At 60.0% G+C, this 55154-nt stretch carries 59 protein-coding genes and 1 pseudogene (2 of these 60 only partly in view); 27 read left to right on the plus strand and 33 right to left on the minus strand.

Annotated elements, in window-relative coordinates; translation table 11 throughout:
* Positions 1–239, minus strand: partial view of a methyl-accepting chemotaxis protein gene (locus AABM55_RS28580; protein ID WP_347928340.1) — the 5' end (the start) only. 1738 nt of this gene lie to the left of the window's left edge; only the first 239 of its 1977 coding nucleotides appear in the window; its start codon is at positions 237–239; the stop codon falls past the left edge of the window.
* 190 nt (positions 240–429) lie between these two features.
* Positions 430–1350, minus strand: coding sequence for a LysR substrate-binding domain-containing protein (locus AABM55_RS28585; RefSeq protein ID WP_054594627.1), 921 nt, complete (start codon positions 1348–1350; stop codon positions 430–432).
* Positions 1351–1508: 158 nt separating this feature from the next.
* On the opposite strand from AABM55_RS28585, the gene AABM55_RS28590 reads away from it, so the two are divergent.
* Complete coding sequence (locus tag AABM55_RS28590; protein ID WP_347928341.1) at positions 1509–2909, plus strand: NorM family multidrug efflux MATE transporter; 1401 nt, start codon at positions 1509–1511, stop codon at positions 2907–2909.
* Between the two features lie 98 nt (positions 2910–3007).
* Here AABM55_RS28590 and AABM55_RS28595 read toward each other — a convergent pair whose 3' ends face one another.
* Positions 3008–4672, minus strand: a complete 1665-nt coding sequence (locus AABM55_RS28595) for a bifunctional diguanylate cyclase/phosphodiesterase (RefSeq protein ID WP_347928342.1) — start codon at positions 4670–4672, stop codon at positions 3008–3010.
* A 268-nt stretch (positions 4673–4940) separates the two neighbouring features.
* On the opposite strand from AABM55_RS28595, the gene rep reads away from it, so the two are divergent.
* Both rep and AABM55_RS28605 read left to right on the plus strand, forming a co-directional pair.
* A complete protein-coding gene (gene rep, locus AABM55_RS28600; protein WP_347928343.1) occupies positions 4941–6950 on the plus strand; it encodes a DNA helicase Rep in 2010 nt (669 codons plus the stop codon).
* 57 nt (positions 6951–7007) lie between these two features.
* The gene (locus AABM55_RS28605; protein ID WP_347928344.1) at positions 7008–7577 is read left to right on the plus strand and encodes a xanthine phosphoribosyltransferase; all 570 of its coding nucleotides are present in this window, start codon (positions 7008–7010) and stop codon (positions 7575–7577) included.
* 149 nt (positions 7578–7726) lie between these two features.
* Here the strand turns inward: AABM55_RS28605 and AABM55_RS28610 are convergent, their stop codons facing one another.
* The 6 genes from AABM55_RS28610 to dadA form a co-directional block, all read right to left on the minus strand.
* Entirely contained in the window at positions 7727–9649 is a 1923-nt protein-coding gene (locus tag AABM55_RS28610) for an acetyl-CoA hydrolase/transferase C-terminal domain-containing protein (RefSeq protein WP_347928345.1), read from the minus strand.
* A 134-nt stretch (positions 9650–9783) separates the two neighbouring features.
* Positions 9784–10200, minus strand: a complete 417-nt coding sequence (locus AABM55_RS28615; protein WP_019694257.1) for a cytochrome c5 family protein — start codon at positions 10198–10200, stop codon at positions 9784–9786.
* A gap of 183 nt (positions 10201–10383) precedes the next feature.
* A complete protein-coding gene (locus tag AABM55_RS28620; protein WP_019694258.1) occupies positions 10384–10932 on the minus strand; it encodes a cupin domain-containing protein in 549 nt (182 codons plus the stop codon).
* A gap of 127 nt (positions 10933–11059) precedes the next feature.
* Entirely contained in the window at positions 11060–12133 is a 1074-nt protein-coding gene (alr, locus tag AABM55_RS28625) for an alanine racemase (protein ID WP_347928346.1), read from the minus strand.
* Between the two features lie 91 nt (positions 12134–12224).
* Positions 12225–12578, minus strand: a complete 354-nt coding sequence (locus tag AABM55_RS28630) for a RidA family protein (RefSeq protein ID WP_054594634.1) — start codon at positions 12576–12578, stop codon at positions 12225–12227.
* Complete coding sequence (gene dadA / locus AABM55_RS28635; RefSeq protein WP_103314717.1) at positions 12550–13854, minus strand: D-amino acid dehydrogenase; 1305 nt, start codon at positions 13852–13854, stop codon at positions 12550–12552. The genes AABM55_RS28630 and dadA overlap by 29 nt, the downstream gene beginning before the upstream one ends.
* Positions 13855–14010: 156 nt before the next feature.
* Here dadA and AABM55_RS28640 point away from each other — a divergent pair, with 156 nt between their 5' ends.
* Positions 14011–14499: an Lrp/AsnC ligand binding domain-containing protein gene (locus AABM55_RS28640; protein WP_003206849.1), complete on the plus strand. Its 489-nt coding sequence runs from the start codon at positions 14011–14013 to the stop codon at positions 14497–14499.
* 61 nt (positions 14500–14560) lie between these two features.
* On the opposite strand, the gene AABM55_RS28645 is transcribed toward AABM55_RS28640, so the two are convergent.
* Positions 14561–14914, minus strand: a complete 354-nt coding sequence (locus AABM55_RS28645) for a YkgJ family cysteine cluster protein (RefSeq protein ID WP_054594636.1) — start codon at positions 14912–14914, stop codon at positions 14561–14563.
* Positions 14915–15063: 149 nt separating this feature from the next.
* Between AABM55_RS28645 and AABM55_RS28650 the strand changes: the two genes are divergently transcribed.
* Positions 15064–16377 (plus strand): FAD-binding oxidoreductase, encoded by a 1314-nt coding sequence (locus AABM55_RS28650; RefSeq protein WP_347928347.1) that lies wholly within the window; start codon positions 15064–15066, stop codon positions 16375–16377.
* Positions 16378–16513: 136 nt separating this feature from the next.
* On the opposite strand, the gene AABM55_RS28655 is transcribed toward AABM55_RS28650, so the two are convergent.
* Positions 16514–16759, minus strand: coding sequence for a DUF1127 domain-containing protein (locus tag AABM55_RS28655; RefSeq protein WP_347928348.1), 246 nt, complete (start codon positions 16757–16759; stop codon positions 16514–16516).
* 178 nt (positions 16760–16937) lie between these two features.
* Between AABM55_RS28655 and AABM55_RS28660 the strand changes: the two genes are divergently transcribed.
* Positions 16938–18368, plus strand: coding sequence for a PLP-dependent aminotransferase family protein (locus tag AABM55_RS28660; RefSeq protein ID WP_347928349.1), 1431 nt, complete (start codon positions 16938–16940; stop codon positions 18366–18368).
* 87 nt (positions 18369–18455) lie between these two features.
* On the plus strand, positions 18456–20021 hold the full coding sequence (locus AABM55_RS28665; protein ID WP_347928350.1) for a phospholipase D family protein: 1566 nt from the start codon (positions 18456–18458) through the stop codon (positions 20019–20021).
* Between the two features lie 22 nt (positions 20022–20043).
* On the opposite strand, the gene AABM55_RS28670 is transcribed toward AABM55_RS28665, so the two are convergent.
* The 4 genes from AABM55_RS28670 to AABM55_RS28685 all read right to left on the minus strand — a co-directional run bounded on the left by AABM55_RS28670 (position 20044) and on the right by AABM55_RS28685 (position 24181).
* The gene (locus tag AABM55_RS28670) at positions 20044–20190 is read right to left on the minus strand and encodes a hypothetical protein (protein WP_347928351.1); all 147 of its coding nucleotides are present in this window, start codon (positions 20188–20190) and stop codon (positions 20044–20046) included.
* On the minus strand, positions 20190–21332 hold the full coding sequence (locus tag AABM55_RS28675; protein ID WP_103314722.1) for an MFS transporter: 1143 nt from the start codon (positions 21330–21332) through the stop codon (positions 20190–20192). Before AABM55_RS28675 ends, AABM55_RS28670 begins: the two co-directional genes overlap by 1 nt.
* A gap of 60 nt (positions 21333–21392) precedes the next feature.
* Entirely contained in the window at positions 21393–22355 is a 963-nt protein-coding gene (locus AABM55_RS28680; protein ID WP_347927096.1) for a transposase, read from the minus strand.
* A gap of 332 nt (positions 22356–22687) precedes the next feature.
* The gene (locus AABM55_RS28685) at positions 22688–24181 is read right to left on the minus strand and encodes an aldehyde dehydrogenase (RefSeq protein ID WP_054594642.1); all 1494 of its coding nucleotides are present in this window, start codon (positions 24179–24181) and stop codon (positions 22688–22690) included.
* 224 nt (positions 24182–24405) lie between these two features.
* Between AABM55_RS28685 and AABM55_RS28690 the strand changes: the two genes are divergently transcribed.
* Entirely contained in the window at positions 24406–24768 is a 363-nt protein-coding gene (locus tag AABM55_RS28690) for a cupin domain-containing protein (protein ID WP_103314724.1), read from the plus strand.
* A gap of 72 nt (positions 24769–24840) precedes the next feature.
* On the opposite strand, the gene rpmG is transcribed toward AABM55_RS28690, so the two are convergent.
* Complete coding sequence (gene rpmG, locus AABM55_RS28695; RefSeq protein ID WP_007894709.1) at positions 24841–24996, minus strand: 50S ribosomal protein L33; 156 nt, start codon at positions 24994–24996, stop codon at positions 24841–24843.
* An 11-nt stretch (positions 24997–25007) separates the two neighbouring features.
* Positions 25008–25241 (minus strand): 50S ribosomal protein L28, encoded by a 234-nt coding sequence (rpmB, locus tag AABM55_RS28700; RefSeq protein ID WP_007894701.1) that lies wholly within the window; start codon positions 25239–25241, stop codon positions 25008–25010.
* A gap of 446 nt (positions 25242–25687) precedes the next feature.
* Here rpmB and AABM55_RS28705 point away from each other — a divergent pair, with 446 nt between their 5' ends.
* Positions 25688–27274: an ABC transporter substrate-binding protein gene (locus AABM55_RS28705; RefSeq protein WP_347928352.1), complete on the plus strand. Its 1587-nt coding sequence runs from the start codon at positions 25688–25690 to the stop codon at positions 27272–27274.
* 7 nt (positions 27275–27281) lie between these two features.
* On the opposite strand, the gene radC is transcribed toward AABM55_RS28705, so the two are convergent.
* Entirely contained in the window at positions 27282–27956 is a 675-nt protein-coding gene (radC, locus tag AABM55_RS28710; protein WP_054594645.1) for a DNA repair protein RadC, read from the minus strand.
* Positions 27957–28089: 133 nt separating this feature from the next.
* Between radC and coaBC the strand changes: the two genes are divergently transcribed.
* The 4 genes and pseudogenes from coaBC to argB all read left to right on the plus strand — a co-directional run bounded on the left by coaBC (position 28090) and on the right by argB (position 32401).
* The gene (gene coaBC / locus AABM55_RS28715) at positions 28090–29298 is read left to right on the plus strand and encodes a bifunctional phosphopantothenoylcysteine decarboxylase/phosphopantothenate--cysteine ligase CoaBC (RefSeq protein ID WP_103314725.1); all 1209 of its coding nucleotides are present in this window, start codon (positions 28090–28092) and stop codon (positions 29296–29298) included.
* Between the two features lie 5 nt (positions 29299–29303).
* Positions 29304–29759: a dUTP diphosphatase gene (dut, locus tag AABM55_RS28720; protein WP_103314726.1), complete on the plus strand. Its 456-nt coding sequence runs from the start codon at positions 29304–29306 to the stop codon at positions 29757–29759.
* A gap of 320 nt (positions 29760–30079) precedes the next feature.
* Positions 30080–31456, plus strand: a pseudogene (locus AABM55_RS28725) (phosphomannomutase/phosphoglucomutase); the annotation flags it as partial.
* Between the two features lie 39 nt (positions 31457–31495).
* A complete protein-coding gene (gene argB, locus AABM55_RS28730; protein ID WP_054594649.1) occupies positions 31496–32401 on the plus strand; it encodes an acetylglutamate kinase in 906 nt (301 codons plus the stop codon).
* 200 nt (positions 32402–32601) lie between these two features.
* On the opposite strand, the gene pyrE is transcribed toward argB, so the two are convergent.
* Positions 32602–33246, minus strand: a complete 645-nt coding sequence (gene pyrE, locus AABM55_RS28735) for an orotate phosphoribosyltransferase (protein ID WP_054594650.1) — start codon at positions 33244–33246, stop codon at positions 32602–32604.
* An 82-nt stretch (positions 33247–33328) separates the two neighbouring features.
* Here pyrE and AABM55_RS28740 point away from each other — a divergent pair, with 82 nt between their 5' ends.
* The gene (locus AABM55_RS28740; protein WP_003176915.1) at positions 33329–34108 is read left to right on the plus strand and encodes an exodeoxyribonuclease III; all 780 of its coding nucleotides are present in this window, start codon (positions 33329–33331) and stop codon (positions 34106–34108) included.
* A 172-nt stretch (positions 34109–34280) separates the two neighbouring features.
* Here AABM55_RS28740 and AABM55_RS28745 read toward each other — a convergent pair whose 3' ends face one another.
* Both AABM55_RS28745 and rph read right to left on the minus strand, forming a co-directional pair.
* Positions 34281–34649 (minus strand): DUF4870 domain-containing protein, encoded by a 369-nt coding sequence (locus AABM55_RS28745; protein WP_347928353.1) that lies wholly within the window; start codon positions 34647–34649, stop codon positions 34281–34283.
* Between the two features lie 34 nt (positions 34650–34683).
* Positions 34684–35406: a ribonuclease PH gene (gene rph / locus AABM55_RS28750; RefSeq protein WP_054594651.1), complete on the minus strand. Its 723-nt coding sequence runs from the start codon at positions 35404–35406 to the stop codon at positions 34684–34686.
* A 270-nt stretch (positions 35407–35676) separates the two neighbouring features.
* On the opposite strand from rph, the gene AABM55_RS28755 reads away from it, so the two are divergent.
* The 6 genes from AABM55_RS28755 (at position 35677) to AABM55_RS28780 (ending at position 40981) form a co-directional block, all read left to right on the plus strand.
* The gene (locus tag AABM55_RS28755; RefSeq protein WP_145014142.1) at positions 35677–36540 is read left to right on the plus strand and encodes a YicC/YloC family endoribonuclease; all 864 of its coding nucleotides are present in this window, start codon (positions 35677–35679) and stop codon (positions 36538–36540) included.
* Positions 36541–36552: 12 nt separating this feature from the next.
* Positions 36553–37173 carry a guanylate kinase gene (gene gmk, locus AABM55_RS28760; RefSeq protein WP_019694279.1) on the plus strand — a complete coding sequence of 207 codons (621 nt, stop codon included), beginning with the start codon at positions 36553–36555 and terminating at the stop codon, positions 37171–37173.
* A gap of 168 nt (positions 37174–37341) precedes the next feature.
* A complete protein-coding gene (rpoZ, locus tag AABM55_RS28765; protein WP_003177259.1) occupies positions 37342–37605 on the plus strand; it encodes a DNA-directed RNA polymerase subunit omega in 264 nt (87 codons plus the stop codon).
* 57 nt (positions 37606–37662) lie between these two features.
* Positions 37663–39768, plus strand: coding sequence for a bifunctional GTP diphosphokinase/guanosine-3',5'-bis pyrophosphate 3'-pyrophosphohydrolase (gene spoT, locus AABM55_RS28770; protein WP_019694280.1), 2106 nt, complete (start codon positions 37663–37665; stop codon positions 39766–39768).
* Between the two features lie 36 nt (positions 39769–39804).
* On the plus strand, positions 39805–40185 hold the full coding sequence (locus AABM55_RS28775; protein WP_003229509.1) for a RidA family protein: 381 nt from the start codon (positions 39805–39807) through the stop codon (positions 40183–40185).
* 55 nt (positions 40186–40240) lie between these two features.
* Positions 40241–40981: a hypothetical protein gene (locus tag AABM55_RS28780; RefSeq protein ID WP_054594653.1), complete on the plus strand. Its 741-nt coding sequence runs from the start codon at positions 40241–40243 to the stop codon at positions 40979–40981.
* A 70-nt stretch (positions 40982–41051) separates the two neighbouring features.
* Here the strand turns inward: AABM55_RS28780 and AABM55_RS28785 are convergent, their stop codons facing one another.
* Entirely contained in the window at positions 41052–41909 is an 858-nt protein-coding gene (locus AABM55_RS28785; RefSeq protein ID WP_347928354.1) for an NAD-dependent epimerase/dehydratase family protein, read from the minus strand.
* Positions 41910–42098: 189 nt separating this feature from the next.
* On the opposite strand from AABM55_RS28785, the gene exbB reads away from it, so the two are divergent.
* From exbB to AABM55_RS28815, 6 genes are all read left to right on the plus strand, one after another.
* Entirely contained in the window at positions 42099–43091 is a 993-nt protein-coding gene (gene exbB, locus AABM55_RS28790) for a tonB-system energizer ExbB (RefSeq protein ID WP_347928355.1), read from the plus strand.
* A 6-nt stretch (positions 43092–43097) separates the two neighbouring features.
* A complete protein-coding gene (exbD, locus tag AABM55_RS28795; protein WP_054594656.1) occupies positions 43098–43526 on the plus strand; it encodes a TonB system transport protein ExbD in 429 nt (142 codons plus the stop codon).
* The gene (locus AABM55_RS28800) at positions 43523–44272 is read left to right on the plus strand and encodes an energy transducer TonB (RefSeq protein ID WP_347928356.1); all 750 of its coding nucleotides are present in this window, start codon (positions 43523–43525) and stop codon (positions 44270–44272) included. The genes exbD and AABM55_RS28800 overlap by 4 nt, the downstream gene beginning before the upstream one ends.
* 277 nt (positions 44273–44549) lie before the next feature.
* The gene (locus AABM55_RS28805; RefSeq protein WP_054594658.1) at positions 44550–45473 is read left to right on the plus strand and encodes a hydrogen peroxide-inducible genes activator; all 924 of its coding nucleotides are present in this window, start codon (positions 44550–44552) and stop codon (positions 45471–45473) included.
* A 9-nt stretch (positions 45474–45482) separates the two neighbouring features.
* The gene (recG, locus tag AABM55_RS28810) at positions 45483–47558 is read left to right on the plus strand and encodes an ATP-dependent DNA helicase RecG (protein ID WP_054594659.1); all 2076 of its coding nucleotides are present in this window, start codon (positions 45483–45485) and stop codon (positions 47556–47558) included.
* Between the two features lie 78 nt (positions 47559–47636).
* Positions 47637–49037 (plus strand): HDOD domain-containing protein, encoded by a 1401-nt coding sequence (locus AABM55_RS28815; protein ID WP_347928357.1) that lies wholly within the window; start codon positions 47637–47639, stop codon positions 49035–49037.
* Between the two features lie 234 nt (positions 49038–49271).
* Here AABM55_RS28815 and AABM55_RS28820 read toward each other — a convergent pair whose 3' ends face one another.
* A complete protein-coding gene (locus AABM55_RS28820) occupies positions 49272–49649 on the minus strand; it encodes a helicase (RefSeq protein WP_103314734.1) in 378 nt (125 codons plus the stop codon).
* 553 nt (positions 49650–50202) lie between these two features.
* On the opposite strand from AABM55_RS28820, the gene AABM55_RS28825 reads away from it, so the two are divergent.
* Positions 50203–50592, plus strand: coding sequence for a DUF6124 family protein (locus AABM55_RS28825; protein ID WP_347928358.1), 390 nt, complete (start codon positions 50203–50205; stop codon positions 50590–50592).
* Between the two features lie 46 nt (positions 50593–50638).
* On the opposite strand, the gene AABM55_RS28830 is transcribed toward AABM55_RS28825, so the two are convergent.
* The 10 genes from AABM55_RS28830 to AABM55_RS28875 all read right to left on the minus strand — a co-directional run.
* Positions 50639–51061 (minus strand): hypothetical protein, encoded by a 423-nt coding sequence (locus AABM55_RS28830; RefSeq protein WP_347928360.1) that lies wholly within the window; start codon positions 51059–51061, stop codon positions 50639–50641.
* Positions 51048–51647, minus strand: a complete 600-nt coding sequence (locus tag AABM55_RS28835) for a hypothetical protein (RefSeq protein WP_347928361.1) — start codon at positions 51645–51647, stop codon at positions 51048–51050. The genes AABM55_RS28830 and AABM55_RS28835 overlap by 14 nt, the downstream gene beginning before the upstream one ends.
* Positions 51598–52083, minus strand: coding sequence for a hypothetical protein (locus AABM55_RS28840; protein ID WP_347928362.1), 486 nt, complete (start codon positions 52081–52083; stop codon positions 51598–51600). Before AABM55_RS28840 ends, AABM55_RS28835 begins: the two co-directional genes overlap by 50 nt.
* The gene (locus tag AABM55_RS28845; RefSeq protein WP_347928363.1) at positions 52080–52601 is read right to left on the minus strand and encodes a hypothetical protein; all 522 of its coding nucleotides are present in this window, start codon (positions 52599–52601) and stop codon (positions 52080–52082) included. Before AABM55_RS28845 ends, AABM55_RS28840 begins: the two co-directional genes overlap by 4 nt.
* 205 nt (positions 52602–52806) lie before the next feature.
* Positions 52807–53226, minus strand: a complete 420-nt coding sequence (locus AABM55_RS28850; protein WP_102667305.1) for a hypothetical protein — start codon at positions 53224–53226, stop codon at positions 52807–52809.
* Positions 53223–53648, minus strand: a complete 426-nt coding sequence (locus AABM55_RS28855; protein ID WP_347928364.1) for a hypothetical protein — start codon at positions 53646–53648, stop codon at positions 53223–53225. Before AABM55_RS28855 ends, AABM55_RS28850 begins: the two co-directional genes overlap by 4 nt.
* Positions 53645–53863 (minus strand): hypothetical protein, encoded by a 219-nt coding sequence (locus tag AABM55_RS28860; protein ID WP_054594688.1) that lies wholly within the window; start codon positions 53861–53863, stop codon positions 53645–53647. The genes AABM55_RS28855 and AABM55_RS28860 overlap by 4 nt, the downstream gene beginning before the upstream one ends.
* A gap of 90 nt (positions 53864–53953) precedes the next feature.
* Positions 53954–54577, minus strand: a complete 624-nt coding sequence (locus tag AABM55_RS28865; protein WP_347928365.1) for a hypothetical protein — start codon at positions 54575–54577, stop codon at positions 53954–53956.
* A gap of 76 nt (positions 54578–54653) precedes the next feature.
* Positions 54654–55085 carry a hypothetical protein gene (locus tag AABM55_RS28870; RefSeq protein WP_054594690.1) on the minus strand — a complete coding sequence of 144 codons (432 nt, stop codon included), beginning with the start codon at positions 55083–55085 and terminating at the stop codon, positions 54654–54656.
* A protein-coding gene (locus AABM55_RS28875) for a hypothetical protein (RefSeq protein ID WP_347928367.1) crosses the window boundary here: on the minus strand, positions 55085–55154 show its 3' portion. 317 nt of this gene lie beyond the right edge of the window; only the last 70 of its 387 coding nucleotides appear in the window; its start codon lies beyond the right edge, outside the window — the gene reads right to left on this strand; the stop codon is at positions 55085–55087. Before AABM55_RS28875 ends, AABM55_RS28870 begins: the two co-directional genes overlap by 1 nt.

The following is a 55154-nucleotide window of genomic DNA, read 5'->3' on the forward strand; positions in this document are numbered from 1 at the left end:
AAACGCTTTTCAAACAACCCGCTCAGGCGCTGGGTGCTTTCGCGCAGGGTGCCGTGGAAAGTGCTCAACTGGTCGGCCAGCAACCGCGCCTCACTGGCCAGATGCTCTTCACGCGTGTCGAGGTTGGCAGAATCCAGCGAACGCAGGGCGAACACCGTGCTGCCACTGATGACGACCGCCAGGATGACGGCAAGGGCAAGCCCCAATTGTGAGGCGATCCGGGCACGAGGTTGAGACATGACAGCTCCTGGCCGAGGAGCCGGATCATCCTGATCGCGTCGCGTGGCTCGGCAAAATATCCAGTAATAGGGGAAGCGCGAAACCTTTCAGAACGAAGGTCCCACTTTCAGGGATTCGGCGGCGTAGATAAATACTTGAGCGATGCACAAGGATATCGCTCAAGGCTGCCATGGCGGTGGCTACATCGATTCAGCCGAGGCGCTCGACATCTGGCAATTCCATGGCCTGCACCTCACCCTGGAGGAAGTCGCTGAGACGGCGCAAACGTTCACCGCCGGGGCGGGTTTTCGGCCAGACCAGATAATAATTCAGGCCGCTGGCCACGGCAGTCGGCCACGGCAAACTCAAACGCCCCTGAGCCACATCTTCGGCCACCATCAGCAAGTCACCCATCGACACCCCGTAACCACGGGCGGCGGCAATCATCCCCAGCTCCAGCGTATCAAACACCTGCCCGCCCTTGAGCGACACCTGCTCCGACAGGCCCATACACTCCAGCCAACTGCGCCAGTCACGCCGATCAGGAGTCGGGTGAAGCAGTTCAGTACTGGCCAGCCGCTCGACATCCCATGGTTGATCATTCAACAGATTCGGTGCGCCGACCGGGATCAGCAGTTCAGGGAACAGGTAACTGGCCTCCCAGTCCGGTGGAAAATGCCCGTTGCTCAACAACACCGCACAATCGAACGGTTCGTGATTGAAGTCCACCGAGTCGACGTCCATCCAGGCGCTGGTCAGTTGCACCTCGTTGCCCGGTTGCAAATGCCGAAAGCGACTGAGTCGCGCCAGCAGCCAGCGCATGGTCAGGGTCGAAGGGGCTTTCATGCGTAAGACGTCATCTTCGGCGCGCAAGGTATTGCAGGCCCGCTCCAGCGCACCAAAGCCCTCACGCACACCCGGCAGCAGCAAACGCGCGGCCTCGGTCAGTTGCAGATTGCGCCCGCTGCGCTGAAACAGCCGACAGGCGAAATGCTCCTCCAGCGTACGCACATGTCGGCTGACGGCGCTTTGGGTGATCGACAATTCTTCGGCAGCACGGGTAAACGAACTGTGCCGCGCTGCGGCCTCGAAAGCGCGAAGGGCATACAACGGAGGAAGACGACGAGACATTGGGAAAGCTCCTATAGCGCGACCCCGGAACCTTATCAGAAACTCTCCAGCATGAGTTTTAGTCATGCCAGCAATCGTTTTTATCCCTTTGTGCAAACGCTTGCGAGCGCCGAGAATCAACCCTTCCCGATTTATCTGACTAAACGAGCGTGATGATCATGCAGCATCCAGCACGTACCGAACTCTGGGCCATCCTGCGGCTGGCGGGGCCGCTGATTGCCTCGCAGTTGGCGCACATGCTGATGATCCTCACCGATACCTTGATGATGGCTCGGCTCAGCCCGGAAGCCTTGGCCGGTGGCGGCCTGGGCGCGGCGAGCTATTCGTTCGTGTCGATTTTCTGCATTGGCGTGATCGCGGCGGTCGGCACGCTGGTGGCGATCCGCCAGGGTGCCGGCGACATTGAAGGCGCCACGCGGCTGACCCAGGCCGGGCTTTGGCTGGCGTGGTTGATGGCGCTGGTGGCGGGTCTGCTGCTGTGGAACCTCAAGCCAGTGTTGCTGCTGTTCGGCCAGACTGAAAACAACGTGCATGCGGCCGGCCAGTTCCTGTTGATTCTGCCGTTCGCCCTGCCCGGCTACCTGAGCTTCATGGCCCTGCGCGGTTTTACCAGCGCCATCGGCCGGACGACACCGGTGATGGTCATCAGCCTCCTCGGGACCGTGGCCAACTTCCTGCTCAACTATGCGCTGATCACCGGCATGTTCGGCCTGCCGAAAATGGGTTTGATGGGGATCGGCCTGGTCACCGCCATCGTCGCCAACTGCATGGCGCTGGGCCTGGCCTGGCATATCCGCCAGCACCCGGCTTACGCCGCGTACCCACTGCGCAAGGGCCTGTCACGGCCCAATCGCCAGTACCTGCGCGAGCTATGGCGTCTCGGCCTGCCGATTGGCGGCACCTACGCGGTAGAGGTCGGTCTGTTTGCGTTTGCCGCGTTGTGCATGGGCACCATGGGCAGTACGCAATTGGCGGCGCATCAGATCGCCCTGCAAATCGTCTCGGTGGCGTTCATGATTCCGGCGGGGCTTTCATATGCGATCACCATGCGCATCGGCCAGCACTACGGCGCCGGGCAGTTGCTCGATGCGCGCTTGGCCGGGCGGGTCGGGATTGCCGTTGGTGGCGCGGCGATGCTCGGGTTTGCCATGGTCTTCTGGCTGCTGCCGAACCAACTGGTGGGACTGTTCCTGGACCATAACGACCCGGCGTTTCGCGAAGTGATCAATCTTGCGGTGAGCCTGTTGATGGTGGCGGCGTGGTTCGAGTTTTTCGACGGCACGCAAACTATCGCCATGGGCTGTATTCGCGGTCTGAAGGACGCCAAGACTACCTTCCTGGTCGGCCTCGCCTGCTATTGGCTGATCGGCGCTCCGGCTGCATGGTTGATGGCTTTCCACCTCCATTGGGGGCCGACCGGCGTCTGGTGGGGTCTGGCGCTGGGGCTCGCCTGCTCGGCCGTGAGCCTGACGCTGGCATTCGAATGGAAGATGAAGCGGATGATCCGCCGTGAACAACCGGAACAGGCAGTGCAGTACAGCACCGTCCAGCCTGATTAACCCGTAGGAGCACGGCTTGCCCGCGATAGATATCACGCGTTGTATCAGATACACCGCAGTGATCCCATCGCGGGCCAGCCTTGCTCCTACGAGTTTTGTTAAGCCAGGACAGCCTGTTGGCTACTGCCAAACGTCAGATACTCAACCAGCTCGGCCAGCGGCAACGGCTTGCTGATCAGGTAACCCTGCACCTGATCACAACCAAAATCACGCAGCAGCTCAAGCTGTTCAAGGGTTTCAACGCCCTCGGCGACCACTTCCAGGTTGAGGTTGTGAGCGAGGTTGATCATCGCGTGGACCAGCTTGCGATTTTCCTCACGCGTCTCCATGCCACCGACAAAGCTTTTGTCGATCTTCAACAAGGCAATCGGCAGGCTGTTGAGGTGCACGAATGACGAAAAACCGGTGCCGAAATCGTCCAGGGAGAAACGCACACCCAGACGCCCCAAAGCGTCCATGGTCTGTTTGACCAGATCGCTGCGGCGCATCACTGCAGTTTCCGTCAGCTCGAATTCCAGCCACTGCGCTTCGACACCGCGCTCGGCAATCAACCGGCTCAACGTCGACAGCAACTGACTGTCCTGGAACTGCCGGAACGACAGGTTGACCGCCATGTGCAACGGCGGCAGACCGCGTTCGCGCAACGCCTGCATGTCGCGCAAGGCACGGGAAATTACCCAGTACCCCAACGGCACGATCAAACCGCTCTGCTCGGCCAGCGGCACGAACTCGCTCGGCGGCAGCAGCCCGCGCTCGCCATGACGCCAGCGCACCAGAGCCTCGAGGCCGACAATTTGCCCGTCGTCTAGGTTCAGCCGTGGCTGGTAATGCAGTTCCAGCTCATCGCGGCGCAAGGCCCGGCGCAGTTCGCTTTCAAGATCGGCGAGGCTGCGCGCGTTGCGGTTGATGCGTTCATTGAAGATATGAAAGGTGCAGCCTTGGGTGCTTTTGGCCTGCTGCATGGCGATATGCGCGTGCCACATCAGCGGGTCGGCGCCAGCCTGCGCGCGCGCGTGGGCGATGCCCAGGCTGCAGCCGATCAACAGGCTTTCGCCGTCGATCCAGTAGGGTTCGGCCATGACTTCGGTGATGCGTTCGGCCATCCACTCGGCGCGTTGCGGTGCGCGGCGGGTGTCGATGAGCAAGGCGAATTCGTCGCTGCCCAGACGCGCCAGTTGATCGCCGGCCTCAAGCTGGCTCTTGAGCCGCGAGACCACTTGCAGGATCAGCCGGTCGCCGGCCTGGTGGCCGAGAGCGTCGTTGGCGTGTCGAAAGTTGTCGAGATCGAGGTGCCCGAGTGCCAGGCCACGGCCGTCGTTTTCCGCCAGACGCGCCGCCAGCAGGGTCTGAAACCCCTGGCGGTTGGCAATCCCGGTCAGCGGGTCCTGCTCGGCGAGGCGCTGCAAGGTGTTTTCGAGCACGCCGCGCTCACGCACATGGCGCAGGCTGCGGCGCAATGTATCCACATCCAGCGCATCGCGAACCAGCCAGTCGCTGACACCGTCCGGTGGGGTGGACGGTTCATGTTCGAGCAACAGCACCGTCGGCAGGCTGCAACGGCCTGGCTCCGGTTGAAGTGCGGGAATGGTCAACAGGACAGCACTGCGGTTGTCAGCAAATAGACTGCTCACCGACTCCCAGGTCGGTGCACTGATCAGCACAGCCGAGCTCCCCATAGGAGCCAGACACTCGCGTAACAACGCTGCCCACGCTGGCTCTTCGGCCAGAAGCAGCAAACGCAAGGGTTCGACAGGCGTAGACAAGCTAGCTCCCTAGACTCTGCAAAAGATGTTGGCGGCGGGCATTATGACGCGCAGATAAACAATGACAAATGATATTGATTATCAAACAGCCCGTTGTACCGCGATGAATCGAACATTAGTAGTCGCCAATTCAGCACGCATCCTGCGGGAAAGTAACAAAACCGGCAAATTTAGATAGCGTGGTACGTCACAAGTCGGAGAGAGGCAGCAGAATCTGTGCATCCTGTTAAAATGCCCGCCCTTTTCGCAAACGACTCCCTTTTCCGTCATGTCCCGACTCAATCCCCGGCAGCAAGAAGCCGTGAGCTACGTCGGCGGCCCTCTTTTGGTGCTCGCCGGTGCTGGCTCCGGCAAGACCAGTGTCATCACCCGCAAAATCGCCCACCTGATCCAGAGCTGTGGCATTCGTGCCCAGTACATCGTCGCCATGACCTTTACCAACAAGGCCGCGCGCGAGATGAAGGAGCGGGTCGGCACATTGCTCAAGGGTGGTGAAGGACGCGGTCTGACGGTGTGCACGTTCCACAACCTTGGGCTGAACATCATCCGCAAGGAGCATGTGCGGCTAGGCTACAAACCCGGTTTCTCGATTTTCGACGAGACCGACGTCAAAGCCCTGATGACCGACATCATGCAAAAGGAATATTCGGGCGACGACGGCGTCGACGAGATCAAGAACATGATCGGCGCCTGGAAGAACGACCTGATCCTGCCGCCCGAAGCCCTGGAAAACGCCCGCAACCCCAAGGAGCAGACTGCCGCCATCGTCTACACCCACTACCAGCGCACGCTCAAGGCGTTCAACGCAGTGGATTTCGACGACCTGATCCTGTTGCCGGTGAAGCTGTTCCAGGAACACGCCGACATCCTCGAAAAGTGGCAGAACAAAGTCCGCTACCTGCTGGTGGACGAATACCAGGACACCAACGCCAGCCAGTACCTGCTGGTGAAATTGCTGATCGGCACGCGCAACCAGTTCACCGTGGTGGGCGACGATGACCAGTCGATCTACGCCTGGCGCGGCGCCCGTCCAGAAAACCTGATGCTGCTCAAGGACGACTACCCGTCCTTGAAAGTGGTGATGCTGGAGCAAAACTACCGCTCCACCAGCCGCATCCTGCGCTGCGCCAACGTGCTGATCTCGAACAACCCCCACGAGTTTGAAAAACAACTGTGGAGCGAGATGGGCCATGGCGACGAGATCCGGGTGATCCGCTGCCGCAACGAAGACGCCGAAGCCGAGCGCGTGGCCGTGGAAATCCTCAGCCTGCACCTGCGCACCGACCGCCCGTACAGCGATTTCGCAATTCTCTACCGCGGTAACTACCAGGCCAAGCTGATCGAGCTGAAGCTGCAACACCACCAGGTCCCTTATCGACTGTCCGGTGGCAACAGCTTCTTCGGACGTCAGGAAGTCAAAGACCTGATGGCCTACTTCCGCCTGATCGTGAACCCGGATGACGACAACGCCTTCCTGCGGGTGATCAACGTCCCACGCCGGGAAATCGGTTCGACCACGCTGGAGAAGCTCGGTAACTACGCGACTGAACGCAAGATCTCGATGTATGCCGCGACCGATGAAATCGGCCTGGGCGAACATCTGGACAGCCGCTTCACCGATCGTCTGGCGCGCTTCAAGCGCTTCATGGACCGCGTGCGCGAGCAGTGTGCCGGCGAAGACCCGATCTCCGCCCTGCGCAGCATGATCATGGACATCGACTACGAGAACTGGCTGCGCACCAACAGCTCCAGCGACAAGGCCGCCGACTACCGCATGGGTAACGTCTGGTTCCTGATCGAGGCGCTGAAGAACACCCTGGAAAAAGACGAAGACGGCGAAATGACCGTCGAAGACGCGATCGGCAAGCTGGTCTTGCGCGACATGCTCGAACGCCAGCAGGAAGAGGAAGACGGCGCCGAAGGCGTGCAGATGATGACCTTGCACGCCTCCAAAGGCCTGGAATTCCCCTACGTGTTCATCATGGGCATGGAAGAGGAAATCCTCCCGCACCGCTCCAGTATCGAAGCCGACACCATCGAAGAAGAACGCCGTTTGGCCTACGTCGGGATTACCCGCGCACGTCAGACCCTGGCGTTCACCTTTGCCGCCAAGCGCAAACAGTACGGCGAAATCATCGACTGCTCGCCGAGCCGTTTCCTCGATGAACTGCCGCCGGACGATCTGGCGTGGGAAGGCAACGACGACACCCCGACCGAAGTCAAAGCCGTACGTGGCAATAGCGCATTGGCGGATATACGCGCGATGTTAAAACGCTAGAATCGGCTACTTTTTAATCTACTTTCGGCGCCTGTAGCGCCAACAGAGGAAGCTGTTGTGGAAGCACTGCACAAGAAAATTCGCGAAGAAGGCATCGTGCTTTCCGACCAGGTCCTGAAAGTCGACGCCTTTCTGAACCACCAGATCGACCCGCAATTGATGAAGCTGATCGGCGACGAATTCGCCACGCTGTTCAAGGATTCGGGGATCACCAAGATCGTCACCATCGAAGCGTCGGGCATTGCTCCGGCGATCATGACCGGTCTGAACCTCGGCGTGCCGGTGATCTTCGCCCGCAAGCACCAGTCCCTGACCCTGACTGAAAACCTGCTGTCGGCGAGCGTTTACTCGTTCACCAAGCAGACCGAAAGCACCGTGGCCATTTCTCCACGTCATCTGACCAGCAGCGACCGCGTGCTGATCATCGACGACTTCCTGGCCAACGGTAAGGCGTCGCAGGCACTGATTTCGATCATCAAACAGGCCGGTGCCACCGTGGCAGGCCTGGGTATCGTGATCGAGAAATCGTTCCAGGGCGGCCGCGCCGAGCTGGACGCGCAAGGCTACCGCGTCGAATCCCTGGCCCGGGTCAAGTCCCTGGCCGACGGCGTCGTGACCTTCCTGTAGGCGCCTTCAGGCAGACCGCGTTATTGCTCATCGCGGGCAAGCCTTGCTCCTGCAGGATGGGTGTTTGTCACATGACGTGGCACGACACATGATCTGTAGGAGCAAGGCTTGCCCGCGATGGCGCCCGTACAAGCACCACGGGATTCAGACTATTGCGCGGTAGCCTTCAGGCCCGCCAGCAGCAACCGCTGATACAAGTCCTCCTTCAAGCCCTCAGGCTTCGTCAGCTGCATCCGCTCCAGATGAACCGGGTACTCCGAGGGTTCCGGCGCATCCAGCGCGGCCTTGCCCAGCTCCAGAATCTCGGTGAGTTTGAACTTGCTCTTGAGCCAGTTCAGCGCCCGCAACAAATCCCGCTCTTCGCTGCTGAAATCACTGCCCAACGGATACTCCGGAAACAACCGCGGGTGCCGTGCAGCAATCGCCTGCAAGCGCTGTGGGCTGTTGTCGGTGAAACGCGGATCGAGGCGAAAATCCTTCGGCAGTTTGCCGGCCTTCTGCGCCTGTTCGATCAAGCCCGGCTGGAAGCGTGAATCGCTGATGTTGAGCAACGCTTCGATCACCTTGGCGTCGGTCTTGCCGCGTAAATCGGCGATGCCGTATTCGGTGATCACAATGTCACGCAAGTGCCGTGGAATCGTGCAATGGCCGTATTCCCAGACCATGTTCGAGCTCACTTCACCGCCCGACTCACGCCAGCTGCGCAGGATCAGAATCGAGCGCGCGCCTTCCAGCGCATGGCCCTGGACGACGAAGTTGTATTGTCCGCCGACACCGCTGAGCACCTGACCGCCTTCCAACTGATCAGCAACACCGGCGCCGAGCAGGGTCATGGTGAACGCGCTGTTGATGAAGCGCGCATCCAGGCGCTGCAAGCGCTTGAGCTCTTCCTGGCCGTACAGCTCGTTGATGTAACTGATGGCGGTCATGTTGAATTCAGCGAGCTTGCTGTGGGGTAATTCCCGCAACCGCTGATAGAAACTACGCGGCCCAAGGAAAAAACCACCGTGTATCGCGATGCCGCCCACTTGAGCCGACTCATCCAGGGTTCCGGCATTGGCGTGCTGTTGCAGGGCGATGCTCGGATAAACCTTGCGTCGCACGATCCCGGCATCGGACAACGCCAGCAGACCGTTGACGAACATCTCGCTGCAACCATAAAGCCCCTTGGCAAAAGGCTCCACGCCACCTTCACGGCTAATCAGCGGCGCCCAGTAACGCGCATCAAGGTCCGTCAACAACGCACGGTAGCCGTCGTTATCCGCCTGCCGTGAGAGCAACGCGGCGGTCAGCGCATCGCCCATGGCTCCGATGCCGATTTGCAGGGTTCCGCCGTCCCGCACCAGGGTACTGGCATGCAGGCCTATGAAGTGATCCTGCAAGCCTACCGGCATGTTCGGTGTGGAAAACAGCGTGCTGCCCTCCTCCTCGTCGATCAGCAAATCGAACGCCTCACGGTCGACTTCCGAGTCTCCCGGCATGTACGGCAGATCCCGATGAACCTGGCCGAGCAGCAGGATGGTTTCCCCGGCAGCACGACGTTTGGCGATCATCGGCAACAGGTCGAGGGTGATGTCCGGGTTGCAGCTCAGGCTTAGTCGCTCCGGCTGCTGCGGATCATGGGCCACCAATTGCGCCACCAGGTTCAACCCGGCGGCATTGATGTCCCGGGCGGCGTGGCTGTAGTTGCTGCTGACGTAGTCCTGCTGCGCCGACGCGCTGTGCAGCAAGCTGCCGGGCTGCATGAAGAACTGCTCGATATGAATGTTCGCCGGGAGGCTGTCACGGTGCAGGTCGGCGAGAAAATCCAGCTCGGGATAATCGCCAAACACTCGCTCGATGAAGGGTTCCAGAAAGCGCCGCTGCAAGCCGTCGCCCAATGACGGACGACCCAGGCTCAACGCGGTGTAGACCGTCAGATGCCGCTCGGGCAACTGGGCGATGCGCTGATAGAGCGCGTTGACGAAGCGGTTGGGTTTTCCCAGCCCCAGCGGCAGGCCGAGGTGTATATGCGCTGGCAAACGTGCGAGCACATCATCGACTGCCTGTTCGATTGATACCGACTGCACCATCAGACCCTCCCGACCTGTCCATGAATTGAGGTCGGTTCGAGCTTGCCGCTTCCTCATCGCGATGACCAGTCTCAAGGTCAAATCCCAGGCACAAAAAAGCCGCTCGCAAGCGGCTTTTTCGCTGAAGACGGGGCTTATTTCAGGCCGGACATCTTCTGGATGGCGCCTTCAAGGTCTTTCACTTCGCAGTCGCTGCAGGTGCCTTTTGGCGGCATCGCATTGAGACCTGTCAGCGCTACTTTCGCCAGGCCAGCAGCAGTGCCGCCTTCTTTGTCGGCGCGTTTTTTCCAGTCTGCAGCATCACCGATTTTCGGTGCGCCCAGCAGACCCGTGCCGTGGCAAGCATTGCAATGTTTGGCAATGATTTCATCGGGAGTTTTCGCTGCACCGCCGCCTACCGAAGCGGCGACTTCCATCCCCTTGCACTCCTGACCTTGTACACAGACCTGGCCGACAGGCTCAAGGCGTTTGGCGATATCGTCAGTGGTCGACGCTTGTGCGCTGACTGCCCAAAGGGCCAATACGGTTGCTGGTGCGGCCAGCATTTTCATAATTAGATTCACGCGTACACCCTCAATGGTGGCTAGTCACGCCCACGGCCACGGTTTCGCAGGCGGGCGCAAGTATAGCGGTTAGCCCGCCACACTGAAACAACCCTAAAGTCCAAGGGGTATTAAGTCGTGGCGAAATACAGCATGGGGCGACTCGCAAAACCTTGCCGGACGCCTCTTTTCCTAGAAATTCGCCGGTGTGGCTGCGCTGATTAGTCGCGCTGGCGCATCGAACGGATTTCGGAAACGGTGCGGTTTGGTGCTTTCGAAATAGTAGCTGTCACCGGCCTCGAGCACGAATGTCTCGAGCCCGACCACCAGCTCAAGGCGACCTTCGAGCAGAATCCCGGTTTCCTCGCCCTCATGGGTGAGCATCTCTTCACCGGTATCGGCGCCTGGCGGGTAGATCTCGTTGAGGAACGCGATAGCACGGCTCGGATGGGCCTTGCCGACCAGTTTCATGGTCACGGCGCCATCGGAGATATCGATCAGCTCATTGGCCTTGTAGACAATCTGCGTCGGTTTTTCCTGAAGAATTTCTTCGGAAAAGAACTCGACCATGGACATGGGGATGCCGCCAAGTACCTTCCTCAGCGAACTGATCGAAGGGCTGACGCTGTTTTTCTCGATCATTGAAATGGTGCTATTGGTAACGCCTGCCCGCTTGGCGAGCTCTCGCTGGGATAGACCTTTCAGTTTACGGATCGATTGCAGTCGTTCACCGACGTCCAATGCATTAGCCTCCCAGGATTCAGATTGTGTGGATAGTGAGCGTTATCATGGCGACAGCGTTCAGTATTTACAACACTTGGGTCTGAATCCTGTTTGGCAAAGCGACTTCTGGTCTCGACTGCCCGCCTCAGCTCCCGGAATAGAGCCGTGGCACGCGACGCAGGTTGCAGAAGATCTGGTAGGGAATGGTCCCGGCAGCCATGGCGACGTCGCTGGCGAGGATGTTTTTACCCCACAATTCGACCGTCGAACCGAGGCCGGCCTGCGGCACATCGGTCAAATCTATGCAGAGCATGTCCATCGACACCCGTCCCAGCAGCTGGCTGCGCTGCCCGGCCACCAACACCGGTGTGCCGGTAGGCGCCTGACGCGGATAACCATCGGCATAGCCCATGGCAACCACGCCGATGCGCATCGGCTTCTGGGTGATGAACTTCGCCCCATAGCCCACCGGCTCACCGGCCGGCAGTTCGCGCACGCTGATGACTTTCGATTCCAGGGTCATCACCGGCTGCAGGCGCGCCGCCACCGGATTGGCTTCTTCGAAAGGTGTCGCGCCATAAAGCATGATGCCCGGGCGAACCCAATCGCTCGGCACCTGCGGCCAGCCCAGCACCGCCGGCGAGTTACACAAGCTGACCTGCGCCGACAAGCCCTGGCGCGCCGCTTCAAACACCGCAACCTGCTCCGCCGCGCTGCTGCTATGCAGCTCGTCGGCACGCGCAAAGTGGCTCATCAGCACGATCTTCGAGACTTTGCCGCTGGCCAGCAAACGCTGATATGCCGCCTGATAATCCGCCGGATGCAGGCCGACCCGGTGCATGCCCGAATCCAGCTTGAGCCAGACCGTGATCGGCTTGCTCAACGCGGCTTTCTCGATTGCTTCGAGTTGCCACAGCGAATGCACCACGCACCAGAAATCATGCTCAACGATCAGCGACAGCTCATCGGCTTCGAAAAAGCCTTCGAGCAGCAGGACCGGCGCACGAATACCGGCGGCGCGCAGCTCCAGGGCTTCTTCGATACAGGCCACGGCGAAACCGTCCGCCTCGGCCTCCAGGGCCTGGGCACAGCGCACCGCGCCATGGCCATAGGCATCGGCCTTGATCACCGCGAGGGCGCGCGCCCCCGAGACTTCACGGGCCAGTTGATAGTTATGACGCAGGGCTTGAAGATCGATCAGGGCACGGGCAGGACGCATGGCGGCAGACTTCTAGGCGGTCATGAGGAAGAAAAAACCGGTGCTGACTGACGGCGTGAACCGCCAACAGCACCGGGAGAGGGATCGTTGCTTAAGGCAGAGCAGCCACTACCGACAGCTCAACCAGGATTTCCGGTTCGCACAGCTTGGCTTCGACTGTCGCACGGGCGGGCGCGACATTCTTTGGCAACCAAGTGTCCCAGACACTGTTCATGCCCTCGAAATGGGCATCGATGTCTTTCAGGTAAATCGTCACCGACAGCAGCTTGGTCTTGTCGGTCCCGGCCAGATCCAGCAAACGCTCGATGTTGGCGAGGGTTTCACGAGTCTGCTGTTCAATCCCGGCATTCATGTCGTCGCCGACTTGCCCTGCCAGATACACGGTACCGTTGTGGACAACGATCTGGCTCATGCGCTCATTGGTGAGCTGGCGCTGGATTGACATGCTTTTCAGACTCCTTTGGGGTGTTGCCATAACGGGAAATATCGAGGCCTTCAGCACTGATCTGCGGCGTTTTCTTCGCCATCAGGTCGGCCAGCAAGCGACCGGAGCCACACGCCATGGTCCAGCCGAGTGTGCCATGACCGGTGTTCAGGAACAGGTTCTTGAACGGGGTGGCGCCAACAATCGGCGTGCCGTCCGGTGTGGTCGGACGCAGACCGGTCCAGAAACTCGCCTCGGCGAGGTCGCCGCCCTGAGGATAAAGATCGTTGACGATCATCTCCAGCGTTTCGCGTCGACGCGGGTTCAGCGACAGGTCAAAACCGGCTATCTCAGCCATGCCGCCGACACGAATGCGGGTGTCGAAACGGGTGATCGCGACCTTGTAGGTCTCGTCGAGAATAGTCGACGTCGGGGCCATCGCCGGATTTGTGATCGGTACGGTCAGCGAGTAACCCTTGAGCGGGTACACCGGGGCCTTGATGCCCAACGGCTTGAGCAACTTCGGCGAGTAGCTGCCGAGCGCCAATACGTAGCGGTCGGCGGTTTCCAGCTTGCCGTCGATCCACACGCCGTTGATCCGGTCTCCGGCGTAGTCGAGGCGCTGAATGTCCTGGTCAAAGCGGAATTCCACGCCCAGTTTCACGGCCATTTCGGCCAGGCGCGTGGTGAAGATCTGGCAGTCGCCGGTCTGGTCGTTCGGCAGGCGCAAGGCACCGGCGAGGATATCGGTCACGCTGGCCAGCGCTGGTTCGACGCGGGCAATGCCGGCGCGGTCGAGCAGTTCAAAGGGCACGCCGGACTCTTTCAGGACCGCGATGTCTTTTGCCGCGCCATCCAGCTGCGCCTGAGTGCGGAACAGTTGCGTGGTCCCCAGGGTGCGGCCTTCGTAGGCAATGCCGGTTTCAGCACGCAGTTCATCGAGGCAGTCACGGCTGTACTCGGACAGACGGACCATGCGCTCCTTGTTCACCGCATAACGGCTGGCGGTGCAGTTGCGCAACATCTGCGCCATCCACAGGTATTGGTCGATATCGGCGGTGGCCTTGATCGCCAGCGGTGCGTGGCGTTGCAGCAGCCATTTGATGGCTTTGAGCGGCACGCCCGGCGCGGCCCACGGCGAGGCATAGCCCGGCGAGACCTGGCCGGCATTGGCGAAACTGGTTTCCATGGCAGCAGCCGGCTGACGGTCTACAACCGTTACTTCAAACCCGGCCCGAGCCAGATAGTAGGCACTGGCGGTACCGATGACGCCGCTACCCAAGACCAGAACGCGCATTTTCGTATCCCTCATCGCGGCTTACCGCTGACGTTTGTTGTTCAAATCACAGATGTGCGCAGTGTAAAAAACATTGGCCAGTGCTTTTCACTATATAAGCACCTATATTTGGCGACAATTCTCGGCAAAATAGCTTTTTACGGAGGCGCATCCCCTATGCGGACCAATACTCAGACCAAACGCGAACTGGACAAGATCGACCGTAACATCCTGCGCATCCTTCAGGCAGACGGGCGGATTTCGTTTACCGAGCTTGGGGAGAAAGTCGGGCTGTCGACCACGCCCTGCACTGAGCGGGTGCGACGCCTGGAACGCGAAGGGATCATCATGGGCTACAACGCCCGGCTTAACCCGCAGCACCTCAAGGGCAGCCTGCTGGTGTTCGTCGAGATCAGCCTCGACTACAAGTCTGGCGATACCTTTGAAGAGTTCCGACGCGCCGTGCTGAAACTGCCACACGTACTGGAATGCCACCTGGTGTCAGGGGATTTCGACTACCTGGTGAAAGCGCGGATTTCCGAGATGGCCTCGTACCGCAAACTGCTGGGCGACATCCTGCTCAAATTGCCCCACGTGCGTGAGTCCAAGAGCTATATCGTGATGGAAGAAGTGAAAGAGAGCCTGAATCTGCCGATTCCGGATTGAAGATCAAAAGATCGCAGCCTTCGGCAGCTCTTACGGGTGTATGCGCGCAGGCTGCGATCTTTTAAACCAACACCTGCCGGGTGCTGGCCATGTATTCATGGATCTGCTTCTCGACCCGAGGATGAATCAACTCCACCGGGCGGCGACCGTTGGGGCACGGCAGGGTTGCCGTGGTGCCGAACAGCCGACAGATCAACGGCCGCTCGTCATACACCGTGCAGCCATCGGGGCCCAGGTGCACACAGTTCAGCTCATCCATCGCAGCGTCCTGCTCGGCCCTGGTCTTACGCGGCAGACGCGACATTTCTTCTGGCGATGTAGTCACCGGGCCACAGCAGTCATGGCAGCCGGGCACGCACTCAAACGAGGGGATTTGCTGGCGAAGAGCGCGGATTTTCTGACTGTTGCAGCTCATCGAAGCGAGTACCGGGAAAGTGAACGAGGTGGGATTTTGCCCTAAAAGCCTCGCGCCAGACAGCATTAGCCGACCAGTGTTGCCCAGCCCGAAAGGCCCGGCTTATGCTCCGTAAAATTTACTACACACACGAAACCCGGATGACACACATGAACGCCCGTGTTCACCAGCCTGCCCCGAACAACCGGCATACAGCGTCTTACTACGCCGCCAGCAGCCTACCGCAGCCCGATTATCCGGCGCTCAAAGGCGAACTGCTGGCGGACGTGTGCGTGGTGGGCGGCGGGTTTTCCGGGCTGAACACTGCTATCGAGTTGGCCGAACGCGGCCTCAACGTGGTGCTGCTCGAAGCGCGCAAGATCGGCTGGGGCGCCAGTGGGCGCAACGGCGGGCAGCTGATTCGCGGCGTGGGTCATGGCCTCGATCAGTTTGCCGAGGTGATCGGCACGGACGGCGTCCGCCAGATGAAACTCATGGGGCTGGAAGCGGTGGAGCTCGTCCGGCAACGGGTCGAGCATTTTCAGATCGCCTGCGACCTGACCTGGGGTTACTGCGACCTGGCCAACAAACCTCGCGACCTTGAAGGTTTCGCCGAAGACGCGGCCGAACTGCACAGCCTCGGCTATCGCCATGAGACCCGATTGCTGCAAGCCCATGAGATGCACAGCGTGGTCGGTTCCGACCGCTACGTCGGTGGCTTGATCGATATGGGCTCCGGGCATCTGCACCCGTTGAACCTGGCCTTGGGCGAAGCCGCTGCGGCGCAGCAACTGGGCGTGAAGCTGTTCGAACAATCGGCCGTGACCCGCATCGACTATGGCAGCGAGGTCAAGGTCCACACGGCGCAAGGCTCGGTCCGCGCCAAGTCCCTGGTGCTGGGCTGCAACGCCTACCTCAACAACCTTAACCCCGAGCTCAGCGGCAAAGTGCTGCCCGCCGGCAGTTACATCATCGCCACCGAACCCTTGAGCGCAGCGCAGGCCCACGCATTACTGCCGCAGAACATGGCGGTCTGCGATCAGCGAGTGGCGCTGGACTACTACCGGCTCTCGGCGGATCGGCGCTTGCTGTTCGGCGGCGCCTGCCACTATTCCGGTCGCGACCCGTCGGACATCGCCGCCTATATGCGACCGAAGATGCTCGACGTCTTCCCGCAACTGGCCGGGGTGAAGATCGACTATCAATGGGGCGGGATGATCGGCATTGGCGCCAACCGCCTGCCGCAGATCGGCCGGCTCAAGGACCAGCCGAATGTGTATTACGCCCAGGCCTATTCCGGTCATGGGCTGAACGCTACCCACCTGGCCGGCAAGCTGCTGGCCGAAGCCATCAGCGGTCAGCAAGGTGGGGGGTTCGATCTGTTCGCCAAGGTGCCGCACATTACCTTTCCGGGCGGTAAATACCTGCGTTCGCCGTTGTTGGCGCTGGGGATGTTGTGGCATCGGATGAAAGAGTTGGTCTGAAAGACTCTTTGCGCCCCTACGGACGCCATCGCGGGCAAGCCTTGCTTCCTACAGGTCCAGCGTTGATCGCACGACGGATACCACCCCTGTAGGAGCAAGGCTTGCCCGCGATTGGGCCGGGAGAGCGCCAAATAGCTCAAAGCCGCCAAAAGGGCTTGAGCCCCTCCTCCCGCGCCTCTGCACGACTCAGCCCCACATCGCGCAGCTGCTCGGGCGAAAGCTCAAGCAAGCTCTTGCGCGTGTGCAGACGATGCCAGAACAGTCCCCAGCGACCGAGACCGGACGGGGCGTTGCGCATCGTTGACGCGCGCATGCCCTTATCCTGCCCAGCCTCCAGTTCCTGACTGCGTAACGTCAGCCGCACATCGCTCAAGCCGTTCATTTTGATTGCTCCTGTTTACTTGGGTCGCCAGAGATTCCATGATGCGCGGGGTGGCAAAACCGTTACAGATTCAAAAGAGCCGTATTACCCCCATACAGAGCTCCCGTTTTAGCGACTGAATCCTGTATTTTTGCCCAATCTGTACTGGTCCACTGAATCTATTCACCGAGGCTGCACCATGACCCTTTACGTCAACCTCGCCGAATTGCTCGGCACGCGTATCGAACAGGGCTTCTACCGTCCGGGCGATCGACTGCCGTCGGTACGGGCATTGAGCGTCGAGCACGGGGTCAGCCTGAGCACGGTGCAGCAGGCCTATCGGGTTCTGGAGGACAGTGGGCTGGCAATGCCGAAGCCGAAATCCGGCTACTTCGTGCCGGCCGGGCGCGAGTTGCCGGAGTTGCCGGTCGTTGGCCGTCCAGCCCAGCGCCCGGTGGATATTTCCCAGTGGGATCAGGTGCTGGAGCTGATTCGCGCCGTCCCGCGCAAAGACATCGTGCAGCTCGGTCGCGGCATGCCGGACGTCACCACGCCGACCATGAAGCCTCTGCTGCGCGGGCTGGCGCGGATCAGTCGACGGCAGGACATGCCCGGCCTGTATTACGACAACATCTACGGAATCCTCGAACTGCGCGAACAGATTGCCCGCTTGATGCTCGACTCCGGCTGTCAACTGAGCGCCAACGACCTGGTGATCACCACCGGCTGCCACGAAGCGCTGTCCACCAGCATTCGCGCGATCTGCGAGCCGGGCGACATCGTGGCCGTCGACTCGCCGAGCTTTCACGGCGCCATGCAGACCCTCAAAGGGCTGGGCATGAAAGCCCTGGAGATTCCCACCGACCCGATTACCGGGATCAGTCTCGAGGCGCTGGAACTGGCGCTGGAACAGTGGCCAATCAAAGCCATACAGTTGACCCCCAACTGCAACAACCCGCTGGGCTACATCATGCCGGAGGCACGCAAACGGGCACTGCTGACCCTGGCGCAGCGCTTCGACGTGGCAATCATCGAAGACGATGTGTATGGCGAACTGGCCTACACCTACCCGCGTCCCCGCACGATCAAATCCTTCGACGAAGACGGCCGCGTCCTGCTCTGCAGCTCGTTTTCCAAGACCCTGGCTCCGGGGCTGCGCATCGGCTGGGTCGCGCCGGGCCGGTATCTGGAGCGGGTGTTGCACATGAAATACATCAGCACCGGCTCCACCGCTCCACAGCCACAAATTGCGATTGCCGAATTCCTCAAAGGCGGGCACTTCGAACCGCATTTGCGACGGATGCGCACGCAATACCAGCGCAATCGCGACTTGATGCTCGACTGGGTCAGCCGCTACTTTCCCGTCGGCACCCGTGCCAGCCGCCCACAAGGCAGCTTCATGCTGTGGATTGAACTGCCGGAAGGTTTCGACACACTGAAACTGAATCGTGCGCTGATCGACCAAGGCGTACAGATTGCCGTCGGCAGCATTTTTTCCGCCTCGGGCAAGTACCGCAATTGCCTGCGCATGAACTACTCGGCCAAACCGACACCGCAGGTTGAAGAGGCAGTGCGCAAGGTCGGCGCGGCAGCGATCAAGCTACTGGCCGAGCATCACGAGGACATATGACGCAATCAACCGACGCTTGAGCATTCACGGAGCATTGCCAAATGCCATGCCATACTCCGGATCCTGCCCATTCGCGGAAACTCCGATTTGCGCCCCAGAAAAGCCCTGCTTTTTCTGCCCCTCGTCTTGCTACTGAGCGGCTGCACCTCTCTCACCGTACATCACGAGCCGAGCCAGGCGCTGCCGGCGGCGGACTCTGCGTTCGGGCGCTCGATCCAGGCACAGGCTGCGGCGTATCAGGGCCGTTCCGGCTTCCGCCTGCTGCCCAACAGCAGTGAAGCCTTCATGGCGCGTGCCGAGCTGATTCGCAATGCGCAAAGCAGCCTCGACTTGCAGTACTACATCGTTCACGACGGTGTCAGCACACGGTTGCTGGCGGCGGAGCTGCTCAAGGCTGCCGACCGCGGCGTGCGCATACGCATTCTGCTTGACGACACCACCAGCGATGGCCTGGACCAGATCATCGCCACCCTTGCTGCGCATCCGCAGATTCATATTCGCCTGTTCAACCCGCTGCACCTGGGCCGCAGCACCGGGCTGACCCGCACCATGGGGCGGCTGTTCAATCTGTCTTTGCAGCATCGGCGCATGCACAACAAGCTGTGGCTGGCGGACAACAGCGCAGCCATTGTCGGTGGCCGTAATCTGGGCGACGAGTACTTCGATGCCGAGCCCGACCTGAATTTCACCGACATCGACATGCTCGGCATCGGCCCGGTAGCCGAGCAGCTCGGGCACAGTTTCGACCAGTACTGGAACAGCGCCCTGAGTAAACCGATCGATGAGTTTATCTCGAGCAAACCCACGGCAAAGGATCTGGCCAACACCCGACTGCGACTGAAAGAGTCGCTGGAGGGCACCCGCCAACAGAACCATGCGCTGTACCAGCAACTGAAGGTTTACCAGACCCATCCACGCCTGGATATCTGGCGGCGCGAATTGATTTGGGCCTGGAACCAGGCATTGTGGGACGCCCCCAGCAAGGTGCTGGCCAAGGACGAACCGGATCCGCAACTGCTGCTGACCACCCAACTGGCGCCCGAACTACAAGGTGTCAGTAACGAGCTGATCATGATCTCGGCCTATTTCGTCCCAGGCCAGACGGGGCTGGTCTACCTGACGGGACGCGCGGATGCCGGGGTTTCCGTCAGCTTGCTGACCAACTCCCTGGACGCCACCGACGTGCCCGCCGTGCACGGTGGCTACGCGCCGTACCGCAAGGCGCTGCTGGAACATGGCGTGAAATTGTTCGAGTTGCGCCGCCAACCCGGCGAGCACGGCGGCAGTGGCCCGCACCTGTTCCACGGCGCCGCCTCCCGTAGCTCCGATTCCAGCCTGCACAGCAAGGCGATGATCTTTGACCGGCAAAAGGCGTTCATCGGCTCATTCAATTTCGATCCGCGCTCGGTGCTCTGGAACACTGAAGTCGGGGTGCTGGTGGACAGCCCGGAACTCACCGAACAGGTTCGCGAACTGGCCCTGCAAGGTATGTCACCGGCCCTGAGTTACGAGGCCCGGCTAGAGAACGGTCGGATGGTGTGGGCCACTGAAGACAACGGCCAGCCACACACCCTGACCCGAGAACCGGGGAGCTGGTGGCGACATTTCAATGCCTGGCTCAGCAAATCGGTGGGGCTGGAGCGGATGCTCTAAGCACTGCATCCCCCCCGCGCCATCACACGATCCGTAGCAGCTGGCGCAGCCGGCGTTCGGCTGCGCAGCAGTCGTAAATGCGGATATCGCGGTCTTTCAGATTAACCGTGGCTTGCAGGGTTTGCGTCTGCTGCGCAGCCGAACGCAGGCTGCGCCAGCTGCTACACATTACGCTGGTTGCGCAGTGCCAAACGCCCCTTGGCGCAGCAACAGGATAACCAGCCCAAACGCCCCTGCCGCCATCAGCAACGGCAAAGCGTGCCCACTGATCCATTGACTGCCCGCACCAGCCGCCAATGGGCCGATCAGACAACCGATACCCCACAATTGCGCAATATGAGCGTTGGCTCGCACCAACGCATCATCGCGGTAGCGCTCGCCGATCAGAATCAGCGACAAGGTAAACAAGCCGCCGGCACTGGCGCCAAACAGCACCCACAACGGCCAGATCAGCAAGGTCTCGAGCAACAGTGGAATCGCTAGGCTCGAGAGCATCAGGATGACTGCACAACCGGCAAATAACGTACGCCGCGACAGTCGATCTGCCAGCGCGCCAATCGGCAGTTGCAACAAGGCGTCGCCGACCACCACGGTGCTGACCATCGCCAGGGCGATTTCAGCGCTGAAGCCCTGGCGCAGGCAATACACCGGCAGCAAGGTCAGGATCATCGCCTCGAACGCAGCAAACAGCGACACCGCCCAGGCAATCGCCGGCAGACCCCGACAAAAACTCAGCAAGTCGCTGAACGTCACACTGCAGGCTTCGCTACTCGGCGCGCCGCTACGTCCCAACAGCAACAGCGGCGATGTCACCAGCAAGCCGACACCAACCCAGAAACCGAAATCGTTGTCGGTGCCCAACGCGCCCAGCAGCAACGGCCCGGACAATTGGCTCAGGGCATAACTGCTGCCATACAGCGCCACCAGCCGCCCGCGCCATTGTTCGACCACCAGTTGATTGATCCAGCTCTCACCGAGGATGAACACGAGGGTCAGGATCACCCCGATCATCAAACGCAGCACCAGCCAGACCGGATAACTTGGCAACAGCGCCAGCAAACCGATGGAAAACGCCCCGGCCCACAGGCACAGGCGCATCAGATTGGCCGTGCCGAAACGCGCCGCCAGATGACTGGAGACCTTGGCCCCCAGCAGCACGCCAATCGCCGGCATCGCCGCCATGACGCCGATTGCAAACGAGCCATAACCCCAGCTTTCCAGACGCAACGATACCAACGGCATGCTGACGCCCAGGGCCAGGCCGACGCTCAGGACTGAGGCCAACACGGCGAAATAAGTCGCCCAACGCATGTTCCACGCTCCTGTGGATAATTATTTTTTACAAACGGCACAAAACAAACGTGGGAGATTCTATGTTGCAGGACAACCCTGCAACGGTCGATTCGGTTGGTATTCGCTCTGGTTTTTCATCAGGGCGAACGCCACCCGGGCGAGTTTTCGGGCAAGGATTACCAGGGCCTGAGTCTTCTTGAAACCTCTGGCCAGGTACCCTTCATAAAAGGGTTTCCAGGTCGCTGAACGACAGGCGGCCATGGCCGAGTTGTGGGCCAAACGCCGTATTTCCGGATCCCCTTTCTTGGTCAGACTGCGACTCCCCGTCTTTTTTCCCGAGTCATCAACCCTCAAGTCCATGCCCAAAAAAGCGATGAAGGCATTGCTGTCCTTAAACTCGCCACGCAAAAAAGCCGTCGCAAATCCGGTTGCCGTCAGTACACCGACGCCTTCAATGGCCTTGCAACGCTCAATATTTTCGGCGGCTCCGGCCTCTTTGCTCAGGTCACGCAGCTTTTTTTGAATGGCCAAATCCGAGTGCTTAAACGTCCCCATCAGACATTTCAGCTCTTCTTCCAGGCGCGGCTCATTGGCCCAGCTCTGAGCCAGACTGACACGCGCCTTGATCAGTGCTGCCCGTCGATGAAGCAGGCTTTGCAGGGCCTTGTAAGCCTTGGGCGGCGGGCTCCAAGCGCGTAACCCAGCCTGTTCATGCGCCAGATACCGAGCCAGAAGACGGGCATCGCACGGATCATTTTTAGCTCGTTGGCCGACACCGCGGCGGTAATGACTCAAGCGATAACCGTCCACGACGTAGACCTGATGACCCAACTCATGGGCCAACTCAACCGTGTCCAAGTGGTAAATGTTGGTGGCCTCGACGGCAATGCCACTTTTGGCGGGCAGCGTCTTGAGCCAGCGTTTGAGTGCTGCCCGATTATTGGGGATGGCTTGTGTGGTTTGCAGATCGGCGCGATAGACGAGCACCTCGGCCTTGGCCACATCAACACCCACGACCGTTTGCGAAGTAAGGATTGTCATGACGAATCCTCGGAGCTAGGGTTTAAGAGCTTGTTGGGGTCTACCGTTGCGCTGGCTTGTCTCTATCGTCGGCCTTGCCGATGAATTCCTTATTGGCGCTTTTGGGTAGAAGGGGTGGGACGAAGTCTCCCACGGTCTGTACTGGCTAGAGTCAGAATCGGGCTTTTAGTCCCACCCACCCCTTCAAGTCTAAACATACAAGCGGGCTTGCTCGCGAAGAGGCCAGCACATTCAACATCAATGTTGACTGTTACACCGCCTTCGCGAGCAAGCCCGCTCCCACAGACCTGCGTTGTATCGAGCCCCGAATGTGATCCGAGCCCTCTACAGGTTTACAACTTGATCCAGGTCGCCTTCAGCTCGGTGTACTTGTCGAACGCGTGCAGCGACTTGTCCCGGCCGTTGCCCGACTGTTTGAAACCACCGAACGGTGCGGTCATGTCGCCACCATCGTACTGATTGACCCACACGCTACCGGCCCGCAGGGCCTTGGCGGTCAGGTGGCCCTTGGAGATATCCGAGGTCCAGACTGCCGCGGCCAGGCCATATGGCGTGTCGTTGGCGATCCGGATCGCTTCCTCGACGCTGTCGAAGGTGATGACCGACAGCACCGGACCAAAGATCTCTTCCTGGGCGATCTTCATGGCATTGCTCACGCCATCAAAAATCGTCGGTTCAACGTAGGTGCCACCGGTTTCCTGAAGAATCCGCTTGCCGCCCGCCACCAGTTTGGCGCCGTCGGAGTGCCCGGATTCGATGTAGGACAGCACGGTGTTCATCTGCTGCGTGTCGACCAGCGCGCCAACGTTGGTCGCCGGATCCAGCGGGTTGCCCGGCTTCCAGGTTTTCAGGGCCTCGATCACCAGCGGCAGAAATTTATCCTTGATCGAACGCTCGACCAGCAGACGCGAACCGGCGGTGCAGACTTCGCCCTGGTTGAACGCGATGGCACTGGCAGCGGACTCAGCCGCAGCTTGCAGGTCCGGCGCATCGGCAAACACGATGTTCGGGCTCTTGCCGCCCGCTTCCAGCCAGACGCGCTTCATGTTCGATTCGCCGGAATAAATCATCAGTTGCTTGGCGATCTTGGTCGAACCGGTGAACACCAGCGTGTCGACATCCATGTGCAAGGCCAACGCCTTGCCGACGGTGTGACCGTAGCCTGGCAGCACGTTCAGCACGCCTTTCGGGATACCGGCCTCAACGGCCAGCGCCGCGAGGCGGATGGCGGTCAACGGGGACTTTTCGGACGGCTTGAGGATCACCGAGTTACCGGTGGACAGCGCCGGGCCGAGTTTCCAGCAGGCCATCATCAGCGGGAAGTTCCACGGCACGATGGCTCCCACCACACCCACTGGCTCACGGGTCACCAGACCCAGTTGGTCATGCGGGGTGGCGGCCACTTCGTCGTAGATCTTGTCGATGGCCTCACCGCTCCAACTCAGCGCTTGCGCCGCGCCCGGAACGTCGATGTACAGGGAATCACTGATCGGCTTGCCCATGTCCAGGGTTTCAAGCAGCGCCAGCTCTTCGGCGTGCTGCTTGAGCAGGCCGGCGAAACGAATCATGGTGGCTTTGCGCTTGGCTGGTGCCAGACGCGACCAGACGCCCGAGTTGAACGTGCTGCGAGCGTTTTCTACGGCGCGCTGGGCATCGGCGGCATCACAGCTGGCGATCTTGCCCAGCAGGCGGCCATCGACGGGGCTGATGCAGTCGAACGTCTCGCCGGAGACCGCTGCGGTGTATTCGCCATTGATGTAGGCACGGCCTTCGATCTTCAGGTCGCGGGCGCGTTGTTCCCAGTCGGCACGAGTCAAGGTAGTCATACGAGAGTCCTCCTCTTATTGAATACGAGCGCCACGCGATCTACGCAGGCACCTACAGGAATTCTGCCCGACCAGTTTTCAATTCGGTCCAAGGCAACTGCCACCCTAAACCAGCGCCCCCTCATGTTTCAATATATTTGACATAAGGCTGGCAAACGGCCTTGCGATGTTCATTTTAATAAACATAGACTTTGATTTTCAGGCAATCACGGGGAATTACAAGAATGAGCATCCAGGACATTGTCGACTTCAGCCAGGCCACCACACCCGTCGAGCGCTACCGCCCGGACGCCGCAAAAGTGCTCAAGGGCGACCCCGAGCAAGCCGTCTACAACCACTACAGCAGCCCGTGCGGTCAGTTGAACGCGGGTGTGTGGGAAGGAGAAGTCGGGCAATGGACGGTGAACTTCACCGAACACGAATACTGCGAAATCGTGCAGGGGGTTTCGGTGCTGCGTGACCACGACGGCAATGCCAAGACCCTGCGGGCGGGCGATCGCTTTGTCATTCCGGCCGGTTTCCGCGGCACCTGGGAAGTGCTGGAACCGTGCCGCAAGATCTACGTGGCGTTTGAACAGAAGGCCTGAGGCTTTTCTGACCACAACAAAAAAGGCCCGTATCTTGCGATACGGGCCTTTTTCTCAAGAGGGAAAAATCAATTACTTGATTTTGCCTTCTTTGTAGATCACGTGCTTGCGAACAACCGGATCAAATTTCTTGATCTCGATTTTGTCCGGAGTAGTGCGCTTGTTCTTGTCGGTAGTGTAGAAGTGACCAGTACCAGCGCTCGAAATCAAACGAATCAATTCACGCATGATTAGCTCCCTTAGATCTTGCCAGCTTTGCGGATTTCGGCCAGCACGACAGTAATGCCACGCTTGTCGATGATACGCATGCCTTTGGCAGATACGCGCAGACGCACGAAACGTTTCTCTTCTTCAACCCAGAAGCGGTGATGCTGCAGGTTCGGCAGGAAACGACGACGGGTTTTGTTGTTTGCGTGGGAAATGTTATTCCCAGTCACCGGACCCTTACCGGTAACTTGACAGACTCTCGACATGCCTCAGCCCTCTAAAACCACATGCCCAACCCGGCATGGGTTGGCCGCTTAATCTCTCAGTCATTTGGCGCCAGGCGCCGCGTTTCTTTAAGGGTCTTACCGGCTACACCTACAGTGAAGGAACCGGGCCCCTAGAAAAGAGCGCTGCTTTATACCAGAAAGACTAGAGAGCAACAACAATCGGTGTGCATTGAATTAACAAAACCCCTATTTTTCGGGCTCCGAGCGCCTTGGACAAAGGCTGTCGTCGATGGCGACCGCTCGTCGCAGAAAGTCGGCCAACAGGCCAATCCAGGGTTTTCCTTGGGTAGTACTCACCGAAAACAATCGCACATACTCCCCTTAAAATGAAAAAGGGGATAGTCATTTGTAAAAGAGCCCACTAGGGTAAGCCTTTTCCAGACTGCACTCGCAGATGGGCCTTCGATCTGCACAGGAATTCACACATGCGCCTCGCTGCCCTACCGTTGTTGCTCGCCCCACTCTTGCTGAGCCCATTGGCCCAGGCTGCCGCTTTAAGCGTCTGCACCGAGGCCAGCCCGGAAGGGTTCGATGTCGTTCAATACAACTCGCTGACCACCACCAACGCTTCGGCCGACGTGCTGATGAACCGCCTGGTGGACTTCGACACCACCAGTGGCAAAGTCGTCCCCAGCCTGGCTGACAGCTGGGAAGTGTCGGCTGATGGCCTGACCTATATCTTCAAGCTGCTCCCACAGGTGAAGTTCCACCACACCGAGTACTTCACCCCGACCCGCGATCTGAACGCCGAAGACGTGAAGTTCAGCTTCGAGCGCATGCTCGACCCGGCCCACCCTTGGCACAAAGTCGCCCAAAGTGGCTTTCCTCACGCTCAATCGATGCAATTGCCTGCACTGATCAAGAAAATCGACGCGCTGGATCCGCTAACTGTGCGCTTTACCCTGGACCACCCCGACTCGACCTTCCTTGTCACCCTGAGCATGGGGTTTGCCTCGATCTATTCGGCCGAGTATGCCGACCAGTTGCTCAAGGCCGGCACGCCCGAGAAACTCAACAGCCAGCCAATTGGCAGCGGCCCGTTCATCTTCGGGCGCTTCCAGAAAGATGCGTCGATTCGCTACAAGGCCAACCGCGACTACTTCGCCGGCAAACCGGCCGTGGACAGCCTGGTGTTCGCCATCACCCCGGACGCCAACGTGCGCTTGCAAAAACTGCGGCGCAACGAGTGCCAGATCGCCCTGTCGCCCAAACCGCTGGACGTGCAGGCCGCCGCCCAGGACCCGACCCTGAAGATCGAGAGCACGCCGGCGTTCATGACCGCGTTCGTGGCCATCAACAGTCAGCATCCGCCACTGGATAAACCCGAAGTCCGCCAGGCGATCAACCTCGCCTTCGACAAGGCCAGCTACCTCAAGGCCGTTTTCGAAGACACCGCGCAGGCTGCCAACGGTCCGTACCCGCCCAACACCTGGAGCTACGCCAAGGACTTGCCGGGCTATCCGAAAGACATCGCCAAGGCGCGCGCGCTGCTGGCCAAGGTCGGGCTCAAGGAGGGGTTTAAAACCACGATCTGGACCCGTCCGTCCGGCAGCCTGCTCAACCCGAATCCAAGCCTTGGCGCCCAGTTGCTGCAGGCGGACCTGGCCGAAGTCGGGATTCAGGCGGAAATCCGGGTGATTGAATGGGGCGAGCTGATTCGCCGCGCCAAGGCCGGCGAACACGACCTGCTGTTCATGGGCTGGTCCGGCGACAACGGTGACCCGGATAACTTTCTCACGCCACAGTTCTCCTGCGCGGCGGTCCAGTCCGGTACCAACTTCGCCCGCTACTGCGACCCGGCCCTGGATAAAGTTATCAGCGCCGGCAAGACCACCACCGAACAAGGCGTGCGCAGCAAGCTTTACGAACAGGCCCAGGCGCAGATCCAGCAACAGGCGCTGTGGCTGCCACTGGCACACCCGACCGCCTACGCATTGACGCGCAAGGACGTTCAGGGCTACCAGGTCAGCCCGTTTGGCCGTCAGGATTACTCGAAAGTCAGCCTGAAATAGCCCCGGACTACATCCATCCGTACTCGGCCATCGACAGCGGATCGCCATCGCCGACGATGAAATGGTCGAGTACCCGCACATCGATCAGGTCCAGCGCCTCTTGCAGGCGCCGGGTCAGCGCTCGATCCGCCTGACTGGGCTCGGCGCTGCCTGACGGATGGTTGTGGCACAGGATCAACGCCGCGGCGTTGTGCGCCAGTGCACGCTTGACCACCTGACGTGGGTAGACACTGGCGCTGTCGATCGAGCCGCGAAACAGTATCTCGAACGCCAGCACCCGATGCCGGGAGTCCAGGAACAGACAGCCAAACACTTCATGCGGCTCATGGCGCAACATCGCCTTCAGGTAATTGCGCACCTCGATCGGGCTCTTGAGCACCGAGTCGCGACGCAAGCGTTCCGCCAAGTGCCGCCGCGCCATCTCCAGCACTGCCTGCAATTGGGCAAACTTTGCCGGCCCCAGCCCAAGTTGACTGCCAAACGTCTGCTGATCGGCCTCCAGCAACGTGCGCAGGCTGCCGAATTGATGCAACAGGTGTCGCGCCAGATCGACTGCGCTTTTGCCGGTCACCCCGGTGCGTAGAAAGATCGCCAGTAACTCGGCGTCCGAAAGGCTCGCCGAACCCTGCTCCAGAAGCTTCTCCCGCGGACGCTCTGCCGCCGGCCAATCGCGAATGCTCATAGCACCTCCATGTGTGTGGGCGCCGCTGTTCCGTTGCGGTCGCTGTGATATCGTAGTCCATCTTTTTTGCGGGCGATTTCACCCTGGGGAGGGGTTTCGCCACGTAGTCATCAATGAATTGAAAGGCAGGCCTATGCAGCGGCTGTATCGGAAACGCATCGTTCTCGGCGTCGGCGGCGGCATTGCCGCCTACAAGAGCGCCGAGCTGGTTCGCCGACTCATCGACCAGGGCGCCGAAGTGCGCGTGGTCATGACCCGCGGCGGCAGCGAGTTCATCACCCCGCTGACCATGCAGGCACTCTCCGGGCACCCGGTCCACCTGGACCTGCTGGACCCGGCGGCCGAAGCTGCGATGGGCCACATCGAGCTGGCCAAATGGGCCGACCTGGTGCTGATCGCGCCGGCCACCGCCGATCTGATCGCGCGCCTGGCCCAAGGCATCGCCAATGACCTGCTGACCACCCTGGTACTGGCCACCGACGCCACCGTCGCGCTGGCCCCGGCGATGAACCAGGCCATGTGGCGCGACCCGGCCACCCAGGCCAACACTCAATTGCTCGAAAGCCGTGGCTTCAAGGTCTTCGGCCCGGCGTCCGGCAGCCAGGCCTGCGGCGACGTCGGCATGGGCCGCATGCTCGAAGCCGACGATCTGGCGCAATGCGCCGCCGACTGCTTCCAGCGTCAGGCGCTGACCGGCAAACACGTACTGATCACTGCCGGTCCGACCCAGGAAAACATCGACCCGGTGCGCTACATCACCAACCACAGCTCCGGGAAAATGGGCTTTGCGCTGGCCGAAGCCGCGGTTGAAGCCGGCGCCCGGGTGACCTTGATCACCGGCCCCGTGCACCTGCCGACCCCGGATCGCGTCACCCGGATTGACGTGGTCAGCGCCCGCGACATGCTCGCCGCCTGTGAAGCCGCGATCCCTTGCGACCTGTTCATCGCGTCTGCTGCGGTTGCGGACTATCGTCCGGAAGTCGTCGCCCCACAAAAACTCAAGAAAGACCCTACGAACGGCGACGGCTTGTTGCTGCAAATGGTCCGCAACCCAGACATTCTGGCGACCATAGCCACACGCCCCGACCGTCCGTTCAGTGTTGGTTTCGCCGCCGAAACCGAACACCTGCTCGACTACGCTGCACGCAAGCTGAAAGACAAAAACCTCGACCTGATCGTCGCCAACGACGTGGCCAACCCGAGCATTGGCTTCAACAGCGAGGAAAACGCTTGCAGCGTGATCGACCGGGAGTTGCACGCAACACTCTTCGCCCAGACCAGCAAGGGCAAAATCGCCCGCCAGCTGATCACTTTTATCGCCGAACGTCTGAACCAGGTTTAACTCGCATGCACGCTTTACAAGCCAAGATCCTCGACCCACGCATTGGCCGCGAATTCCCGCTGCCGCAGTACGCCACGCCAGGCTCCGCCGGCCTCGACCTGCGGGCGATGCTGGAACAGGACACGGTCATCAAGCCGGGTGAAACCCTGCTGATCCCGACCGGCCTGTCGGTGTACATCGGCGATCCGGGCCTCGCCGCACTGATCCTGCCGCGCTCGGGCCTGGGCCATAAGCACGGCATCGTGCTGGGCAATCTGGTCGGGCTGATCGACTCCGATTACCAGGGTCCGCTGATGGTCTCCTGCTGGAACCGCGGCCAGACCGACTTCAACATCGTGGTCGGCGAACGCCTTGCCCAACTGGTGCTGGTGCCGGTGGTTCAGGCGCACTTCGAGATGGTGGAAGAGTTCGTCGAAACCCAGCGCGGCACCGGCGGATTCGGACACTCGGGCACCAATTGATACGATGGAGATCCTCTGTGGCGAGGGAGCTTGCTCCCGCTGGGCTGCGTAGCGACCCCCGAGACTTTGTGGGCGCTACGCACCCAAGCGGGAGCAAGCTCCCTCGCCACAATGTTTATGCAGTCTCACTTGCAAGGTTCACCGCGAGAATCAAGGCATGAGCCGGCTTTCATGAGTGTCATGGCCCTTTCGCACCACGAACTCTCTGCGGAAAACGCCGTCATAACTTCCAGTTTGAGCCTGCCGACGAATGATTCGCAGGCAGGTCCAGCCACTTTCGAGATGGAGCATTTCCACAGATGAGCACCCCAACCCGCGTCGCCCCCAAGTTCCCCGACAGCATTTTCCGCGCCTACGATATTCGTGGCACCGTTCCGGAATTTCTGAACGCTGAAACGGCTTACTGGCTCGGTCGCGCCATCGGTGCCCAAAGTCTGGCCCAGGATGAGCCGAATGTTTCTGTCGGCCGTGATGGTCGCCTTTCCGGCCCGGAGCTGGTGGAACAACTGATTCAGGGCCTGTACGACAGCGGCTGCCACGTCAGCGACGTCGGCCTGGTGCCAACCCCGGCGCTCTATTACGCGGCCAACGTGCTGGCCGGCAAGTCTGGCGTAATGCTCACCGGCAGCCACAACCCGTCGAACTACAACGGCTTCAAAATCGTCATCGCCGGCGACACCCTGGCCAACGAACAGATCCAGGCCCTGCATGACCGCCTGAAAACCAACAACCTGAGCAGCGGCAAGGGCAGCATCACCAAAGTCGAGATCCTCGACCGCTACAGCGCCGAAATCGTCCAGGACATCAAGCTGGCCCGACGCTTGAAAGTCGTGGTCGACTGCGGCAACGGTGCCGCCGGCGTTATCGCGCCTCAGTTGATCGAAGCGCTGAACTGCGAAGTCATCCCGCTGTTCTGCGACGTCGATGGAAACTTCCCGAATCACCACCCGGATCCGGGCAAGCCTGAAAACCTGGTGGACCTGATAGCCAAGGTCAAGGAAACCAACGCCGACCTGGGCCTGGCCTTCGACGGTGACGGCGACCGCGTCGGCGTGGTGACCAATACCGGCGACATCGTGTTCCCGGACCGCCTGCTGATGCTGTTCGCCAAGGATGTGGTTGCACGCAACCCGGACGCCGAGATCATCTTCGACGTCAAATGCACCCGTCGCCTGACACCGCTGATCAAGGAATATGGCGGCCGCCCGCTGATGTGGAAAACCGGTCATTCGTTGATCAAGAAGAAGATGAAACAAACCGGCGCCCTGCTCGCAGGCGAAATGAGCGGGCACATCTTCTTCAAGGAGCGCTGGTTCGGTTTCGACGACGGTATTTACAGCGCCGCGCGGCTGCTGGAGATCCTCAGCAAGGAAAAATCCACTGCGCAAGAGTTGTTCGAGACCTTCCCGAACGATATTTCTACGCCAGAAATCAATATCCATGTGACCGAAGAGAGCAAATTCAGCATCATTGATGCACTGCACGATGCCCGTTGGGGTGAAGGCGCCGAATTGACCACCATCGACGGTGTGCGAGTCGACTATGCCAAAGGCTGGGGCCTGGTTCGCGCGTCCAACACCACACCGGTGCTGGTCCTGCGTTTCGAGGCCGATAACGACGCCGAACTGCAGCGCATCAAGGACGTGTTCCACACCCAACTGAAACGTGTTGCACCTGACCTCCAACTACCATTTTGATTTTTTGAAGCGCCTTTTATTGAAGTGCCGGAGCCCCGAATGACCATCGAACGCGAAGCCGCCGCCAACACCGCCAAGGTCCTGTCCGAAGCGCTGCCTTACATTCGCCGCTATGTCGGCAAGACCCTGGTGATCAAATACGGCGGCAACGCGATGGAAAGCGAGGAGCTGAAAACCGGCTTTGCCCGCGACATCGTGCTGATGAAGGCCGTGGGCATCAACCCGGTGGTGGTTCACGGCGGCGGCCCGCAAATCGGCGACCTGCTCAAGCGCCTGTCGATCGAGAGCCACTTCATCGACGGCATGCGTGTCACTGACGCCCAGACCATGGACGTGGTGGAAATGGTCCTCGGTGGCCAGGTGAACAAAGACATCGTCAACCTGATCAACCGCCACGGCGGCAGCGCCATCGGCCTGACCGGCAAAGACGCCGAGCTGATTCGTGCGAAGAAGCTCACCGTGACCCGTCAGACACCGGAGATGACCCAGCCGGAAATCATCGACATCGGCCAGGTGGGCGAAGTGGTCGGGATCAACACCGACCTGCTGAACCTGCTGGTCAAAGGCGATTTCATCCCGGTGATCGCGCCAATCGGTGTCGGTGCCAACGGCGAGTCATACAACATCAACGCTGACCTGGTAGCCGGCAAGGTCGCTGAAGCACTGAAAGCTGAAAAGCTGATGCTGCTGACCAACATTGCCGGCCTGATGGACAAATCCGGCACGGTCCTGACCGGCCTGAGCACCCAGCAGGTCGACGAACTGATCGCCGACGGCACCATCTACGGTGGCATGCTGCCAAAGATCCGTTGCGCGCTGGAAGCCGTACAGGGCGGCGTCGGCAGCTCGCTGATCATCGATGGCCGGGTGCCGAATGCGATTCTGCTGGAAATCTTCACCGACACCGGTGTGGGCACCTTGATCAGTAATCGCAAGCGTCCATAAGCAACACACACAAAAAGACCCCGCTCAGCCTGGCTGAGCGGGGTCTTTTTTTGCCTGCGATCTCAATAGGACAGCATTTTGTGGCGAGGGAGCTTGCTCCCGCTTGAGTGCGCAGCGCTCACAAAATCCTTGGGTCTGCTACGCAGCCCAGCGGGAGCAAGCTCCCTCGCCACACAAGCTCGCCCCCATAAGCGTTGTGGTTAGACGCCGAACTGCGCGCGGTAGGCTTCTACCGCTGGCAAATGCTGCTTGAGCTGTGGATCGTCGGCGAGGAATTCCAGCACCTGATTCAGCGAAACAATGCTGATCACCGGGATACCGAAGTCACGCTCCACTTCCTGGATTGCCGACAATTCACCGTTGCCACGCTCCTGACGGTTCAGCGCGATCAGCACGCCGGCCGCCTTGGCGCCTTCCTGGGAAGCGATGATCTGCATCACTTCACGGATTGCGGTACCGGCGGTGATCACGTCGTCGATGATCAGCACGTCGCCGGTCAATGGCGCGCCGACCAGGCTGCCGCCTTCGCCGTGGGCCTTGGCCTCCTTGCGATTGAAGCACCATGGCAGATCGCGGTCATGGTGCTCGGCCAATGCCACGGCGGTGGTCGCCGCCAAAGGAATGCCTTTGTACGCTGGGCCAAACAGCACGTCGAACGCGATGCCGCTCTCGACGATGGCTGCCGCGTAGAAACGACCCAGCTGCGCCAGCGCAGAACCCGAGTTGAAAAGGCCGGCATTGAAGAAGTAAGGACTGGTACGCCCGGACTTCAGGGTGAACTCACCGAAGCGCAAAACGCCGCGATCGATGGCAAAACGAATGAAGTCGCGCTGATACGCTTGCATGAAAAAAACCCCAAATACCACGGATTTAGCTAATTAGGTAGACGCCGTGTATCATACACGCACGCGATTTTTGGGGCCATTTATGCGGATCATCAGTGTGAACGTCAATGGTATTCAGGCTGCAGTCGAGCGTGGTTTGCTCAGTTGGCTGCAGGCACAGAATGCCGACGTCATCTGCCTGCAGGACACCCGCGCCTCCGCCTTTGAACTGGACGATCCAGCCTTCCAACTGGATGGCTACTTCCTTTATGCCTGCGATGCCGAAGTTCCCGCCCAAGGTGGCGTGGCTTTGTACTCGCGGTTGCAACCGAAGGCTGTCATCAGCGGTCTCGGCTTTGAGACGGCCGACCGCTACGGGCGCTACCTGCAAGCCGATTTCGACAAGGTCAGCATCGCGACCTTGCTGCTCCCTTCGGGGCAGAACGGCGATGAAGACTTGAACCAGAAGTTCAAGCTAATGGACGATTTCGCCCGTTATCTGGATAAACAGCGACGCAAACGTCGCGAGTACATTTATTGTGGCTCGCTGTACGTGGCGCAACAGAAGCTGGATATCAAGAACTGGCGCGACAGCCAGCAATCCCCGGGCTTCCTGGCGCCAGAGCGTGCCTGGATGGACGAGATTGTCGGCAACATGGGGTATGTCGATGCCCTGCGCGAAGTCAGCCGCGAAGGCGATCAGTACAGCTGGTGGCCAGACAACGAACAGGCTGAAATGCTCAACCTGGGCTGGCGTTTCGACTACCAGCTGCTGACCCCGGGTCTGCGCCGCTTTGTACGCAGCGCTCGCTTGCCACGTCAGCCGCGGTTCTCGCAACACGCGCCGTTGATCGTGGACTACGACTGGACGCTGACGATCTAAGCGTCTTTTCGCAGCTGCAAAAAAGCCGACAGAGATGTCGGCTTTTTTGTAGACGCCCAACTCCCGTAGGAGCAAGGCTTGCCCGCGATGAACGATAACGCGATGCACCTGATACACCGCGGCGCCTCAATCGCGAGCAAGCCTTGCCCCTACAGGTCGATGTGGTTGCGGGTTATTTGATCGGCCGCCAGGTGAAGGGGTAGCGGTAAGCCACGCCCTCATTCGCCTTGACGCCGCCAATGATGGTCAGCACCACCGCAGCGATCACCAGCAAGCCGAACAGCGGGATGCCGATCAATACGAACATCAGCGGAATACAGATCGTGGCCGCCACCGCCACGGTGATCTGGAAATTCAGCGCTTCCTTGCCCTGCGCGTCGATGAACGGGTCCTGCTCGCGCTTCATCTGCCACAGGATCAGCGGCCCGATCAGGCTGCCGAACGGAAACCAGTAGCCAAGAAACGCCGACAAATGACAGAACATCGCCCATTGCCTGACTTCCTGGCTCGGTGCGGGTGCGGGTAGCTGCTCGTCATTCATGGCGCTCTCCTTATCCTGGAATGAGTTCGAATCGTCAGTCAGCCAACGCAGCGTTCTGCAGATCGAAAATATCGTTCATGCCTTTCTTCGCCAGCTCCAGCATCGCGTTCAGCTCTTCAGGCTGGAACGGCGCGCCTTCAGCGGTGCCCTGCACTTCGATGAAACCACCGGTGCTGGTCATCACCACGTTCAGGTCGGTCTCGGCAGCCGAGTCTTCCAGGTAGTCCAGATCCAGCACTGGCTCGCCCTGATACATGCCCACGGACACAGCAGCAATCATCTGCTTGAGCGGGTCACCGCCTTTCAGGCCGCCGCGTTTCTTGATCACTTTCAAGGCGTCGACCAGCGCAACCATGGCGCCAGTGATCGAGGCAGTACGCGTACCGCCGTCGGCCTGGATCACGTCGCAGTCGACGTACAGGGTCACGTCGCCCAGCTTGGACATGTCCAGCGCAGCGCGCAGGGAACGACCGATCAGACGCTGGATCTCCAGCGTACGGCCGCCTTGCTTGCCGCGGCTCGCTTCACGCTGGTTACGCTCGCCAGTGGCGCGCGGCAGCATGCCGTATTCGGCGGTCAGCCAGCCTTGGCCCTGCCCCTTGAGGAAGCGCGGCACGCCGTTTTCGACGCTGACGGTGCAGATCACCTTGGTATCACCGAACTCGACCAGTACAGATCCCTCGGCGTGTTTGGTGTAGTTGCGGGTAATGCGGATCGAGCGGAGCTGATCGGCAGCGCGACCACTTGGACGTTTCATAGAGGAACACCTGTACAGAGGACGGAAATCTGCCGAGCATTATAGGGCGACCAGGCGCGCCTGGGCACTTCTAAAAAAAACGGGCGACGAGCGAGGGCTCTGAACCGGGCTCTGCGACGACCTGCAGCGCTTTGTCACACGCGCCATTTGGGAGCATCCGCCGCACTGCGCTACAATCCTGCGCCTTTGCAGCCTGTGGGCTTTAATTCATCTAACCAGGTCCGTTGAGCCCGCTGGGTTCGGCGCCGGCCTGAATCGCGAGGTACCTCCATGGTGCACAGCATGACCGCCTTCGCCCGCGTCGAAAAAGCCGGCAGCCAGGGCACCCTGAGCTGGGAGCTGCGTTCGGTCAACAGCCGTTACCTGGAACCGCACCTGCGCCTGCCCGAGTCCTTTCGCGACCTCGAAGGCAACGTGCGCGAAGCACTGCGTCAGGGCCTGTCGCGCGGCAAGCTCGAATGCACCCTGCGCTTCACCGAAGAAACCGCCGGCAAACCGCTGCAAGTCGACCGCGAACGCGCCGCGCAACTGGTCGCCGCCGCCGAGACCGTCGCCAGCCTGATCAAGAACCCTTCAGCCCTCAACCCGCTGGAAGTGCTGGCCTGGCCTGGCGTGCTGGTTGCCGATGCAAGCGACCCGCAAGCGCTCAACGCCGAGGCGCTGGCCCTGTTCAATGAAGGCCTCAAGGAACTCAAGGCTGGCCGCGAGCGCGAAGGTGCGGAGCTGGCCCGACTGATCAACGAACGCCTGACGTCGATTGAAGAAGACGTGGTGACCCTGCGCGAACTGGTTCCGCAGATGCTCGCCACCCAGCGTCAGAAGGTGCTCGACCGCTTTGCCGACATGAAGGCCGAGCTCGACCCGCAGCGCCTGGAACAGGAAATGGTCATGCTCGCGCAAAAAAGCGACGTCGCCGAAGAACTGGACCGCCTGAGCACCCACATCATCGAAGTTCGCCGCGTGCTCAAGTCCGGCGGCGCTGCCGGTCGGCGCCTCGACTTCCTGATGCAGGAGCTCAACCGCGAAGCCAATACACTGGGCTCCAAAGCCTTCGACCCGCGCAGCACCCAGGCTGCGGTCAACCTCAAAGTGTTGATCGAGCAGATGCGCGAACAAGTGCAGAACATTGAGTAAGGCTACCCCGACATGACCCACAGCACTGGCACCCTGTACATCATTTCCGCCCCGTCCGGCGCTGGCAAAACCAGCCTGGTCAAGGACCTGATCAACGATCTTCCACAGATCCGTCTTTCGATCTCGCACACCACCCGCGCCATGCGCCAGGGCGAAGTGGACGGAGTGAACTACCACTTTGTCGACCGCACCCAGTTCGTGAAGATGATCGAGCACGGCGACTTCCTGGAGCGCGCCGAAGTGTTCGGCAACCTCTATGGCACTTCGCAAAGCCACCTGCAGCAGACCCTGGATGAAGGCCACGACCTGATCCTGGAAATCGACTGGCAAGGTGCCGAACAGGTGCGCAAGTTGATGCCGCATGCGCGCTCGATCTTCATTCTGCCGCCCTCCCAGGAGGCCTTGCGCCAACGCCTGCACGGCCGTGGCCAGGACAGCCACGAGATCATTGAAGGCCGGATGCGTGAAGCGGTCAGCGAGATGAGCCACTACGTCGACTACGACTACCTGATCATCAACGATGATTTCAACCAGGCGCTGGAAGACCTGAAAGCGATTTTCCGCGCCAATCAGCTGCATCAGAAACGTCAGCAACAGCGTTTCGGTAAATTGCTTGCCGAATTGCTGGGCTGAATCAGCTCTTCCCAAAACCGCTGCAAGGGCTTTACATTGGTACTTGCAGCGCGTTGAAGGGCTTGGTTAAAAAATCAGCGCTTCCCTAATCGCTGGTGATTTTTTAAACTGTTGAGTCCGCTCGCCCAACCGGGCAGCGCGCATATTGCATTCGCTCCGAGGAATACCATGGCCCGCGTAACCGTTGAAGACTGCCTAGAACACGTGGAAAACCGCTTTGAGCTGGTCATGCTCTCTACCAAGCGTGCCCGTCAACTGGCCACCGGCGGCAAAGAGCCTCTGGTCCAGTGGGAAAACGACAAACCTACCGTTGTGGCCCTGCGTGAAATCGCTGAAGGCCTGATGAGCTACGAGTTCATCGCCAATGCTGAAATCGTCGAAGACGAACCGCTGTTCGCAGCGTTCGAGGACGAGTCCAACGAGGCCGTCTAAGTCCATGCCTGGTCGACGTAGTACGGCGCGGGGTCACAGCCATCGGCAGGAGTCATCATGCCGAGCATAGACGCCCTCGCCGAACGCTTATCGACCTACCTCGGCACTGACCAGGTCAACCTGGTCCGCCGAGCGTACTTCTACGCCGAACAAGCCCACGATGGCCAGCGCCGCCGCAGCGGCGAGGCGTACGTCACGCACCCGTTAGCGGTCGCGAACATTCTTGCCGACATGCACATGGACCATCAGAGTTTGATGGCCGCGATGCTGCATGACGTGATCGAAGACACCGGTATTGCCAAGGAAGCGCTCTCTGCGCAGTTTGGCGAAACCGTGGCCGAACTGGTCGACGGGGTCAGCAAACTGACCCAGATGAACTTCGAGACCAAAGCCGAAGCCCAAGCCGAAAACTTCCAGAAAATGGCCATGGCCATGGCCCGCGACATTCGCGTGATCCTGGTCAAACTGGCCGACCGCCTGCACAACATGCGCACGCTGGAAGTCCTGTCCGGTGAAAAGCGCCGGCGGATCGCCAAGGAAACCCTGGAAATCTACGCGCCCATCGCCAACCGGCTGGGCATGCATGCCATCCGCGTAGAATTCGAAGACCTGGGCTTCAAGGCCATGCACCCGATGCGTTCCGCGCGGATCTACCAGGCGGTCAAGCGCGCCCGGGGCAATCGCAAGGAAATCGTCAACAAGATCGAAGAATCCCTCAGCCATTGCCTGGCCATCGACGGCATTCAGGGCGAGGTCAGCGGTCGCCAGAAACACCTGTACGGCATCTACACGAAAATGCGCGGCAAGCGCCGGGCCTTCAACGAGATCATGGACGTCTACGCGTTCCGGATCATCGTCGACAAGGTCGATACCTGCTACCGCGTGCTCGGTGCTGTGCATAATTTGTACAAACCGTTGCCGGGGCGCTTCAAGGATTACATCGCGATTCCCAAGGCCAACGGCTATCAGTCGTTGCACACCACGCTCTTCGGCATGCACGGCGTACCGATCGAAATCCAGATCCGCACCCGTGAAATGGAAGAGATGGCCAATAACGGCATCGCCGCCCATTGGCTGTACAAATCCAGCGGCGACGAGCAGCCAAAAGGCACTCACGCCCGCGCCCGCCAGTGGGTCAAGGGCGTGCTGGAAATGCAGCAACGCGCCGGTAACTCGCTGGAGTTCATTGAAAGCGTGAAGATCGACCTGTTCCCGGACGAGGTCTACGTGTTCACGCCAAAAGGCCGGATCATGGAGCTGCCAAAAGGCTCCACGGCGGTCGACTTCGCTTACGCGGTGCACACTGACGTCGGCAACAGTTGCATCGCCTGCCGGATCAACCGCCGCCTGGCGCCGCTGTCCGAACCGCTGCAAAGCGGCTCGACGGTCGAAATCGTCAGCGCTCCGGGCGCACGGCCGAACCCGGCGTGGCTCAACTTCGTGGTCACCGGCAAGGCCCGCACGCACATTCGTCACGCGCTGAAACTGCAGCGCCGCTCCGAGTCCATCAGCCTCGGCGAACGCCTGCTGAACAAGGTGCTCAACGGCTTCGACAGCTCGCTGGAAAAAGTCCCGGCCGAGCGCATCAAGGCGATGCTCAACGAATACCGCCTCGAACTGATCGAAGACCTGCTTGAAGACATCGGCCTGGGCAATCGCATGGCCTATGTCGTCGCCCGCCGCCTGCTCGGCGAAGGCGAACAGTTGCCAAGCCCGGAAGGTCCGCTGGCGATTCGCGGCACCGAAGGCCTGGTACTCAGTTACGCCAAGTGCTGCACGCCGATCCCGGGCGACCCGATTGTCGGCCACCTGTCTGCCGGCAAAGGCATGGTCGTGCACCTGGACAACTGCCGCAACATCAGCGAAATCCGCCACAACCCGGAAAAATGCATCCAGCTCTCGTGGGCCAAGGATGTCACCGGCGAATTCAATGTCGAACTGCGCGTCGAGCTGGAACACCAGCGCGGCCTGATTGCCTTGCTGGCCAGCAGCGTCAACGCCGCGGACGGCAACATCGAAAAAATCAGCATGGACGAACGCGACGGTCGTATCAGCGTGGTCCAACTGGTGGTCAGCGTACACGACCGTGTACACCTGGCCCGCGTGATCAAGAAACTGCGCGCCCTGACCGGGGTGATTCGCATCACCCGCATGCGTGCCTAGCTCGTCCATCCAGCACCCCATTACAAGGAGTCATACATGACCAAGACTGTTATCACCAGCGACAAGGCCCCGGCCGCCATCGGTACTTACTCCCAGGCGATCAAGGCTGGCAACACTGTCTACATGTCCGGCCAGATCCCGCTCGACCCAAAAACCATGGAACTGGTCGAAGGCTTCGAAGCCCAGACCGTCCAGGTGTTCGAGAACCTGAAAGCCGTGGCTGAAGCCGCTGGCGGTTCGTTCAAGGACATCGTCAAACTGAACATCTTCCTCACCGACCTGAGCCACTTCGCCAAGGTCAACGAGATCATGGGCAAATACTTCGACCAGCCTTACCCAGCGCGCGCCGCCATCGGCGTGGCCGCCCTGCCAAAGGGTTCGCAGGTTGAAATGGATGCCATCCTGGTCATCGAGTAATACGCACGGCGCAGCCTCCCAGGCTGCGCCGACTTCGTTCTGTAAGGATCTCCTCATGCGCAAAGCGCTAGCTCTCTCGTTGCTCGCGGTGTTTCTCGGTGGCTGTGCCAGCAACCCTGCCGACCGCGACATCAGTGGCACCTGGATCAACCAGTCGGCAATCAATGCGGCGGCCAAGGGCGGCCCGCTGCGCGAAGCACTGCAAGCCTATGGCCCGAACCTGGAGTGGGACGTCAACACCAAGGCCGGCCAGGCGCGATACACAAACGGCTTCGAGAACGTCGAAGGCAAAATGCTCGGCGAGAAATCCGATGCCTGGAAAGTCGAGTTTTATGGCAGCGCTGCCACCGAATTGAAGCGCGACGGTAAACAGTTGCACCAAGTGGCCAACGACAACGAGCCCGAGCAACTGTTTGACCGCGCCAAAGACATCGCCCCCGAAGGCGCACCGATTGGTGCCAGCTTCGAGCGTGCGCTGTACTCAGCCTATCTGGGCGGTAGCTGGAAGATCGTCAACGGTCCTGGCGAAGGCAGCACCGTGCAGTTCCAGGCCGACGGCGCCGTTCAAGGCCTGCCTGGTGCTGACCGTTACGCGCTGTGCCTGGCGGGCGACTGCGCCTCCATGAGCGGCGGCCACGACACCGTCTGGCTGCAACTGAGCGGCCAGGGCAACCCGTGGATCTTCACCCGCAACGGCAAACAGATGGAGATCTTCCAGGCAGTCAATGGCGCCCAGGCGGACGAAGTCCCTTCGTTCACCCCTGGCAATCGCCAATGGACACTGGAAAAGCAGTGATCCTGCTTTAACTGCAACGAAGATCCAATGTGGGAGCCTGCTCCCACAGTTGTTTTTGGATGTTTGAAGGTCAGCTGCGACCTTCAAGAATCGCCGCATACCCTTCACGAAAGCTCGGATAACGCGGCGTCCAGCCCAACGCTTTAGCCCGGGCGTTGCTGCAACGCTTGCTGCCCGTACGGCGCACGCTGGCATCCTCCGACCAGTCGGTCACCCCGAGGTACTCGCGTAACCAGCCCACCACCTCCGCCAACGGCGCGGGCGCGTCGTCGACGCCGATATAGCAGTCATCCAGCGCCTCGTCGCGTTCGGCACGCAGCAACAGGAACGCCAACAACCCAGCCGCGTCATCCACATGAATCCGGTTGGCATACAGCGGCGGATCAACCGCAACGCGATAGCCCTGCCGCACCTGGCTCAACAGCCACTCACGACCCGGGCCGTAAATCCCGGTCAGGCGCACCAGACTCGCAGGAATGCCGCTGTTTAATGCGATCTGCTCGGCTTCCAGCATCACTCGCCCGGAATAGCCGGCCGCTTGAGTCGGCGATGTTTCATCGATCCATTCACCGTTCTGCTGCCCGTACACGCTGCTGCTGGAGACAAACAGCAAGCGCTTCGGTGCCTGGCCGTAGTCGTTCAGCCATTCCAGCACATGCTGCAAGCCCTGGACATAAGCGGCGCGGTAACCGGCTTCATCGTGATCGGTGGCGGCCGCGCAATACACCAGGTAATCCACCGCCCCGACGGGCCAGGTCGCCGGGCAGTCTTCATTGAACAAGTCGCCGGCAACGCCAATAACGCCCTCGGGCAGGCGCGAGATGTCACGCCGCAAACCATGAACCTCCCACCCCGAGGCCAACAGTTGAGTGGCCAGACGGCCGCCGACATCGCCACAACCGGCGATCAAAACAGAAGGCGCGGACATCAAAATTCTCCCATCAGAAAGGTACAGGCTAGCCTTGGTATTGGACACGCGGCTAGCAATCAAAGAAAAAAAGAGACTCTATTACTTTTGTTAACAAGAATTACTTGCAATAATGCCCGCCACTTTTGTTCTCGGCCCACGAGGCCTGGAAGGACATTAAACCCTCTTCTTCTCTTAGGTCCGGCCAGCATGACACGTAATTCACTCTCCGCTTCGCCAACCACGCTTGCTCGTCCCACTCGCGCCCTGAGCGCGGTCGCCGCGCTGCTGTTCAGCCTGCTGCTGGCCCCGACCGCCGCCTTCGCCGATGAAGCACCTGCAACCACCAACGTGCCAGCCGCTCACTCCACACCTGACGTGCCTAGAAACCCTGACGGCAGCGTCGATACTTCGTCGCTGCCGCCGGAAGTGCAAAAGGCTTTGGCTGATTTCGGTGAAGCAACAAAGCAGATGGAAGAAAACAACACCCTGGGCATGGCTCACGACCTGTCGCCGTGGGGCATGTACCAGAACGCCGACATCATCGTGAAAATCGTGATGATCGGCCTGGCCATCGCCTCGATCATCACCTGGACTATCTGGATCGCCAAGGGCCTTGAGCTGCTGGGCGCCAAGCGTCGTCTACGCGGTGAAATCGCTAGCCTGAAAAAAGCCACCACCCTTAAAGACGCCAGCGCCAGCGCGGCCAAGGAAGGCACCCTCGCCAACCTGCTGGTCCACGACGCCCTTGAAGAAATGCGCCTGTCGGCCAACAGCCGTGAAAAAGAAGGCATCAAGGAACGCGTCAGCTTCCGCCTCGAGCGTCTGGTGGCCGCCTGCGGCCGCAACATGAGCAGCGGCACCGGCGTGCTGGCCACCATCGGCTCCACCGCGCCGTTCGTGGGTCTTTTCGGCACCGTGTGGGGCATCATGAACAGCTTCATCGGCATCGCCAAAACCCAGACCACCAACCTCGCCGTCGTCGCCCCCGGCATCGCCGAAGCCCTGCTGGCTACCGCGCTGGGCCTGGTGGCCGCGATTCCTGCGGTGGTCATCTACAACGTTTTCGCCCGTTCCATCGCCGGCTACAAGGCCCAGGTGTCCGATGCTTCGGCGCAAGTCCTGTTGCTGGTCAGCCGCGACCTCGACCACCTGCCGCCCGAGCGCATTTCCTCGCAACCGCACATGGTCAAAGTAGGGTAATCCGCCATGGGCTTGCATTTAAAGGAAGGCGCAGACGACGATCTCGCCGAGAACCACGAAATCAACGTCACGCCGTTCATCGACGTGATGCTGGTGCTGCTGATCATCTTCATGGTCGCCGCCCCGCTGGCCACCGTGGACATCAAGGTTGACCTCCCCGCCTCGACCGCCAAACCGGCACCGCGGCCAGAGAAACCGGTGTTCCTCAGCGTCAAGGCCGACCAACGCCTGTACCTGGGCGAAGACGAAGTCAACGCCGAAACCCTCGGCGCGACCCTCGACGCGCGAACCCACGGCAAGAAGGACACGACCATCTTCTTCCAGGCCGACAAAGGCGTGGACTACGGCGACCTGATGCACGTGATGGATGCCCTGCGGGCCGCCGGCTACCTGAAAGTCGGTCTGGTCGGACTTGAGACGGCAGCCAAGAAATGATCACGACGCGCCAAAAGCTGACGCGTTACGGCGCTAGCCTGGTCGTGGTGCTGGGCGTCCACGCGGTCGCGATTTTGCTCGCGCTCAACTGGAAGTCCTCGCCGCCGGTCGAGTTGCCGCCGATGGCGATGATGGTCGAGTTGGCGCCGCTTCCGGCACCGCCACCACCGGCACCGCCCAAGGTCGTAACGCCGCCGCAACCACCGACCCCGGTCGAAGAGCTGCCGCTGCCGAAACTCGCGGAAGCGCCAAAGCCGACGATCTCGGTGCCCAAGCCGGTCAAACCCAAGCCCAAGCCTCAACCGCCCAAGCCGGTGGAGAAAAAGCCCGAGCCGCCGAAGGAAAAACCGGCCGAGGAAAAACCCAGCGACACACCGCCGACCAACACTCCGACGGAGAAATCCGCGCAACCTGCCCCAGGCCCGACGCTGGCGCAGTCTGCGGCCAAGGAAAGTTGGCAAGGCACACTGCTGGCGCACCTGGCCAAGTACAAGAAGTACCCGCCTGCCGCCCAGTCGCGTGGCAAGGAGGGTCTGAACCGTCTGCGCTTCGTGGTCGACGCTGAAGGCAACGTGCTGTCTTACGAGTTGGTCGGTCGCTCCGGCAACGCCGATCTGGACCGGGCCACCCTGGAAATGATCCGCCGCGCCCAGCCACTGCCCAAGCCACCGGCCGACATGCTGAAGAACGGCTCGATCGAAATCGTTGCGCCGTTTGTGTACTCCCTGGAAAAACGCCGACACTAAGCACAAACGCAAAACCCTTGTAGGAGCCGAGCTTGCTCGCGATAGCGGTGTGTCAGTCAACAGAGATGCTGAACATGACGGCCTCATCGCGAGCAAGCTCGGCTCCTATAGGTTCTGCGGCGGCCAGAGAATCTGCAAAAGGCACCGAAAGGTGCCTTTTGCATATCCGCCAGCGCCAAACATGCATTGCCCAGTGTCGCTCTCCGCCCTCTGTCTGATAACGTGCGTCTATCGATTGCAGCCGGTATGCTTGGCCGCATCATCATGGACGCCCGCTATGACCCTCACAGAATTACGCTACATCGTCACCCTCGCCCAAGAACAGCATTTCGGCCACGCGGCCGAGCGTTGCCACGTCAGTCAGCCGACCCTGTCGGTGGGCGTGAAAAAACTTGAAGACGAACTCGGTGTGCTGATTTTCGAGCGCAGCAAAAGCGCGGTGCGCCTGACCCCGGTTGGCGAAGGCATCGTCGCCCAGGCCCAGAAAGTCCTTGAACAAGCCCAAGGCATTCGTGAACTGGCCCAGGCCGGCAAAAACCAGCTGACCGCCCCGCTGAAAGTCGGCGCGATCTACACCGTCGGCCCGTACCTGTTCCCGCACCTGATTCCACAACTGCACCGGGTCGCCCCGCAGATGCCGTTGTACATCGAAGAAAACTTCACCCACGTGCTGCGCGACAAACTGCGCAACGGCGAGCTGGACGCGATCATCATCGCCCTGCCGTTCAACGAAGCCGACGTACTGACCCTGCAACTCTACGACGAACCGTTCTACGTCCTGATGCCGGCCCAGCACCCGTGGACCGAAAAAGAATCCATCGACGCCAGCCTGCTCAACGACAAGAGCCTGCTGCTGCTCGGCGAAGGTCATTGCTTCCGCGACCAAGTGCTGGAAGCCTGCCCGACCCTGGCCAAAGGCAACGACGGCGCCAAACACACCACCGTCGAATCCAGCTCGCTGGAAACCATTCGGCACATGGTCGCCTCCGGCCTGGGCATCTCGATCCTGCCGCTCTCGGCCGTCGACAGTCACCACTACTCGCCCGGCGTGCTCGAGGTGCGTCCACTGTCGCCGCCAGTGCCGTTCCGCACCGTCGCCATCGCCTGGCGCGCCAGCTTCCCGCGGCCCAAAGCGATTGAAATCCTCGCGGACTCGATCCGCCTGTGCTCGGTGGCCAAGCCGCCAGCGGTTGCGGGGTAAGCAGTAGCAATGGCTGAGCTGTCGCAAGTGTCGGTCACGGCACTCAAGGGTGTCGGCGAAGCCATGGCCGAAAAACTCGCCAAGGTCGGCCTGGAAAACCTTCAGGACGTACTGTTCCACCTGCCGCTGCGTTACCAGGATCGCACCCGCGTGGTGCCGATCGGCCACTTGCGGCCGGGTCAGGACGCGGTGATCGAAGGCACCGTCAGCGGCGCCGATGTAGTGATGGGCCGGCGCCGCAGCCTGGTCGTGCGCCTGCAGGACGGCACCGGCGGGCTCAGCCTGCGCTTCTACCATTTCAGCAACGCGCAAAAGGAAGGCCTGAAACGCGGCACCCGCGTGCGTTGCTACGGCGAGGCTCGGCCCGGTGCGTCGGGGCTGGAAATCTACCACCCGGAATACCGCGCCATCACCGGCGACGAACCGCCCCCGGTGGATGAAACCCTGACGCCGGTCTACCCGCTCACCGAAGGCCTGACCCAACAGCGGCTGCGCCAACTGTGCATGCAAACCCTGACCCTGCTCGGCCCCAGCAGCCTGCCTGACTGGCTGCCGCAAGAGTTGGCGCGGGACTACCAACTGGCGCCGCTGGCCGACGCGATCCGTTATTTGCATCACCCGCCAGCGGACGCCGATGTCGACGAACTCGCCCTCGGTCATCACTGGGCGCAACACCGTCTGGCCTTTGAAGAACTGCTGACCCATCAGCTGTCGCAACAACGCCTGCGTGAAAGCATGCGCGCGCTGCGAGCGCCGGCCATGCCCAAAGCCACCCGGCTGCCGGCTCAATACCTGGCTAACCTCGGCTTTCCGCCGACCGGCGCGCAGCAACGGGTGGGCAATGAAATCGCCTACGACATGAGCCAGCACGAGCCGATGTTGCGGCTGATTCAGGGCGACGTCGGTGCCGGTAAAACCGTGGTCGCCGCCCTCGCGGCCTTGCAAGCGCTGGAAGCCGGCTATCAAGTGGCGCTGATGGCGCCGACCGAGATCCTCGCCGAACAGCACTTCATCACCTTCAAGCGCTGGCTCGAACCGCTGGGCCTGGAAGTCGCCTGGCTGGCCGGCAAGCTCAAGGGCAAGAACCGCGTCGCCGCGCTGGAACAAATCGCCAGCGGCACACCGATGGTGGTCGGCACTCACGCCTTGTTCCAGGACGAAGTGCAGTTCAAGAACCTCGCGCTGGTGATCATCGACGAACAACACCGCTTCGGCGTCCAGCAACGGCTGGCGCTGCGGCAGAAAGGCGTGGGCGGGCGGATGTGCCCGCACCAGTTGATCATGACCGCCACGCCGATTCCGCGCACGTTGGCGATGAGCGCCTACGCTGACCTCGACACCTCGATTCTCGACGAACTGCCGCCCGGTCGAACCCCGGTCAACACCGTGCTGGTCACCGACACGCGCCGGGTTGAAGTCATCGAACGGGTGCGCGCCGCGTGCGCCGAAGGGCGGCAAGCGTATTGGGTGTGCACGCTGATCGAAGAGTCGGAAGAGCTCACCTGCCAAGCCGCTGAAACCACCTATGAAGACCTCACCGCCGCCCTCGGCGAGCTGAAGGTCGGCCTGATTCACGGGCGCATGAAACCCGCCGAGAAAGCCGACGTCATGGCCCAGTTCAAGGCCGGCGCGTTGCAGTTGCTGGTGGCGACCACGGTGATCGAAGTCGGCGTCGACGTGCCCAACGCCAGCCTGATGATCATCGAAAACCCCGAACGCCTGGGCCTGGCGCAACTGCACCAGTTACGCGGTCGCGTCGGTCGGGGCAGCGCCGCCAGTCACTGCGTGCTGCTCTACCATCCGCCGCTGTCGCAGATCGGTCGGCAACGCCTCGGTATCATGCGTGAAACCAACGACGGTTTCGTGATCGCCGAGAAAGACCTCGAGCTGCGCGGCCCAGGCGAAATGCTCGGCACCCGGCAAACCGGTCTGCTGCAATTCAAGGTCGCCGACCTGATGCGCGACGCCGACCTGCTGCCGGCGGTGCGCGACGCGGCCCAGGCATTGCTGGAGCGTTGGCCGCATCACGTCAGCCCGTTGCTCGACCGCTGGCTACGCCATGGGCAGCAATACGGCCAAGTGTGAGCAGTGTCTCAGTTTCTGGGCGATGGTTTTAAACAAGCTGGTTATACTCCTGCAATTGTTTGAAAACGGACACATACCATGACCGAAGTTGCCCTCGCACCCGAAGCCCCGCACGCCCCGTCTGTTATCCGGATGCTGCTCGGCAAGCTGGGCATCAGCTACGCCGAAGTGCTCGACCGCCCGGGCCTCAACCCCGCCCGCAAGGTGCAAGCGGTGTTGGTCGACGACGCTGTCGGCGCGCTCATGGTGCTGTTCCCGCAGAGCCAGTTACTGGACCTCAACCGCCTCGCCGAACTCACCGGCCGCCGGCTCACCGCCGTACCGACCGAACGCCTGGAGCGCATGCTCGGCAAACACAACCTGAGTTTTCTGCCCGGCCTGCCGGCGCTCACCAGCTCGCCGTGCCTGTATGAAGAAAGCCTGCTGCGCGAACCGCAGTTGCTGATCAACTCGGGTGAGACAGGCGTGCTGCTGGAAATCACCAGCGAAGACTTCAAGAGCATGCTGACCAAGGCCAGCGCCGCGAACTTCGGCGAAGCCCTGAGCAGCATTCGCCCGAACCTCGACCGCCCCGACGATGACCGCGAGGAAATCACCCAAGCGGTGCAGGCCTTCACGGCGCGCCGTATCCAGCAACGCCTGGAAGCGACCATCGAGATTCCGCCGCTGGCCGAAACTGCACAAAAAATCATCAAGCTGCGGGTCGACCCCAACGCCACCATCGACGACATTACCGGCGTCGTCGAAACCGACCCGGCGCTGGCCGCGCAAGTGGTGAGCTGGGCGGCGTCGCCGTACTACGCGTCGCCGGGCAAAATTCGTTCAGTGGAAGACGCGATCGTCCGCGTGCTGGGTTTCGATCTGGTGATCAACCTGGCGCTGGGCCTGGCCCTGGGCAAAACCCTGAGCCTGCCCAAGGACCACCCGCAACACACCACGCCGTACTGGCACCAATCGATCTACACCGCCGCCGTCATCGAAGGCCTGACCCGCGCCATGCCGCGCGCCCAGCGCCCGGAAGCCGGCCTGACCTACCTCGCCGGCCTGCTGCACAACTTTGGTTACCTGCTGCTGGCTCACGTCTTCCCGCCACACTTCTCGCTGATCTGCCGCCACCTGGAGGTCAACCCGCACCTGTGCCACAGCTTTGTCGAGCAACACCTGCTGGGCATCAGCCGCGAACAGATCGGCGCGTGGCTGATGCGCTACTGGGACATGCCGGATGAACTGTCCACCGCACTGCGCTTCCAGCACGACCCGAGCTACGACGGCGACTACGCCGAATACCCGAACCTCGTCTGCCTGGCCGTGCGCCTACTGCGCAGCCGTGGCATCGGCTCCGGCCCCGACGAAGAAATCCCCGACGCCCTGCTCGACCGCCTCGGCCTGACCCGCGACAAAGCCAACGACGTCGTCAGCAAAGTCCTCGAAGCCGAAGTCCTGCTGCGCGAACTGGCCTCGCAGTTCACCCAGTCCTAAAAAAACCCGCCTGACACTCAATCCAGTGTCGGGCGGGCTTTGATGAGATATCTCAGTGACAACCTTTTGTGGCGAGGGGGCTTGCCCCCGTTCGGCTGCGAAGCAGTCGCAAACCCAGAAAGCACGTTGTGCCTGACACTACATGGTTTCAGGTTTTAGGGCCGCTACGCAGCCCAACGGGGGCAAGCCCCCTCGCCACAGTAAATCCCATCGCCACACAGGTTCACACCCACCTCACGCCTTGGCCTTCCTCGGCTTCAAATACTTGGTCAACCCCTGGAACCACATCACCAGCGCCGGGTTGCCCTTGATCTGAATCGACTTGTCCTGAATCCCGGTCATGAACGCCAACTGCTTGTTCTTCGCCTGCATCGTGGCAAAGCCGTAAGCCGCATCCTTAAAGGCAATCGCAAACGCCGGCTCGGCATACACCCCAGCCTTACTGGTAATACGCTGATCCTTCACCACAAAGTGCCGCGCCACCTTGCCGTCCAGCGTCTGCAACTGGAACACCAATTCTTTATCACCCAACTGCTGCTGAAACGCCGGATTGGTCCGACTGGCCTTGCGCATCAGCAAGCCCATCACCCAGAGAAGAAAACGAAATTTCATGCTCAAGCCCCAAAAGAAAAATGAACGCTGGCGCAGTGTAGCGGCTTAAACCCAGAACGCCACCGTTGCGCAGCGTTGACAGAAGATGAAGCGCTTTTTAAGCACGATGACCACCAAGTCACACTTATCAAAGCCCACCACATCCCCCCTGTAGCAGCTGCCGAAGGCGGCGTTCGACCGCACAGCGGTCGTAAAACCAGACAACCCAATCTCGGCTCTCTCCCAGCCCTATTGGCCTCGGACATTTCCTTCAAGTTGTAGCGGTGTTCGGTAACTACCCGGGCCTCCAGACCAGGGCTAGTCTGACGTTGTCACCGAAAAAACGATGACACGGACGTGCAAGTCCGACGAAACTGTTTAGGGCGCAAAACGCCCATGCCAATCGCGAGCGTTTTGACGTTCGCTGCATTATGGCGGCTGCGCGCAGGAGATCTCCGGATCTGCTGGGTGTCCTAAACAGGCCCGGTCTTGCACACCTGCGCACGGCTGCCACCCTCATTCGCGTGCAAGCGAACGGTGACGGTTCCTCACTAACTGTTTAGGAATTACACCAATGTTCAAACATTCACCAAATCCACCAAAAGACCCAGCAACTTCCCCCTACGAATCCATCGATTCGAAAAAACTCCACGAAGCCGCCGAACGCGCCCTCGACCACCACCTGGGCACGCCCCCGCCCAAAATCCACCTGGCCGACGCCCGCAAAGGCCAACTCTTCATCGTCGCACCCGGCGTCGACACCGACAGCCTCCTGGCCAACGCCTCTGAAGACATCGCCTCCATCAAAGCCATCGCCGGCGACCTCGCCTTCGAAATCGAAGGCTCCCGCCGCAACGTCGCCCTCGCCATCTACCGCATGGCCGAAGGCGCCCAACTGCTGATCGACCGCGCCATGGACAACCTCGACCCACCGAATCCGGTGGAGTATCGGGTTAAGGTGTAAGCCTACCGAGGGGCACGACAACACTGGCGCGCCCCTCGGTGCCTCGCTAAATCGCGAAATCCGAAACCTCACTGAGCATCCAGCACTTACCACGCACGAATCGATACTCAACCAAGTAGTCGGTATCAGGCTTATTCAATATGGCCGTAGCGTGATCCCCACTCAGTTCTTTCACGCTTAACGCCAGACCCTCAGCCTCTCGGTGGGCGCGATCAGGCAAGAGCGGAAATTTAATCTGCTCTCCTCCCAATTCCCGCTTTTCCTGTCGCGGCTCGGGCTCAGCATCTACCGTCACCACAAATTGCAGAGGTCGCTGAGTAAAGGCTTTCTGAACAGCCGGGCTCTCCGAAAAAGAAGTGAGGAACACATTGAAGTCCGTAGAAGGGCAAGCAACCTCCGCCGTAGTAGTCCGAACGAACAGACCACATAGCAAACCCGCCAACAGCATCGCGAAATTACGGCTGCCCATAGGTGATCCTTTTCGCATCAGCATTCTGCTCTCGCAACGCCTTCGCAGTAACGCCGTAAGCCTCGATCAGTTCGCGATCAGAGCCCTTGGAACCGAACGAGCGAACGTTATTGCTGTAGGAGTAACTAACCAACTTTCCCGCCGTCGAGTAATAACCAAACCATTCAGGACAAGCACCGCACCCGCCGTACCCACCGATGAACACCAGGCTGCCCTTTGTCCCTTTCATACAGGCCATGGCTACCACAACGTTTGCCAACATCCGCGTACTTTTCCCGTCAGTGGTCAGCTGTGACACCCGCCCCACATCACGTCGCAGCACTTTGCCGTTGATGTTGATCGTCTGGTCAGAGCAGACCGGCAGGGGTTGAGCTTCGCCCTCTTCGACCGCAACAGATCGACAAGAAGAGACCAGCTCCACATCGACGCCGCCACACTCCATCACGTCCCGCTGGACGTAACCATCACTGACTCCTGAGGCCGCCATAGCGGAGAGCGAAGCCAGCGCCAACGTAAAACAAAAGAAAAAACGTGCCTTAGACTCCACATGACTCTCCGAATAGAACCAGCTCTTCCACTTCATCATCCACCCGCACTACAGCCCGCACCTCTCGGTCGTGAGAAGTTTCGTATGCACTGGGATTGCTACGCTTTACAACCTTCAAGGTGACCCAACGATCACTGCCTCTGGGAGAGGCATATTCAGACTCGCCCCCTTTTCTCTCGACTAGACGGAGTTCAAGCACGCCGTCGCCGATATTCATGTATAGAAACTCTTGATCAATCTCCGCCAACATGATCCGAGCATCCGAACGGGGTTCTTTCTGATCAGTAGCCAGCACATAACCACACCGCCAGTTACCGCTGACGTCATGCAGAGTGGTCAAAAGTGCTTGAGCGTCTTCAAATGCAAAAGGCACCAGCAGTCGACTCGGTGTATTTACAGCAGCAAAATTTTGGCCGGACACAAAAAGTAGGGGCATGAAAAAGCTCGCCGTGGAAACCAATCGTCGAAAATTCATGAGCCTTCAACCTTCAACAAACGAAAGTCGTTGTTCGTAAACTCGTAATAGCGAACCCGATTGCCGCTGACCATCGGCTTGCCGCTCACATCCACTTCAGTGTCGGCGGCAACCCCCAATACCATCATCAGGTTGCTGTCAGGCTTGAAGTTAATATCGAAATACCCGCCCTCACCCTCGCCCCCGTCGTTACCTTCCCTTCCAACCATGTAGTAGGCATTCGGCAGGCTCGCGACCACCGCGCCCGTGCGAGCGTCCAACACCTCACCACAGATAGTCCCGCCACCACACCCCATGGTGTGCACGATGTAGTGCCCGGCAAAATTGACCTTGCGCGTGATGGCCTGCGCCCGGTACTCATCCCAAAGCGGGCTGCTGTTTTCAACCGGCAACAACGCATGGTTCTGCCCGGTAAACACCTCGGCAACCTTGAAGTCCTCGAACTTCAAGTCGGCGGCGAAACACAGTGATGTCGAGATGGCGAGGAAGCCGCCAAATAACGCTGAAAATCCTTTCACTCTGGTACTCCTGGGGTTCAACAGCCTTAAAAGAACAAATGCAGAATGGACTGCGCACTCACCCTTGTTGCCGGGGGACGACCAGTGAAACTGGTCAGCGAACTGCCCAGCTGTGGTGCTCGGACAGCTTTGAGTTCCGTTGCGAGGACGGCGCCACACTGAGCGTGACCTTAAAGAAAATGGAGTACCTGCCTGGTATTGAATCTCATGAATAAAACGTCCTGTAGACCGCTATCGTCAGCCCCGCCACCACATAGCCGACGATGAGTACATACGGAATGAAAACCACCCAACCGAACATCAATGCAATGTTACTGGAGGAACCACAGAGCATTTTTGCCAACCCGAAGATCATCCACGGTGCCGCGTAAAACGGGATGAATACCAACGGTCCGAGCCAGATTCGGTTGAGTATCCGCTGCTCGCTCTTGCCACGCAGAAGGCGCATTTCCACCAGGGCAAAAGCGATATAAGCGGGAATGCCAAAAGCCAATCCGAAGGTCTCGAACAACTCGACGGTTGTAGGAAAATTGCTCAGCCGATCTTCCAGCACCATCAGCAGGAGTACGACCAGCGGAATCCACAGGGCGGTGACAAGCAGTCGGCGGCGACCTGCATTGATCACGCGTTTGCCCCTTTAACAGGGTCTGCAGGTGTTGCCCGTCGCATGAAGGTGCGCCTTTCCCAGCGCAACTCAATGACTTGCGTCGCCAAAATCGCCAACAACGTGACACATCCCTGAGCCACACCATAAAACAGCGCCCTTAGCGGACTTTCAGGCAGCATCCAGAGCAGGATGAAGCCGACCATCACGCTCAGCAGCAGGAGCTTGGCCACGAGATTCGGCACCAGTGCAATCACCAGATTGACGACCAGAAATATATAAAAGAGCGCGTAGCTCGCCATTCCGATAGCAACACCATGCGAGGTGAAACCTTGGTTCAAAGCTGTGTAGCCAATCACCACCGCTTTATTCAGAAACGCGTAGGCAACACAGCCCAGGGCGTGGAAAAACAGGCACAGGGACAGGCGGACGTATTTATTCATGCCGGATTAATAGTCCCGTAGTAGGAACCCGCGACTTGCATGGCGACAACAATCGCTAATGCAATGAACGTCAGTGCTCGGTGCAGGCGCGACTCTCGGATGCCCCGATGCAGTGCCGTCAAGAGCAGTACCAGACAGAACATGGCCAGGCTGCCAAACAAATCATTGTCGGCCACAACGGCCAGGTAACCTTCTATTTCACTTGGTATAAGCATGTCTGTCAGTTTTCCATGTGTGTATAAGGTGTATTACTGATGAATACGTTCAGCCAACTTTTTCCCACGGCGGCATTGAAATAGTGAATGTCATGGGCAAAAAGACGCATCGTTGATCGTCCACTCACGCTGAGTGCCGTCATTCATTTTTTTCACGCCGCTCAAGCGCTGTCGCAACTGAGCACCGTCAACCACCTTGGTGCCGACAGCATCGGTGATGGTCAGCGAATAGTTGCCCGGTATTTGTTCGATCACGTCTTCGCCATAAGAGGCAAAGCTCGCCACCAAGGCGCGCGATCCTGCTTCGGCCTTCACGTTGCGCTCCAGTGAATGCAGATTGGAGCTGTTGGAAATCTTCATTTCCAACGGTTGGTCGCAGCGGTTTTCGACATAAACATGGTTGTTGTAAACCTGTTGTGCCGCGCAGCTAGCCAGGGAGATGAAGAGCGGGAGGATGCCAGCGAACTTAATCATCGCGTTGATAGTAGTGGTTACCGGACATGAGTGAGCTGCCTGGTATTGAATTCTGGTGAGCTCGGTACGTGCTTCGACGCGGTCTTTCATATTCATGCGAGCGGTTGATTCAGGAAGTAAGTGCCAATGCCGTACATCACCGCAAAGCCCATCAAGGTGACGAATGTCAGCGTGCAGTGAAGCTTCGAGTTCCGGCTCGCAGCGCGCAGGCCCGTCAGGGCCAAAATCAGCGCCATGCATGCGAATCTCCCGAACAAGTCGCTGTCGGAGACAACGGCCAAGTAGCCTTCTATTTCACCGCTCACAAACATGTTCGTCAGTCTTCCATGTGGACATAGGGCGTGTTACTGATAAAAATATTTAACCAGTGCCACTCCCACTTAGGCATGGCTATATCAAATGTTCTTTCTTTCTTATTGAAATACATCCAAGCAATGCCGACCGTTTTGTCATCTTCAACCGAGCGCATATCCAGCAATTGGGTCGAATATAATGGCGTGCGATAGACCTTTTCGGGACTCTCTCTATCAGTCACTCTCAAATACGCCATCCCGCCCAAAGTCAAGACTCGACCTACGTGAACATTTTCAAAAATGTAGCGCCCTGAAGGACTCACAATCATCGAACTCGCAGGGTAACCAAGCATTGCCTTGACAACATAAAAAAGTAAAACAAAACACGCCACCAACACCATCAACCCTGCGATCAAGGTTCGGGGCTGCTTCCTTTTTACTGAACTGGTCATCATCAACGACATTCCGTAACCGTCCAACTTTCCCAGCCTTCAGTACCTGGGTACAGGATCATTTCGCCTTGA

This window comes from Pseudomonas helvetica, assembly GCF_039908645.1.
GTDB lineage: Bacteria > Pseudomonadota > Gammaproteobacteria > Pseudomonadales > Pseudomonadaceae > Aquipseudomonas > Aquipseudomonas helvetica.

What these genes read in the sequence shown, in the direction of transcription:
- dut (WP_103314726.1), top strand. Translation starts at nt 29,304, where the DNA reads ATGCACGCTTTACAAGCCAAGATCCTCGACCCACGCATTGGCCGCGAA.
- rpmB (WP_007894701.1), bottom strand. Translation starts at nt 25,241, where the DNA reads ATGTCGAGAGTCTGTCAAGTTACCGGTAAGGGTCCGGTGACTGGGAAT.
- alr (WP_347928346.1), bottom strand. Translation starts at nt 12,133, where the DNA reads ATGCGTCCTGCCCGTGCCCTGATCGATCTTCAAGCCCTGCGTCATAAC.
- AABM55_RS28830 (WP_347928360.1), bottom strand. Translation starts at nt 51,061, where the DNA reads ATGGGCAGCCGTAATTTCGCGATGCTGTTGGCGGGTTTGCTATGTGGT.
- spoT (WP_019694280.1), top strand. Translation starts at nt 37,663, where the DNA reads ATGCCGAGCATAGACGCCCTCGCCGAACGCTTATCGACCTACCTCGGC.
- AABM55_RS28865 (WP_347928365.1), bottom strand. Translation starts at nt 54,577, where the DNA reads ATGCATGGCGCTGATTTTGGCCCTGACGGGCCTGCGCGCTGCGAGCCG.
- AABM55_RS28660 (WP_347928349.1), top strand. Translation starts at nt 16,938, where the DNA reads ATGACCCTTTACGTCAACCTCGCCGAATTGCTCGGCACGCGTATCGAA.
- AABM55_RS28590 (WP_347928341.1), top strand. Translation starts at nt 1,509, where the DNA reads ATGCAGCATCCAGCACGTACCGAACTCTGGGCCATCCTGCGGCTGGCG.
- rpoZ (WP_003177259.1), top strand. Translation starts at nt 37,342, where the DNA reads ATGGCCCGCGTAACCGTTGAAGACTGCCTAGAACACGTGGAAAACCGC.
- AABM55_RS28690 (WP_103314724.1), top strand. Translation starts at nt 24,406, where the DNA reads ATGAGCATCCAGGACATTGTCGACTTCAGCCAGGCCACCACACCCGTC.
- AABM55_RS28630 (WP_054594634.1), bottom strand. Translation starts at nt 12,578, where the DNA reads ATGTCAATCCAGCGCCAGCTCACCAATGAGCGCATGAGCCAGATCGTT.
- coaBC (WP_103314725.1), top strand. Translation starts at nt 28,090, where the DNA reads ATGCAGCGGCTGTATCGGAAACGCATCGTTCTCGGCGTCGGCGGCGGC.
- AABM55_RS28655 (WP_347928348.1), bottom strand. Translation starts at nt 16,759, where the DNA reads ATGAACGGCTTGAGCGATGTGCGGCTGACGTTACGCAGTCAGGAACTG.
- pyrE (WP_054594650.1), bottom strand. Translation starts at nt 33,246, where the DNA reads ATGCAAGCGTATCAGCGCGACTTCATTCGTTTTGCCATCGATCGCGGC.
- AABM55_RS28825 (WP_347928358.1), top strand. Translation starts at nt 50,203, where the DNA reads ATGTTCAAACATTCACCAAATCCACCAAAAGACCCAGCAACTTCCCCC.
- AABM55_RS28705 (WP_347928352.1), top strand. Translation starts at nt 25,688, where the DNA reads ATGCGCCTCGCTGCCCTACCGTTGTTGCTCGCCCCACTCTTGCTGAGC.
- exbB (WP_347928355.1), top strand. Translation starts at nt 42,099, where the DNA reads ATGACACGTAATTCACTCTCCGCTTCGCCAACCACGCTTGCTCGTCCC.
- AABM55_RS28800 (WP_347928356.1), top strand. Translation starts at nt 43,523, where the DNA reads ATGATCACGACGCGCCAAAAGCTGACGCGTTACGGCGCTAGCCTGGTC.
- AABM55_RS28775 (WP_003229509.1), top strand. Translation starts at nt 39,805, where the DNA reads ATGACCAAGACTGTTATCACCAGCGACAAGGCCCCGGCCGCCATCGGT.
- AABM55_RS28755 (WP_145014142.1), top strand. Translation starts at nt 35,677, where the DNA reads ATGGTGCACAGCATGACCGCCTTCGCCCGCGTCGAAAAAGCCGGCAGC.
- AABM55_RS28780 (WP_054594653.1), top strand. Translation starts at nt 40,241, where the DNA reads ATGCGCAAAGCGCTAGCTCTCTCGTTGCTCGCGGTGTTTCTCGGTGGC.
- AABM55_RS28860 (WP_054594688.1), bottom strand. Translation starts at nt 53,863, where the DNA reads ATGCTTATACCAAGTGAAATAGAAGGTTACCTGGCCGTTGTGGCCGAC.
- AABM55_RS28855 (WP_347928364.1), bottom strand. Translation starts at nt 53,648, where the DNA reads ATGAATAAATACGTCCGCCTGTCCCTGTGCCTGTTTTTCCACGCCCTG.
- AABM55_RS28615 (WP_019694257.1), bottom strand. Translation starts at nt 10,200, where the DNA reads ATGAAAATGCTGGCCGCACCAGCAACCGTATTGGCCCTTTGGGCAGTC.
- AABM55_RS28805 (WP_054594658.1), top strand. Translation starts at nt 44,550, where the DNA reads ATGACCCTCACAGAATTACGCTACATCGTCACCCTCGCCCAAGAACAG.
- AABM55_RS28745 (WP_347928353.1), bottom strand. Translation starts at nt 34,649, where the DNA reads ATGAATGACGAGCAGCTACCCGCACCCGCACCGAGCCAGGAAGTCAGG.
- rep (WP_347928343.1), top strand. Translation starts at nt 4,941, where the DNA reads ATGTCCCGACTCAATCCCCGGCAGCAAGAAGCCGTGAGCTACGTCGGC.
- rph (WP_054594651.1), bottom strand. Translation starts at nt 35,406, where the DNA reads ATGAAACGTCCAAGTGGTCGCGCTGCCGATCAGCTCCGCTCGATCCGC.
- AABM55_RS28585 (WP_054594627.1), bottom strand. Translation starts at nt 1,350, where the DNA reads ATGTCTCGTCGTCTTCCTCCGTTGTATGCCCTTCGCGCTTTCGAGGCC.
- AABM55_RS28610 (WP_347928345.1), bottom strand. Translation starts at nt 9,649, where the DNA reads ATGGTGCAGTCGGTATCAATCGAACAGGCAGTCGATGATGTGCTCGCA.
- AABM55_RS28640 (WP_003206849.1), top strand. Translation starts at nt 14,011, where the DNA reads ATGCGGACCAATACTCAGACCAAACGCGAACTGGACAAGATCGACCGT.
- AABM55_RS28835 (WP_347928361.1), bottom strand. Translation starts at nt 51,647, where the DNA reads ATGATGAAGTGGAAGAGCTGGTTCTATTCGGAGAGTCATGTGGAGTCT.
- gmk (WP_019694279.1), top strand. Translation starts at nt 36,553, where the DNA reads ATGACCCACAGCACTGGCACCCTGTACATCATTTCCGCCCCGTCCGGC.
- AABM55_RS28820 (WP_103314734.1), bottom strand. Translation starts at nt 49,649, where the DNA reads ATGAAATTTCGTTTTCTTCTCTGGGTGATGGGCTTGCTGATGCGCAAG.
- AABM55_RS28645 (WP_054594636.1), bottom strand. Translation starts at nt 14,914, where the DNA reads ATGAGCTGCAACAGTCAGAAAATCCGCGCTCTTCGCCAGCAAATCCCC.
- AABM55_RS28740 (WP_003176915.1), top strand. Translation starts at nt 33,329, where the DNA reads ATGCGGATCATCAGTGTGAACGTCAATGGTATTCAGGCTGCAGTCGAG.
- AABM55_RS28870 (WP_054594690.1), bottom strand. Translation starts at nt 55,085, where the DNA reads ATGATGACCAGTTCAGTAAAAAGGAAGCAGCCCCGAACCTTGATCGCA.
- AABM55_RS28815 (WP_347928357.1), top strand. Translation starts at nt 47,637, where the DNA reads ATGACCGAAGTTGCCCTCGCACCCGAAGCCCCGCACGCCCCGTCTGTT.
- AABM55_RS28685 (WP_054594642.1), bottom strand. Translation starts at nt 24,181, where the DNA reads ATGACTACCTTGACTCGTGCCGACTGGGAACAACGCGCCCGCGACCTG.
- recG (WP_054594659.1), top strand. Translation starts at nt 45,483, where the DNA reads ATGGCTGAGCTGTCGCAAGTGTCGGTCACGGCACTCAAGGGTGTCGGC.
- exbD (WP_054594656.1), top strand. Translation starts at nt 43,098, where the DNA reads ATGGGCTTGCATTTAAAGGAAGGCGCAGACGACGATCTCGCCGAGAAC.
- dadA (WP_103314717.1), bottom strand. Translation starts at nt 13,854, where the DNA reads ATGCGCGTTCTGGTCTTGGGTAGCGGCGTCATCGGTACCGCCAGTGCC.
- radC (WP_054594645.1), bottom strand. Translation starts at nt 27,956, where the DNA reads ATGAGCATTCGCGATTGGCCGGCGGCAGAGCGTCCGCGGGAGAAGCTT.
- AABM55_RS28785 (WP_347928354.1), bottom strand. Translation starts at nt 41,909, where the DNA reads ATGTCCGCGCCTTCTGTTTTGATCGCCGGTTGTGGCGATGTCGGCGGC.
- argB (WP_054594649.1), top strand. Translation starts at nt 31,496, where the DNA reads ATGACCATCGAACGCGAAGCCGCCGCCAACACCGCCAAGGTCCTGTCC.
- AABM55_RS28680 (WP_347927096.1), bottom strand. Translation starts at nt 22,355, where the DNA reads ATGACAATCCTTACTTCGCAAACGGTCGTGGGTGTTGATGTGGCCAAG.
- AABM55_RS28675 (WP_103314722.1), bottom strand. Translation starts at nt 21,332, where the DNA reads ATGCGTTGGGCGACTTATTTCGCCGTGTTGGCCTCAGTCCTGAGCGTC.
- AABM55_RS28840 (WP_347928362.1), bottom strand. Translation starts at nt 52,083, where the DNA reads ATGAATTTTCGACGATTGGTTTCCACGGCGAGCTTTTTCATGCCCCTA.
- AABM55_RS28670 (WP_347928351.1), bottom strand. Translation starts at nt 20,190, where the DNA reads ATGTGTAGCAGCTGGCGCAGCCTGCGTTCGGCTGCGCAGCAGACGCAA.
- AABM55_RS28650 (WP_347928347.1), top strand. Translation starts at nt 15,064, where the DNA reads ATGAACGCCCGTGTTCACCAGCCTGCCCCGAACAACCGGCATACAGCG.
- rpmG (WP_007894709.1), bottom strand. Translation starts at nt 24,996, where the DNA reads ATGCGTGAATTGATTCGTTTGATTTCGAGCGCTGGTACTGGTCACTTC.